We start from the raw sequence: 57,671 nt of genomic DNA on the forward strand, positions 1-57,671 counted from the left end.
GCCGGCTGCATCTCAAATGATGTCGGCACCTCAACAATATTATACGGCTCCAGCTGTTCAACCAGCACTGGCTAATGCGGTTGCTCCAGCACAAGAACCTATTGTCACTGTAACAGATTCCGCTGCCGCTATTTCTGGTCATATTGTTCGTTCGCCAATGGTTGGTACGTTCTATCGTGCACCAAGCCCGGAAGCGAAATCATTTATTGAAATTGGTCAGACCGTTAGCGTTGGCGATCCTCTGTGTATCGTTGAAGCGATGAAAATGATGAATCAGATTGAAGCAGACAAAGCTGGTGTGGTTAAGGCTATTCTGTTAGAAAACGGTGATGCGGTTGAATTTGACGAGCCATTGGTCGTCATCGAATAACGAGGCGTTCACATGCTTGAGAAAATTGTCATTGCTAATCGTGGAGAAATTGCCCTACGTATTCTTCGTGCCTGTAAAGAACTGGGCATTAAGACCGTAGCTGTACACTCCACTGCAGATAGTGATTTAAAACACGTATTGCTGGCGGATGAAACAATTTGTATCGGCCCAGCAGCTTCTGCAAAAAGCTACCTAAATATCCCCGCCATTATTTCTGCCGCTGAGATTTCTGGCGCGCAAGCTATCCATCCAGGTTATGGATTTTTAGCTGAAAATGCGGATTTTGCTGAACAAGTCGAACGTTCAGGTTTTGTTTTTATTGGCCCAAGAGCTGAAACAATTCGCCTAATGGGTGACAAAGTTTCGGCTATTGAAGCGATGAAAAAAGCCGGTGTTCCTTGTGTTCCAGGTTCTGACGGCCCATTGGATGATGATGATGAACGCAATAAACTGATTGCAGAACGCATTGGTTATCCGGTGATTATCAAAGCCTCCGGCGGCGGCGGCGGTCGTGGAATGCGGGTTGTCCGTCATGCCAAAGATTTGACTAAATCGATCAACCTGACCCGTGCGGAAGCTAAAGCAGCCTTCAGTAATGACATGGTTTACATGGAGAAATACCTAGAAAATCCACGTCATGTTGAAATTCAGGTAATTGCGGATGGTAAAGGCAATGCCGTTTACCTTGCTGAGCGTGACTGCTCAATGCAGCGCCGCCATCAAAAAGTCGTCGAAGAAGCACCAGCTCCAGGCATTACGCCAGAGATTCGTCACGATATCGGCGAACGCTGTGCCAAAGCCTGCCAAAAAATTGAATATCGCGGCGCAGGAACTTTCGAGTTCTTATATGAAAATGGTGAATTCTACTTTATTGAAATGAATACTCGTATTCAAGTAGAACACCCAGTCACTGAGATGATAACCGGTGTCGATTTAATTAAAGAACAGCTGCGTATTGCTGCTGGCTTGCCGTTGTCTATCAAACAAGAAGATATTCATGTTAAAGGCCACGCATTAGAATGCCGTATCAATGCGGAAGATCCGAATACATTTATTCCTAGCCCGGGTAAAATTACACGTTTCCATTCTCCGGGGGGATTTGGTGTTCGTTGGGAATCTCATATTTACGCAGGTTATACCGTACCACCTTACTATGATTCAATGATTGGTAAGCTGATTACTTACGGTGAAACACGTGAGATTGCGATTGCCCGAATGAAGAATGCACTCGATGAATTGATTATTGATGGCATCAAAACTAACATCGAATTGCACCAAGCAATTATGAATGATGAACATTTCCAGAAAGGTGGAACAAATATCCATTATCTGGAGAAAAAACTGGGGCTACAAGACTAATTTAGCGTCTTATCTGTATTAATAATTTGATTGCTGGAAATAAAATGACAGCTTAAATTATACTAGATTAGCACCCATTCAAATTGATAAAGGGCACCCAGGTGCCCTTTTATTTTTTGTTTTTTTCAGACTAATTACAGAGATTTGCCTATACCCTCAGTTTTTAGGTATACAATCCCTGACTTATTGTTGATAGCAATCTCAGGAACATCGGATGGATAAACGTTTTCTGCAATCAAACCGAGAAGCTCGATGGGCAATGATGCTGACCCTAGCCTATCTGATAGGTTGGCTGATCACCGCCTATCTACCTGACTCAAGCCAAGGGATAACGGGACTTCCCTTATGGTTTGAATGGTCATGCTTATTTTTACCGCTTATTTTTATTGTGCTGTGTATCATGATGGTCAAAATTATTTTTAAAGATATGCCCTTGGAGGATAGCGATGCAGACTGAAGTTCTTCTGCCACTTATCGGCTATCTGGTACTGGTTTTTCTGCTCTCTTTCTACGCTTATCGACGTCGTAGAGAAGGCGAGTTCCTCAATGAATACTTTCTAGGTAACCGTTCTATGGGGGGATTTGTTCTCGCCATGACCATCACAGCAACCTATGTCAGTGCCAGTTCATTTATTGGCGGCCCCGGCGCAGCCTATAAATATGGTTTAGGCTGGGTATTGCTGGCGATGATCCAACTGCCTGCTATCTGGTTATCTTTGGGCGTATTGGGCAAAAAATTTGCTATTCTGGCGCGACGTTATAATGCTGTCACCTTAAACGACATGCTATACGCCCGTTATCAAAGCCGAGTATTAGTATGGTTTGCCAGCTTAAGCTTGCTTATCGCTTTTATCGGCGCAATGACCGTACAGTTTATTGGCGGGGCTCGGTTGCTTGAAACCGCGGCGGGGATACCTTATACCTATGGGCTGCTTATTTTTGGTATCTCAATTGCCTTATATACCGCATTTGGTGGATTTAGAGCCAGCGTACTAAATGACGCATTACAAGGCTTAGTGATGCTGCTGGGAACCGCTATCCTGTTAGTTGCGATTATCTATAAAGCCGGTGGCTTATCTGAAGCAGTCAACACGTTGCATACGATCGATCCTAAATTAACCTCACCACAAGGCGCCGAAGATATTCTCAGTGGCCCGTTCATGGCCTCATTTTGGCTATTGGTTTGCTTTGGAACGATTGGCTTACCACATACGGCTGTACGGTGTATTTCGTATAAAGACAGCAAAGCGGTGCACCGAGGGATTATTCTTGGCACCATCGTCATGGCTATTTTGATGTTTGGTATGCACTTTGCTGGGGCATTGGGCCGAGCCATATTGCCAGAACTCACTATTCCAGACCAAGTTATCCCCACGCTAATGGTACAAGTACTACCGCCGTTCGCTGCCGGAATATTCTTAGCCGCGCCGATGGCAGCAATTATGTCGACAATTAATGCCCAACTACTGCAATCTTCCGCGACTATCGTCAAAGATCTCTACTTGAATATGGTGCCATCAGAACTTAAAAATGAGAAAAAGCTATCTCGAATTTCGAGCTTTTCAACCTTGGTTTTAGGCGGCTTACTGTTACTTGCCGCTTGGGATCCACCGCAGATGATCATCTGGCTTAACCTATTAGCATTTGGTGGATTAGAAGCTGTTTTCCTGTGGCCATTAGTCCTCGGCCTCTATTGGGAAAAAGCCAATGGAACAGGTGCTTTATGCGGAATGATCATCGGAGGTGTTATTTATGCACTTCTTGCGTCATTTGATATAAAAATTATGGACTTTCATCCTATTGTTCCATCTATATTACTCAGTTTATTAGCTTTTTTAATTGGTAATATGTTTGGTAAAAACGCCCTACCCTTAGCGGTGACAACGACTCAGCCCGCGACTGGGGATCAATAAAGAGAATATTTATGCCTTGGATACAACTACGTCTTAATTCTAGCGGCCAACAAGCCGAATCTTTGGGTGATGAACTCATTGAGACGGGGGCGGTTTCGGTGACTTTTCAAGACAGCCATGATACCCCCGTATTTGAGCCTCTACCAGGTGAAACCCGTTTATGGGGTGATACTGATGTTATTGGCTTATATGACGCAGAAACGGACATGAAAGCCGTTATAGCCCAGTTAGAACATAGTCCACAGCTTGGCGCTAATTTTATTCATAAAATTGAGCAGATCGAAGATAAAGATTGGGAAAGAGAATGGATGGACAACTTCCATCCGATGCGCTTTGGTCAACGCCTGTGGATTTGCCCGAGCTGGCGTGAAGTCCCAGATCCTACAGCAGTCAATGTCATGCTAGACCCAGGCCTCGCTTTCGGAACAGGTACGCATCCAACCACTTCACTGTGCTTAGAGTGGCTAGATGGCTTAGATTTAGTCGGTAAAACAGTGATCGACTTCGGTTGTGGATCCGGTATTTTAGCCATTGCCGCATTAAAATTAGGCGCTGCACAAGCGATAGGGATCGACATTGATCCTCAAGCTATCTTAGCTAGCCGTGATAATGCAGAACGCAATAATGTATCCGATAAACTCACTCTGTATCTGGCAAAAGATGCACCGCAAGATCTCAGTGCCGACGTTGTCGTTGCTAATATTTTGGCCGGCCCATTAAAAGAATTGGCGCCAATTATTGGAGCATTGCCTAAAGCCGGTGCTCATTTAGGCTTATCAGGCGTGCTCGCAACACAGGCCGCTGATGTAGTATCAGCCTATACTGAGCGCTTTGATATTGACCCTGTAGCCGAGAAAGAAGAATGGTGCCGTATTACCGGTGTCAAGCATTTTTAACTCGATACAGATAAAAATCAATTAATAATTTCTTTGAAATTCGCCAAGGAATGGATTATCTTATAGCTCAATTTTTATGCAGAAGATGACGATAATCTGTTCCATTTCGAGATTTACACTGAATATTGGTAAATTTTACCAATTGGGGCAAAAAGACTGTAACCACATGTAAATAAACATTAATTTTTATGTTTTGAAAAAATCAAGATAAAAAAGTTAGTTAAATTTTAGGGTTTGGTCAAAGTTTGTCCTTTCATATCTCGAAAAAAATGCGTAATATACGCGCCCTTGCAGTCACAGTATGGCTCCCTTTTCGTTATGCGTATCGGACAATATCAGTTGGAAAACTGTCTTATTGCCGCCCCTATGGCAGGCATCACAGATAGGCCGTTTCGGTCTCTGTGTTACAGCATGGGTGCAGGAATGACAGTCTCAGAAATGCTTTCTTCTAATCCTCAGGTTTGGAAGACCGACAAATCACGACTCAGAATGGTCCATAGCGATGAACCGGGGATACGTTCTGTACAGATTGCTGGCAATGACCCTGATGATATGGCCGCTGCCGCTCGAATTAATGTTGAGAGTGGTGCTCAGGTCATTGATATCAATATGGGTTGTCCAGCCAAAAAAGTGAATCGAAAGCTAGCAGGCTCGGCTCTTTTACGTTATCCGGATTTAGTAAAATCTATTTTATCCGCGGTAGTAAAAGCAGTTGATGTTCCTGTAACACTGAAGATTCGCACAGGGTGGTCACCCGAAGAACGAAACTGCATCGAAATTGCCAAATTGGCTGAAGATTGTGGTATTCAGGCTCTTACTATCCATGGCAGGACTCGTACCTGCTTATTTAATGGAGAAGCTGAATATGACAGCATTCGGACAGTTAAGCAGACTGTTGCCATACCGATTATCGCTAATGGTGACATTACTGACCCGCTAAAAGCCAGAGCGGTTTTAGACTACACCGGAGCTGATGCTTTGATGATTGGTCGGGCTGCTCAGGGAAGACCCTGGATCTTTCGGGAAATCCAGCACTATCTGGACACAGGTGAATTGCTGCCACCAATGCCTATTGCAGAGGTTCAGCGAATTATGCTATCGCACGTACAGGAATTGCACGACTTTTACGGTCAAGGCAAAGGAGCCCGTATTGCGCGCAAACATGTCTCTTGGTATCTCCGGGAGCATGCACCTGATGACCAGTTCCGGCGCACATTCAACGCCATAGAGGAAGCCAGCGTACAGCTGGAGGCGTTGGAGGCATTTTTTGAAAATTTTTGCGTAAATAAAAGATAAGAGCTGACAGAACTATGTTCGAACAACGCGTAAATTCTGACGTACTAACCGTAGCTACTGTAAATTCACAAGACCAGGTAACTCAAAAACCTCTACGTGACTCAGTTAAGCAGGCACTGAAGAACTATTTTGCTCAATTAAATGGTCAAGATGTTAATGATCTGTATGAGCTGGTATTGGCTGAAGTAGAACAGCCATTGTTGGACATGGTTATGCAATATACCCGTGGTAACCAGACCCGCGCTGCCCTGATGATGGGCATCAACCGCGGCACACTGCGTAAAAAACTAAAAAAATACGGCATGAACTAATCCTAGTCTAGTCATATGTTGTTTTTAAAAGGCACAATCGCTATTTAGCATTGTGCCTTTTTTCTTATACTATAAGCAAAAACCAGACTATCGGCGAGAAGCAGCCTATTTGCTCTCTAAACCCTTCATCACGCTCTTTTTAGTGCTCAGCCAATATCATCATTTAATTTACCATTTATAGCCAACACCGAGGGTGTAGTTGGTATTATTAGAATCACCTTTATCAGAGTTGATTTTTTCTCTAACAATATTGGTATTCAGATTGATTGAATCCGTAATGTTGTACATTAGCCCTGCTTTCACATTCAGATCTAAACTTACGTCATCATTAAAGCTGCGGCCAATACTGCCTTTGGTATAGAAATTAACCAGCTTAGCTAATATATATTGATTATAATCCCAACCAACCGCACCTTGTATATAATCGGTATCGCTGCCACTACGATATTTTAATTTTTGGTAGCTCATCAATGAGGTTAATGATAAAGAAACTAACTCATCATTCCAAACTTGCCAACCAGGTCCCGTACCGATACTGGCTTTAGATTTAATATCCTCAACCCAATCATGTTGATATTTAACATCTCCCCGCCAGAAAAATCCCGGATTAAAAAATCGGTCTAATTCATAATTAGTATTGTAGTAATAGGTACTGACATTACCGTCATCTTTATTTCGTTGCAGCGCAGCACCTAATCCATGACGCCAAAAATCATCGGTGATTTTTAAGTTACCATTTAAAGAATACTGCTCATTCTTAGAAGATCCCTTATTATATGCCGCCCCTGCATTCACACTGCCACTTACTGATTTATCAGGGATGCCGGTGGCTAAATTATTTTTATTGATTACTAAATCTTTATTTAACGCCATCTGTTTTTTCTGATCGCCTTTAACTAGCGTAATATTTCCATCCTGAGATTTTTCAACCGAATTAACACTTTCCCAAGGGGCAAAATATTCTTTTTTTACTGAAGACGAATGTTCGATCGAAAATGATTTAACTTTGGATAAATCTATTTTTAATTGTCCCGCATAATCAGTAGTCACCAGCACATTATTGCTGTCAACTAAATTGACCGTACCAGAGATAATATTACCATTCTTCAAATAGATATCATCAGCAAGTGCGTGAAATGAAAGTGGGATTAATAAAAAAAGATAGGATTGTTTGAGTCTCATTGAATGCCCTTGCTGTATTCTAGATTAATTACTCTTATTCTGAACTTAGTATCTCACTCTGTATTTCTTCTTTACTTAGCCGATTATATTTACTCATTAATAACCGTATCTATTGTTAAATAACAGAATTTATCTAAAAGTATAAAGGGTGCATTTTGTACTTCAAGTAATCTTACAAATAAAATCAGGTTAAAAATAATCTTATTATTTTATTCATAAAAATTACTGTAGATAATTTTGTTTTTTATTGAGTAAAATAATTACTTAATCACCGCACAAATATTTTTCAGTATTAAGATTAAAGCTATTGATAATAATCTATCTTTGTTGCTAAGTTAATGCACTTTCTTCTCGAAAGGAAATTCGTTTAAAAGGATGAGTTAATGAAAAAAATACTTTCTATATTTTTACTGGTGGGCTTGGTGCTGCTTGGTTTTTCGGGGTATTTAGCATGGAACAGTTATCAACTTAATCGTACTGGGAATATCGCTAGCGGTGAAATAATTGATTATCAAAGTCATTATTCACGTGAAGATAATGCTACTTATTATTATCCGATTATTAAATTCAGCCCTAAACAAGGTGAAGACGTCACTATAGTATCAGCGATAGGCAGCAGTTCTCCCGATTACCAACAAGGCCATTCAATTGATCTGCTATATTCGACCGATCAGCCACACAAAGCCATCATTTATGATTTCAAATCTATCTGGCTTGAAAGTATTATCATTGGAGTAATGGGAAGTGTATTTTTTCTTGTTGGCTTAATCCCTCTGTTATTAATACGCAGAAAAATGAAGCTTCATCAGCGACTTAAGCATTCTGGGACGCCTATTGAATTGCCGATTGATCATATTGAAATAAATAATACCATCTCAGTCAATGGAGTTTCACCATATCGAATTATCGCACGCTGGCACGATAAAAAAAGTAACCTGTTACATACGTTTTATAGCGTAAATATTTATTACGATCCCGAACCTTATATTGATAGAGATACAGTCACTGTATTTACAGATAAAAATAATATGAAAAAATATTATATGGATATCGATTTTCTACCCAAAAAAAGTAAATAACGCATAAAAAACAAACTAAAAAATTGCCCCTACAAATGGAATAAATAACTTATTTATTCCATAAAATGATATTTATTAGCGATACTTCAATCAAAAGACAATACTATATTGTGGTTAAAAGTTTAATATAACTAAATGATTATTATCAATAAACCAGAAGATAAAGACAATAAAACATGAAACTAACAATTGTTAAACTCGCTGATTTTACTGAACAACAACAAATAGACCTACAAAAAATTTGGAAAAATCAGAACCCAATACAATGGAAGCTTGAGCAACAGCAAAATATTTTATTCTATGCCGCTCGCTTTAATGATCGTTTGCTAGGAGCCGCGAAGGTAAACCGAGAAAATGAGAAAGGTTATATCACTGATTTTTGTATCCGGGAGGTAACTCGCCGTCGAGGCGTAGGAAGCTATCTGCTGCAGCAGATATGCAGCTCAAATCCAGAGGTAACTCGCTGGTCATTCTCCATCGAAAATACACCAGAAGATCAACGCAATATCATGAGTGATTTTCTTACCGCAAGTAACTTTACGCCCACAGAGAAAGCGCTTTGTTATATTAGAAATAGCGCAGAAAATCGAGATAAAATTCAATTAAATGCTATACATCACGTCGCCATAATCGCTTCTGATTATGAAAAAAGCAAATCATTCTATTGTGATATTTTAGGCTTAACTCTGTTATCTGAGCACTATCGGCAACACAATGACTCTTGGAAAGCCGATCTTGCTATCAATGGCAATTATCAAATTGAATTATTCAGTTTCCCGAATCCCCCTAGCAGACCCAGTTATCCAGAGGCGAGTGGTTTAAGGCACCTAGCTTTTAGTGTCGATAATCTCGATGATTCAATCTACTATCTCGCTCAGCAAAATATTATTTGTGAAACACCGCGTATTGACCCTTATACGCAGAAACGTTTTACTTTTTTTGCTGATCCCGACGGATTACCAATTGAATTGTATTCGAAAAAATAACCCGATTAAGAAGATAGAAATTAGTAAAAAGTATGGCATGAGAATACTGAGTTTATCTCTTCACAAGTAAGATAAACTCAGTAAAATTACAAAATATTATTCGTCATCCGCTTCCATGGCTGTACGCAATTTTTTCATCGCATTTTTCTCTAACTGGCGTACACGCTCAGCAGAAACACCATATTTATCGGCTAATTCTTGTAATGTGGTTTTGTTATCATCATCCAGCCAACGAGCTCGAATAATATCTTGGCTACGCTCATCTAATGATGCGAGAGCATCTGATAATTTATCAGTCGCATGATTATCCCAGTTGTCTTCTTCGATAGTATCAGCAAAATCAGACGATTTATCCTGCAAAAATAATACGGGAGCAACCGCATGCCCACTGTCACTATCATCATCGTCAGACATATCAAACGCCATGTCCTGGGCTGCCATACGTGATTCCATCTCACGCACATCTTTACTGGTTACGCCGAGTTCTTTGGCCACCATCTCTACTTCGTCCTGATTGAACCATCCCAAACGCTTTTTATTTTTTCTTAAATTAAAGAAAAGCTTACGTTGAGCTTTAGTAGTAGCAACTTTAACAATACGCCAGTTACGCAGTACATATTCATGGATTTCAGCTTTGATCCAATGCACTGCAAATGAAACTAAACGAACGCCAACTTCAGGATTAAAACGGCGTACTGCTTTCATCAAGCCAATATTGCCTTCCTGGATCAAATCCGCTTGCGGGAGTCCATAACCGGCATAGCTACGCGCGATATGAATAACAAAACGTAAATGAGATAAGATCAGCTGTCTTGCCGCATCCAAATCACCATGGTAATGCAGCCGTTCAGCCAGTTCCTTTTCTTCCTCAGCCGTTAGCATCGGATAAGCATTAGCTGCTCGCACATAAGCCTCAATGCTTCCCTGCGGAACTAATGCTAATGATTGCATATCTTTAGTCATTCAGATCCTCTTACGAGTTTTATAATAAAGAGATTAACTAGACTGCCGCTAACCGTGTTAACGGATCCCTAATAAGTGGAATGAGTTTATCACTCTCGTGTAGTTTATGAAATTTTCTAACGTACTATTTTTTTATACGCTATTTTATGATGCTCATTTTCTATCGCATCGATTTTCAAGCGTCCTTTTTTTAAAAAATAGCTTGCAAAATATTAGCGGTATCACATTAATTATTTCTAAGGAGTTATCGTTAATATTTTGGCGTCCGCGCATTTTATCACGCTACAGTAATTATGCACTATCGCATGATATTGACTAAGAGGGTGATATAAACCAAATATGATATAAACTACTGTGCGGAATCAGCTAAAAATCGAGTGTCATGTTAATTTTAAGACAAACTGTTAAACGAAAAGTTCAAAATAAAGACAAACTCTCTAGTATCTTAATTTTCTACCTGACTCATTCGATACTAGAGAGCCTATATTATTCTGGAGTAAAGTGACGTAAATGCTGAACAGTAGCCAGCCAAGCCGCTATCCAACCAATCATGGCTGAAATCAACAAAATGAGTAACGACTCATCCCACGATAACCCTTCGATACGAAACTGAGTGCCGAAAATACTAGCCACTTCAATTACCACGCTGGATAACTTCCACACTAAGAGTGTAGAAAGTAGCAAAGAGACCAACGCGCCGACTAAGCCCAGTAGCATGCCACCATTTAAAAATGGGCGCATAATAAAACCGTCCGTCGCACCAATTAATTTCATCACATTAATGGTATCGCGACGAGCAAATATATTCAGGCGAACACTATTACCTATTACCAAAAATAATGCCACTACCATCAAAATACCAATAACTGCCGCTATCTGCCCGACTAATCCAGTCAATGCGGCTAATCGAGCAAACCAACTATCATCCATTTTAACTTCTTCAATCCCAGCAACTTGGCTAACTCTGTCTCTCAGGGTTAGCAACACATCTGAACTCTGAAAATCAATTTTAGGAGTGATAATAGCAACCGCAGGTAATGGATTTTCTTCCAGCATATCTAATGCCGTGCTAAAACCAGACCAACTACGGAACTCGCTCATTGCCTGATCGCGGGATAAATAATTAACCTTATCAACACCTTCTAATGCATTTAATTGCTGAACGACATTCTCGCCACCTTGTTCATCTAAAGATTTATCGAGATAAACCGTCAACTGTGGTGTCGGATACCATTGATCTGCGGCTTGAGAAACGTTTTTCCAAACAATAAAACATAGACTCGGTAACGTCAGTGAAATCGCGATAACCATTACAGTTAAAAAACTGGCTAGCGGTTGGCGCATCATATCTGCCAAGGTATTTAACCAAGCATAACGCCACTGTTCGCGCCAACCACCTTTCAGTGCTTTACTTTTCGACTGAATTTTACGCTCGGGTCTTGCCTTGCGAACATTTTTAGCCATTTTGCCCCCCAACCATTCTTCCACCACCTAATGTCAGAATACGGTAATTACGGCGCTCGATCAGTTGTACGTCATGAGTTGCCATCAATACGGTGACACCAACACGATTAAACTCTTCAAATAAACGCATAATACCTTCGGATAACTCACCATCTAAGTTACCGGTCGGTTCATCGGCTAATAATACGGTAGGTTTATTAACGACTGCGCGGGCAATACCTACGCGCTGTTGTTCACCGCCCGATAATTGTATCGGTAAATTTTTCGCTTTATCCAGTAAGCCAACTTTATCTAACGCCGCAGAAACACGACGACGAATATCTTCGGTACTGGCGCCTGAAATAATTAATGGCATCGCGACGTTGTCATACACCGAACGATCAAATAATAAATGATGATCTTGAAAGATCATGCCTATTTGTCGACGTAAAAAAGGCACTTCACTATTTTTTAGTCGACTAATATCATGGCCATCAAACCAAATATGGCCATCGCTCGGGCGTTCTATACCACAAATTAATTTTAGCAGTGTACTTTTACCGGCTCCCGAGTGCCCCGTCAAAAAGGACATTTCACCAGGGCGCAAATGAAAATCTACACCCTGCAACGCCTGACGGCCGCCTCGATAAGCTTTACTGACATGTTCAAAGCGAATCATTTATTATTAATCCTCTCGGGCAAATAACGCCTCGATAAAGTCTTCTGACTTAAATGGACGTAAATCTTCTATGCCTTCACCGACGCCAATATAACGGATCGGAATACTCATTTGGTCGGCAATAGCGAAGATCACCCCACCTTTAGCGGTGCCATCTAATTTGGTCAATGTAATCCCAGTCAAACCTACAGCTTCATCGAACAGTTTTGCTTGATTAACTGCATTTTGGCCGGTACTGGCATCCAACGTTAGCATAATTTCGTGCGGAGCTTCGACGTCTAACTTTCTCATTACACGCACAATTTTTTTCAATTCTTCCATCAAATGGGCTTTATTTTGTAAGCGGCCTGCGGTATCCGCAATCAAGATATCGATACCTTTTGCTTGGGCTGACTGAATTGCATCAAAAATAACCGAAGCTGGATCGGCGCCAGTATGCTGTGCCACCACGGGTATATTATTCCGTTCACCCCAAACTTGCAGCTGTTCAACCGCTGCTGCGCGGAAAGTATCACCTGCCGCTAACATCACCGATTTACCTTCAGACTGATATTGACGCGCCAATTTCCCAATAGTGGTGGTTTTACCCACACCATTGACGCCAACCATCAGGATAACATAGGGTTTTTTCCCTTCAATAACCAGTGGCTTATCAACTGTCGATAAAATATCAGACATTTCCTCACGCAGCTTACTGTAGAGTGCTTCGGCATCTTTTAATTCTTTGCGGCTCGCATGTGCCACCAAGCTATTAATAATTTTTCGCGTGGTATCTACACCAACATCGGCGATTAGCAACTGTTCTTCAAGTTCTTCAAATAGATCATCATCTATTTTTTTACCTTTGAATAAACTAAAGAAGCCCGACCCTAAATTTTGTCGAGTTTTTAATAATCCTTTCTTTAATCGAGCAAAAAAGCCTTCTTTTTTCGGTTTTTCTTGCTCTGTATTATTGGTTTTACTTTCAGCTTCTGCTTGAGCTAACGCTAAACGCTGTTGCTCTTCTTCTGCCGCCGCTTTTTGCTCGGCAGCTTGCTGTTCTGCTAATTGCTGCTCTGCTAATTTCTGGGCAGCAGCTTGCTCATCAGCCCGTTTTTGAGCGGCTTCTGCTTCGGCAGCTAATCGTTGACGTTCTGCTTCTTCTGCCGCGGCCTTTTCTGCTGCCGCTTTTTGCTCGGCGGCTTGCTGCTCTGCCAATTTCTGGGCAGCGGCTTGCTCATCAGCCCGTTTTTGGGCGGCTTCTGCTTCGGCGGCTAATCGTTGACGTTCGGCTTCTTCTGCCGCGGCCTTTTCTGCCGCCGCTTTTTGTTCGGCAGCTTGCTGTTCTGCTAATTGCTGTTCTGCCAATTTCTGGGCAGCAGCTTGCTCATCAGCCCGTTTTTGAGCGGCTTCTGCTTCGGCGGCTAATCGTTGACGTTCTGCTTGTTCTGCTGCGGCCTTTTCTGCCGCCGCTTTTTGCTCGGCAGCTTGCTGTTCTGCCAATTTCTGGGCAGCAGCTTGCTCATCAGCCCGTTTTTGAGCGGCTTCTGCTTCGGCGGCTAATCGTTGACGTTCTGCTTGTTCTGCTGCGATCTTTTCTGCCGCCGCTTTTTGCTCGGCGGCTTGCTGTTCTGCCAATTTCTGGGCAGCAGCTTGCTCATCAGCCCGTTTTTGAGCGGCTTCTGCTTCGGCAGCTAACCGTTGGCGTTCTGCTTGTTCTGCTGCGACCTTTTCTGCCGCCGCTTTTTGCTCGGCAGCTTGCTGTTCTGCTAATTGCTGTTCTGCCAATTTCTGGGCAGCAGCTTGCTCATCAGCCCGTTTTTGAGCGGCTTCTGCTTCGGCGGCTAACCGTTGACGTTCTGCTTGTTCTGCTGCGGCCTTTTCTGCCGCTGCTTTTTGTTCGGCCGCTTGCTGCTCTGCCAATTTCTGGGCAGTGGCTTGCTCATCAGCCCGTTTTTGGGCGGCTTCTGCTTCGGCAGCTAACCGTTGGCGTTCTGCTTGTTCTGCTGCGACCTTTTCTGCCGCCGCTTTTTGTTCGGCGGCTTGCTGTTCTGCTAATTGCTGTTCTGCCAATTTATGGGCAGCAGCTTGCTCATCAGCCCGTTTTTGAGCGGCTTCTGCTTCGGCGGCTAATCGTTGACGTTCTGCTTGTTCTGCTGCGGCCTTTTCTGCCGCCGCTTTTTGTTCGGCGGCTTGCTGTTCTGCTAATTGCTGTTCTGCCAATTTATGGGCAGCAGCTTGCTCATCAGCCCGTTTTTGAGCGGCTTCAGCTTCGGCAGCTAACCGTTGGCGTTCTGCTTGTTCTTCTGCGGCCTGTTGTTCCTCAGCGCCTTGCTGTTCTGGTTGTAATTCTTCTTCTGGCTGTTGCTTCTCGTCTTTACGACCGAACCCTAACCAGGAAAAAAAACCTTTTTTCTTTTCTTTAGCCATCTGGCACTACGCTCCTCACAATAAAAACACGGCGCTTACACTCATCAACTTGCTCATCAACATTGAGCTTGTCAAATTACATCCCGACTAACGTCATCATCTGCCGAATTCATAGCCATACAACTTACTGAAGTGTATGATAATCGACATATCCTCGCTGACTGGTTTGCTGTAACTTGCATTATTTTGAGTATAAAATATTAAATCGCAATAAAATTAGATGCAGTCTATCATTTCATCGCGATGCAACACATATCTGAGATGCAATTACGGTAAATTTAATCTCAGATTTTTGGTTAAAAACAAGAAAATTGGCCGAAACACCGTCTTTCAGTCGCATTATCTTTCCTAGCAACTTCTTTTTATCAATAAGTATTATTATGGCAAAAAAACCTAAACCGGTATCAATGGGACAAATCCGCATCATTGGCGGGCAATGGCGAGGGCGTAAATTGCCTGTTCGTGATAGTGAGGGCTTACGTCCAACCACAGATAGGGTGAGAGAAACCTTATTCAACTGGCTGATGCCGGTGATCCGCGATGCAAATTGTCTAGACTGTTTTGCTGGCAGTGGCGCATTAGGGATCGAGGCTCTATCTCGTTACGCAGCATCAGCAACGTTAATTGAGCTTGATAAACATAATGCTCGCCAATTGAGCGAAAATTTAGCGCAATTAAAAATACACAATGCTCAAGTGATTAACGCCAATACTTTAACTTATTTAGCCAATAGCGGAACTCCTTTTGATGTTGTGTTTCTTGATCCCCCCTTTCATAAAGGCTTATTAGCAAATACCATCCAGTTATTAGAAAGTAATCAATGGTTAGCAGATGAATGCTGGATTTATGTGGAATCTGAAGTAGGCACAGCGCTGACGGATATTCCTATCAACTGGCAATTGCACCGTGAAAAAATTGCTGGGCAAGTGGCTTATCGTCTATTTATTCGTCAATCTAACTAACGGAGATCCGTATGTTAATTAATATCGGCCGTATATTAATGCTGTGTGTGTGGGGATTTATGATCTTTAATTTAGTCCACCCGTTTCCTAAACCCCTTAAATACTTTATGGATATCGCCATGATATTTATGATTTTTATGCACGCCTTGCAAACTTTATTTATGAAATCCACCTTATCCAAACAACAAAAACTGTCTGGTTGGCTCCAATTGCGGATTTTTTTGTTTGGCGTATTTGAATTACTGGTTATTCAAAAGAAACAGCAGCAACAGCTGGCAGCTAAGTCCAAAAAAATAGAATAACCCATGTTATAAAGTAAGTGTTTACTAATCTAATTAATTTTCAGGCTCAAAGCGAATAAAGCGAGTTCCTTGCAAATAAAGTCGGCCCCGGCTGCCTTTATTAATTGCACGGTACGCTTGTTCGTCTTTGAGAATAATTTTCAATGGCTTATCTTCTGACGTTATCCCTGCATTCAAAGGTTTAAAATAAACTTCATAGCGGAAAGTTTCTGGCGAAACAACATCACGCTCGCGTGAGCGCATGTTTGGATAGGGATAATCTTTTTTATCTTCTACCGTAACTAAATAGCTAATTTGTGTAGAATTATCATTGATTTCATTCTGCCGACGCTGATCAAAAAATCGTTTGGTCGCCAATAGGCCAATTACCACCAGCACGATAATTAATAAATACGGTTTGTTCATAATAGAATTGTTCTCAATCGTTTTATTCTATAACTCAGATAATTATAGCTATCGCAATATTTCATTGGTTGATATAACAACATTAACTAATAAATAAGAATGTCTGAGCCTAGTCCAATGGATTTAGGGTATAATTTATCTTAATTTATTAAAAATGAAATATTTGTAGCCTAAGTAATTCGTATTGTAGAAATATAATCCAAATCTACAATTAAGGCATGACAGATATACTTTATCACCTTGAAACCCACAGATAATAAGGACGTGTTTATGATCAGTTGGCCATTCCTTGCTGTACTTTTCTCTGGTTGGTTATATGTCGATGCCGCGTACCGAGGCCCAGATTGGCAACGCTGGTTATTTAGGCCCGTAACTTTGCTTCTACTACTTGCTTGGGGATGGAATGCAGAATTTATCACTATTTCGGGTTACTTAGTCTTGGCTGGGCTGCTGGCTTCGTTACTTGGCGATATGCTACGCATTCTACCAGGTGAGCGCTTACTTGCATCTATTGCTTTAATATTTATCAGTTATCTTCTGTATGCCATTAGTTTTGGGCTACAAATGAATTTTAGTCTTTATCTTCCTTGGCTTCCTGTTCCCATTGTGCTGACACTCGTCACGTTGCTGATTATTTGGACTAAACTCGAAACATTACAAGCGCCGGTTTTTGCACTATTAATTATGTCGATGATCATGGTCTGGGTAGCTGGAGATCAATACTTTGGGCTAGCTCGCGAAGTTAATTTCTCGATTATGGTAGGCGCTTGTTTACTGTTTTTGTCTAATTGTATTTGGCTAATTGCTCGCTTTAGATATCCGTTCAAAGCCTCCAAAGCTATCGTTGCAACCCTCTATTTCCTCGGACAATTTTTAATTATTCGTTCCCTATACCTATAATCCTACACCTACAAATTGCACCTTAGCCAGTTGATGATGATGTTAGCAAATAAGATTTTTTATCAACTGGCCCCGTTTTTATTTGACTCTAGAGTTAACTCCAACGTGTAGACTTGGCTTAATTCTTCAGCAGTCTGTATAAAAAAGGGGGTGTCTATGCACTCACACAATGAAAAAAATCAAGTTACGCATACACATGCCAGTACTTGCTGCTCTAGCAGCACTTGCTCTGATACACCTAAAAAAGTAAGTGATGGCTCACATACACATTCAGAAAATCATCAATCTCAGTGCGAAGATAGCGATGAAGAGCAACATCAGCACGCAAATCATAATCATCAACACGGCACATGCTGTAGTACTGAGCCACAAATAGCAGAGACAATGGCACCGACACAACGTGGCGAACAGCGATATAGTTGGATTATTCGAGGAATGGATTGTCCAAGCTGCGCGCGGAAAATCGAAACTGCTGTGGCGCAAATACCACAGATAAAACAAGCTAAAGTGTTGTTTGCCACCGAGAAATTAGTGGTTGATGCCGATACCGATATTCGTGGTGACGTCGCCAATATAGTCCAACAAGCCGGTTATGAGCTATTTCCAGCCGATGAGGGTGCCAGTCACGCGCAAGCACCGCGACACAGTTTAATCCGCGAAGCCAAGCCTGTCATTATACTGGCGATTTTGATGGCGCTCAGCTGGGGCATTGAGTTAGTTAATCCTACAATGGGTCGCTATGCTTTTATTGCTACTACGCTATTTGGCGTGTTCCCCATAGCGCGTAAATCTTTACGTTTAATTCGTACCGGCTCACCTTTTAGCATAGAAACATTAATGTCGGTGGCCGCGATTGGCGCGCTATTTATCCAAGCTACAGAAGAAGCCGCGATGGTTATTCTGCTGTTTATGCTGGGAGAAATGTTGGAGTCTTACTCGGCGGGTCGCGCACGACGCGGAGTAAGTGCTCTGATGGCACTCGTCCCCGAAGATGCAGTATTAATCAAAGACGGTCAAAAAACCTCTATCGCTGTAGCACAATTACGTCCTGGCGACATTATTGAAATTGCGCCTGGCGGAAGATTGCCTACCGATGCTGAGTTAATGAGTGACTTTGCCAGTTTTGATGAAAGCGCGTTAACCGGAGAATCAGTACCTGTTGAGCGCAATGTGGGAGAAAAAGTAGCGGCTGGCTGTTTATCCGTCGACCGTGCCGTGCGAATGAAAGTGGTTTCTGAGCCAGGTAAAAATGCGATTGATCGTATCCTGCTATTAATAGAAGAGGCCGAAGAACGTCGCGCCCCGATTGAGCGCTTTATTGACCAGTTCAGCCGCATTTATACGCCTATTATTATGCTGTTCTCTGCGCTAGTTATTGTTGTTCCGCCCCTGTTTTTCGGCGCGCTATGGGATACTTGGATTTATCGTGGATTAACTTTGCTATTAATTGGTTGTCCATGTGCCTTGGTTATCTCAACACCGGCAGCGATTACTTCAGCATTGGCCACGGCAACACGTCGAGGCGCATTAATTAAAGGCGGCGCGGCGCTGGAACAATTAGGTACGGTAACTACCGTCGCGCTAGATAAAACCGGTACCCTAACGCAAGGCAAGCCACAAGTGACCGATGCGCTGGCCATTGACGGCGTAAGCACTCAGCAATTGATCGCATATACTGCCGCGGTTGAAGTCGGTTCTCATCATCCTTTAGCTAAAGCGGTTATTGATTATGCCGCTGTATTAAATCAGCCAGTCATCGAAGCTGAAAAACGTAAAGCATTAGCCGGCAAAGGTGTTGAAGGCTATCTCAATAATCAGCATATTTTAGTTAGCGCGCCTAGCCGTCTCGATATGCCATTGGATAATCACTGGCAGCAACAAATAGAGACCCTAGAAGCGGAAGGTAAAACCGTGGTAGTCACGTTGGTAGGCGGGCAAATGGTTGGCGTGATAGCGCTGCAAGATACCTTGCGTACTGATGCTATCGATGCAATTAACATGCTGAAAAGTATGAATGTTAATGCAGTGATGTTAACCGGTGATAACCCGCGAGCTGCGGCCGCAATTGCAGGCCAAGTAGGTATGGATTTTCGCGCTGGGTTATTGCCAGAAGATAAAGTCCAAGCTGTAATTGAGTTAAATATACAGCATCGTACTATGATGGTGGGTGATGGCATCAATGATGCACCAGCGATGAAAGCCGCCAGTATCGGCGTAGCCATGGGTAGCGGAACAGACGTCGCTTTAGAAACCGCGGATGCAGCGCTAACCCATAATCGACTCACTGGGTTGGCAGAAATTATTGCGCTCTCACGTGCGACACGCAAAATTATTCGTGAAAATATCACCATCGCCTTGGGACTAAAAGCCGTATTTTTAGTTACCAGTTTACTGGGGATCACTGGGCTGTGGGTTGCGGTATTAGCCGATTCCGGCGCTACCGCGTTAGTCACTGCCAATGCGATTAGGTTATTGCGAGTTAAGCTGCCTCAGCGTCAGCAAAAATAAATCTAACGCTAAGTGTGGGAGCTATACCTTAAAAACACCTACAGTAATAACGGAAAATCACCCGAAGAAGCATCGTTAGGTGCTTCTTTTTTATTGCTAGTTTATGGCTGATTTTGTTGCAGATGATTAAAGGTAGTCGTTACAATCCATTGGCTTTTTTACGCAGCAGATAACGATAAGGCGCAGTTTCAGTTTCAGCCGCCAATAACTCATGCTCCATAAAACGGCAAAAGCCGGGAATATCACGGGTAGTTGCCGGATCATCAGCAATAATCAATAGGGTGTCACCATCTTGCATGTTGCGCACAGTTTTACGCACTAACATCACCGGCTCTGGGCAGCGTAACCCTAAGGTATCTAAGCTTTTAGTTGCGTGTTCAAAAATAGTAGACATAAATATAAAGACTCTAAATTCAATCGATTTATCGATTATATAATAAATTGGCACTAAACGAGATGAACTGTTTTGCTTTTGTTGCGCAACACGAGTATCATCCCGCCCTCTGAGGCTCAGCGTGGATTATTGCTGTCGCTATTAGTGGATTATATTCTGTACAATATAAGATATAATTTATAGTGTTAGTGATACTGACGTTGATGTCATGGGTTCCCTCACCCCATAAAACTAAAAAGGTACAATATGTTTGATTTAACACCGCAGCAGCGAGCCACTGCTCTAATTTGGCTATCTTTATTTCATATTTTAATCATTACTTCTAGCAACTATTTGGTTCAGCTGCCAATGAGTATTTTTGGCTTCCATACCACTTGGGGCGCATTTACCTTTCCGTTTATTTTCTTAGCGACTGATTTGACGGTGCGTATTTATGGCGCGCCTTTAGCGCGGAGGATAATAACCTCGGTCATGCTGCCTGCTCTGCTAATTTCTTACGTTATTTCAGCACTGTTCTTCCAAGGAGAATGGCAAGGGATAAATGCACTTGGTGAATTTAATCTGTTTGTCGCGCGTATTGCGACCGCAAGCTTTATGGCTTACGTTTTAGGCCAGATTCTAGATGTCAGTGTATTTAATCGCCTGCGCCAAAATAGTCGTTGGTGGGTCGCCCCAGCGGCAGCGATGTTCTTCGGTAATTTAGTCGACACCATCGCCTTCTTCTTTATTGCCTTTTATCGTAGTACTGATGCCTTTATGGCCGCCAATTGGATTGAAATTTCATTGGTCGATTATACGTTTAAGTTGTTCATCTGCATGCTATTTTTCTTGCCTGCTTACGGTGTACTACTGAACGTGCTAATGAAATATTTTTTCGCCAATCATCGCCCAAAAAATTACGCTGAACTCCGCTAATTTTTCGCCCTTGCAATCCCATGCAAGGGCTTTTTTTATCGCTAACATTCCCGCTAAAAACATCTCGATCAATATCTCATTTTCTGGCTTGCTTTCATTATAAAATTTACCGGCATGTTAGTGTAGTGTCATAACAACGCCCTTATTTTATATGGTTCTATCGCCTTTATTGATGGTCTAATTAATCGTTTTTTTTTAGGTTAATTTATCAATCAATCTCACTTAATCACTGTTTTTAAATCAGCTGTTTCACTGGGCGCGTTAAATGAAAGGTTCTATCACCTATTGTCCGTCTGATTTAAGCCTCATCTGGAGCCGCAAATATGAAGAAACTGATTAATCGTGTTGAAGATATTATTACCGAAGTTAACCATGGTTTACTCCTTGCTCATCCCGAGTTACGCCTCAATATTGACCCAACGTATATCGTACGCAGCGAGGCACCTATTAGCGGTAAAGTCGCATTATTATCCGGCGGTGGTAGCGGTCATGAGCCGATGCACAGTGGTTATATCGGCCAGGGTATGCTAGATGGCGCTTGCCCCGGCGAAATGTTTACCTCTCCAACGCCCGATCAAATGCTGGAATGTGCCATGACCATCGACAGTGGCGAAGGCGTATTGATGATCATAAAAAACTATACCGGAGATGTGCTGAATTTTGAAACCGCCACCGAGTTGTTGCATGACGCCGGCATCAAAGTTGCTACTGTACTGGTTGATGACGATGTTGCGGTAAAAGACAGCTTATATACCGCTGGTCGTCGCGGAGTGGCAAATACCGTATTGATAGAAAAAATTCTTGGCGCCGCAGCAGAGCAAGGAAAATCACTCGATCAACTTGCGCACTTAGGCCACCAGCTGAATAATCAAGGCCATAGCTTAGGTATTGCCCTGCAAGCCTGTACCGTGCCTGCAGCTGGGAAACCGTCATTTTCCCTCGCGGATAATGAAATGGAGTTCGGGGTGGGCATTCATGGTGAACCGGGGATCGAGCGTCGTCCATTTACGCATCTCAACGACACCGTCGATCAAATGTTTAGTACTTTGATCGAAAACAGCGCGTATCAGCGTGTTATCCGTCATTGGGATCACTCTAACGGCGAATGGGTAGAGAAGCAGCAATCTAAATCACCATTGAAAGCGGGGGATCGAGTGATTGCTTTAGTTAATAATCTGGGGGCAACACCGCTGTCTGAACTGTATGCAGTGTATGGCCGCCTAGTTCAATGTTGTGACGCGTTTGGTCTAACGATCGAAAGAAATTTGGTGGGTTCCTATTGTACCTCGTTAGATATGCAAGGGTTTTCAATCACTTTACTGACTGTCGATGATCTCATTCTGTCTCTTTGGGACAGCCCAGTAAATACTCCGGCGCTAAGATGGAAACCTTAATTGATCCTAAACTCTTCGTTAGCTCTCAAATTCTAACGGGTCCAGAAACTAACATGCCCATAAAAATAGGTATCTTCTATGAATTTAAGCTCTCAACAGACAGTTCAATGGTTGACCAAATGCGCTGAGATATTTGCCCGTGAGCAAGATAATTTGACCGAGTTAGACCGCGCCATTGGTGACGGTGACCATGGGCTAAATATGCATCGAGGTTTTCAAAAAGTAGCTGAAAAGCTGCCGTCGGTTGCCGATAAAAATATTGCTATCATTCTAAAAACTACCGGAATGACCTTGCTCTCAAGTGTAGGTGGAGCAAGTGGACCGCTGTTTGGGACTTTTTTTATCAAAGCCGCCCAAGCTGCCGCAGATAAACCGTATCTCACACTGGCTGATTTGGCAGAAATAATCACTGCAGGTACTGAAGGGGTAGCGATGCGAGGTAAAGCAGAACCCGGCGATAAAACCATGTGCGATGTTTGGTGGCCTGTTAGCGAGTCATTGAGTATCTCCGCCACACAAAATTTGCCACTAGATCAAGCCCTTAAAGAAGCAATCATTGCCGCACGGCTCGCGCTTGAAGCCACGGTTCCGATGCAAGCCCGCAAAGGCCGAGCCAGCTATTTGGGCGAACGCAGTATTGGCCATCAAGATCCGGGCGCCACCTCGGTGTTACTAATGATGGATACGCTACAGCAAATTGTCTCTGCATCATCGGCTTCGTCGGTTAATTGAATTAAGTAGCGGTGTTAATTATTAGCAGCCTAAATATAGGCTATCGTCAGAATAAAAAGGGAAATAAGGATAACTTTATTTCCCTTTAACTTTATTTCCCTTAATTTATCAGATGCGGCGTAAAAATCGGCCCTAAGAACAATCTAACTTTATAGGGCTGTTCACTCCTATAGTGCTTTAGCTAATAACGTAATAGGGTGTTCACATTTTTTACTGGTCGACATCTCAATTTGCCATTTACACGTTTCGCAATCGGTGATCACCACATCAGCGCCGCTCTCTTCAATTTGACGGAATAAACCTGCGCCAATGCCTTGAGAAACCTCATAGTTTTCTTTTTTAAAGCCATAAGTTCCTGCAATCCCACAGCATTGAGAATCCAGAACGATCAATTCAACACCGGGAATGCGTTTAATCAACTCTAAGGTGTAGGATGTCCAGCCCATTTTTTCCATATGACATGGCGTGTGGTAAGCCACTTTCATCGGCGTATGTTTGAGTTTAAGCTCACGCCCTTGCTCCAATAATCGATAAATATAACGCGTTGCCAGTTCTATCTCATCACGGATAGCTGAAGTATCAACATCTAAAACGTGAGTATATTCATCACGCAGCGTAAAGGTACAGGTTGATGACGTTGCTACCACAGGTACATGATTTTCAAGAATACTTTTTTGTAATGATTCAAGATTAACGTTGGCTTGGCGTTTAGCTTGTTTCATAAAACCATTGGCAATCAATGCCACGCCACAGCATTTTTCTCTTTTCAGCAGTTGAACACCAATATTCATTCCATTGAAAACTTTAATTAAATCTTTGCCTAATTGAGGATGATTATAGTTAACAAAACAACCATGAAAATACGCCACTTGCTCGGTGAATTTTTTCTGCTCTGCTGCTTGTTTCGCATACCAACGACGGAAGGTACCGAATGAATATTTAGGCAATTCACGACGATGATCAATTTTTAATGCTTTATCTAGGATCTGACGAACCGGTTTCATCCCTGTGATGGTATTCACCACAGGAGCAAATGGTGTCGATAGTGATCCCATCAGATCGGTATGACTTAAAATAGCATCGCGTAATTTTGGTTTTTGCGTACTGTAGGTATTGCGTGCGCGAGCAATAATATCGCCGATTTTTACGTCGGATGGGCACGCTACTTCACAACGTTTGCAGTTAGTGCAATATTTTAGCGCTTCATCATAGAGCATCGGATCTTTAAGACGTAGACGCTCGCCATCTGGGCCGGCTTGTTTCGGGCCTGGATAGAGTGGATTCACTTTTGCTACTGGGCAATAAGTGGTACAAACCGTACACTTAATGCAGCTTTCAAAGCTAGGATCGTGAATACTCATTGTGCTACCTCTGTGTGTTCTGTGGCTGCGTTAGCATTATTTATTGCCGAAATTATTTGCTCCGCAGCATATAAACCACTAATTAATGAAACACCGGCGCCGCATCCTTCTGTCAGTGGATCAAAACCGCCTAATACCGCGCCCGCCACATAAAGATTGTCTATCACATCGCCATATTTTTTAGCGCGTAATTGTGTATCAGTTTCAACGCCAAAACGCATATATGGCTGAGAGGCAAAAAATTGCTCGTCAGTCCACTGAGAACGCGGCGGGATATTACCGAGATCTAACTCCATCAAAGGCTCATAAACACGATCAAATGTTGCCACTAATCCATTATTAAAAAAACTGCCAGTAGCTAATACAAATTGGCTCGCTTTTAATGGGATATCGCCATGATTACGGGTATGTAGTTGACTGATTTTTTGCCCGTCAAAGTTAACTTTGGTGACTTTATCACCTGGCATGATAATCCCACCCTGACGGCGATATTGTTTGAGTAAATGATCATGTAAACGAATACCCAACAATGATGGTGGTAAGGTAGGTAGCAGATAAATCGTTTTACCTAATTGGCTTTCTAAATCGCTAATCACCTGATCGCTCTCTAAACCGAGGCAAGCAGGTAAGAAAATTTTATCAACCTGTTGAACTAATGGAGAAAGTTCACTGACTATCTCAGCCATATTTTCAGATCTATCTAACCAACGAGCAATATTGATAGCGCGAAATTCACTGGCATTTTCACGTAAGCGGTCTAATAACGGTAAGTGAACATAGTGAGAAACAACCTCAGCACCCTGTTCTTTCAATACATCGGCGACCATTTGTGGCTGAAAATCTAAGAAACCTTCAATGCCGATCACCGCGATTTTACCCGTCGGTAGGGGCTGTTCGAACTTAACCACGGGCACCCGTGTTGGGCTCAACCATGTTAGGCGTTTATGTCCTAGCGGTGTAATTCGATAGTGATTCTGTTGCGCTGAACCAAAAAGTTCAACCCCTGCGGCCTGCAATTGTTGCTCTGCCAGTAATGCCAGCTCACTCACCTTTTCTTTACCGATACGACTATAAGGATGTTGGGGTGATTGAATCGCTAACTCTGCCAGCGCATCTAATGGATGTTCAACGCCGCGGCCATCAGGCAATTGAGTTAATAAATCTAACGAGCCAGAAGAAAAATGCAGCGCATTTTGTCCGGCACTCACAATCGCACAAGAAAGTCCTGCGTTAGTGAGACGGATACCGCAGCTTAAACCGGCTAGACCTCCGCCTATAATGACTGCATCAAATTTCATTATCGGACTCCTTATTGGCGGATTGTTGCTGCAAAGTTTGTTGATTCATCCCACATAAACCATGATACACCCAGCTGGTAAATTCACTTTCACGCAGAGCATTTCCCCACGCTATCGGGCGAACGCCCTTCCAACGTTCATTTAAAAAATGCCCCAATTGCTGTTCGGTTTCATATGGAGTCGTGACATTAAAGCGATTAAGTAAGCCTGCAGCACGGCAAGCACATAATTCACCTTGGCACGTTCCCATGCCGACCCGTGTCCGACGACGTAAATCGAGTAAGTTATTAACCGCTAAAGAATCAACCGCATAACGCACTTCTCCGGCAGTTACTGCCTCACACTCGCACACCAAACTTTTATCCAGTCGGTCAGTGGTTAAAATCGAGGAAGCACGATCGCCATGGCGATAAACCGCCGATCCGCGGATTGGAGCAGGTATCGAAATCGCATTACGCAGTGATTGTTCGGCGCTGTGCTGTGATCCCGGTAACGGAGCTTCTGCAGTCGTACATTTGGCGCTGTGTCCGAGTTTTTCGCACACTTTATCAGTCGCCCATTCAGCCATCAGGCGATAAGTCATTAATTTACCGCCGGTAATTGTTATAAAGCCTTCCAGTCCATCACGTTTAGCATGGTCTAACAGCACAATCCCCCGGCTTACATTACGCCCAGAAGGATCATCGTCACTGGCCACTAAAGGCCGAACCCCTGCATAAGCACGTAAAATTCGCGTGGTGGCGAGTGCCGGAGATAACATCGAACCTTCGCGGATCAAAATATCCACTTCTTCTGGAGTCACATGCATATTATCGATTTGATCGTAATCGATATGTGTCGAAGTAGTACCAATCAATGAAATCGTGTCGCCAGGCACTAAAATATCGGCATCCGCCGGCTTACGACAACGGTTGATCACCATATTATTTAGCCGATGACCTAAAATTAATAATGCCCCTTTGGCCGGGAACATTTTGATTTTTAAATCCGCATATTCAGCGATCCGCTGTCCCCAAATACCACCGGCATTTACTACAATCTCAGCATGTATATTATAAGTACGCGAATTTTTATGGTCATAAACGGTGACGCCTTTCACTCTGTCACCATCACGCAATAATCCCACGACTTCATGGTAAGTCAGCACCTTGGCGCCATGCTCTCTAGCATCCAACATATTAGCCGCAGTTAAACGAAAAGGATCGACAGTACCATCTGGCACTTTTACCGCGCCTATTAATAACGGATTAACCGAAGGCTCCAAACGAATAGCTTCACTTGGATCAATGGCGTCCGCATCAATCCCCGCTGCACGGCAAGCGATAATAAACTGTTGCTGATATTCCAATGAGTCTTCGGGCAGGGTAATAAATAAGCCGTCAGTACGTTCAACACAATGATGGGCGATGCGTTTTAGTATTTTGTTTTCTTCAATACATTCGCGGGCAGACTCGCTATCTGTCACAGCATAACGTGCGCCACTATGTAATAGACCATGATTACGACCCGTCGCGCCGGTCGCAATATCATGCCGTTCAAGTAGCACACAACGGAGTCCTCGGCGAGCACAGTCTCGCGCAATACCTGCACCGGTAGCACCGCCACCGATAATAATGACGTCCGTTTCTATAACAGATGGATCATTCATGCCGAATTTCCTCACATTAGTAAGAGAATCTAATTAATAAGATAATCTAATTTTTTATAATTATTAGCTTAGTACTAACTATAGACAAAAAATGGGCGCAATGTTTGATAAGGAACAAAAACGAACAGGAATTCGATCATCTCTTGTGTGAAAAACACCAATGTGTGATGAATGTCACACGTTTGTTAACAAAACAATTTCAATATATTCATAAAAGCTATTACCTTATCCAGCTTATATAGAAAACCTATATTTGTGCAGTGCATTACAGATAAATTGTTTAATTGTGGCTACTATTTAGCACGGCAAGAGAAAACAATACGCACATAAACTCTCAAATTATTTTCGTTTTCGTTGCTTTTATAATGATAAATAAAAAATATCTATATGCCATCGGAGGCTTATATGTTAAGTATGTTTAAACCGGCAGCTCATAAACCGAGGCTGTCTGCTGATAAGATAGACCCCGTCTATCGTAAATTACGTTGGCAGATTTTCTTGGGAATTTTCTTCGGGTATGCAGCTTATTACTTGGTCAGAAAAAACTTTGCATTAGCCATGCCGTACCTTGTAGAGCAAGGTTTCTCTAAAGGTGATCTCGGTTTTGCTCTTTCAGGGATTTCTATCGCTTATGGATTTTCCAAATTCATAATGGGCTCAGTTTCTGACCGTTCTAACCCACGCTACTTTCTACCTGCGGGTTTAATATTAGCCGCATTTGTCATGTTGATCATGGGCTTCGTTCCTTGGGCGACATCGAGCATTATGGTAATGTTCGTTCTGCTATTCTTCTGTGGTTGGTTCCAAGGTATGGGTTGGCCGCCTTGTGGACGAACTATGGTTCACTGGTGGTCCCAGAAAGAACGTGGCGGGATTGTTTCCATTTGGAACTGTGCACATAACGTTGGTGGTGGTATTCCGCCTCTGTTATTCATGCTCGGCATGGCATGGTTTAATGACTGGAAAGCGGCGCTGTATATGCCAGCTTTCGGTGCCATCTTAGTCGCTATCATTGCTTTCGCTCTAATGAGAGATACCCCTCAATCTTGTGGGCTACCTCCGATTGAAGAGTATAAAAATGACTACCCACCTGACTATAAAGAAAGTGATGAAGAAGAACTAACAGCAAAAGAAATCTTCATGAAATACGTCTTCCCTAACAAACTGTTATGGATGATTGCGATTGCTAACGTATTCGTTTACTTGCTGCGTTACGGTGTTCTTGACTGGTCTCCGACCTATCTGCGTGAAGTAAAACATTTCACCATGGATAAATCTTCATGGGCGTATTTCATGTACGAATATGCAGGTATTCCTGGCACCTTATTGTGTGGTTGGATGTCGGATAAAGTGTTCCGTGGTAACCGTGGTGCAACCGGCGTATTCTTCATGATTTTAGTCACCATCGCCACTGTTGTATTCTGGATGAACCCTCCAGGTAACCCAAGTATCGATATGGCTTGTATGTTAATTATCGGTTTCTTAATTTACGGCCCAGTAATGCTTATCGGCCTGCATGCTCTTGAACTCGCACCGAAAAAAGCAGCCGGTACCGCAGCTGGATTTACCGGACTGTTCGGTTATCTCGGTGGCTCAGTAGCCGCCAGTGCGATTGTCGGTTACACCGTTGACTACTTCGGTTGGGATGGTGGTTTCGCCGTCATGATAGGCGGTAGTGCCCTGGCTGTAGTGTTACTATTTATCGTTATGTTGAGCGAAATTAAACACAAACGCGAATTAGCTAATCAACAATAATGACGATTGTCATTCATCAGTCATAATTAATGATTAATCTTCTGGGCTACGTATTTAAATACTGTAGCCCTTTTTTTATCTACCCTTTTATATCTTGAGTGACTCAAACCAATAATACAGTGACTTGAAGTATAACGGGTATAAATATTGGCAAAGGAATATACTGATGACATTCACTTTAAAAACCTTAATGGCAAGTATGATGTTAGTTATGTCTGTATCAGCAATTGCACAAACAAATCCTAAAGTAGTTATCGCGCATCGGGGAGCAAGTGGTTATTTGCCGGAACATACGTTACCTGCAAAAGCTATGGCTTATGCTCAAGGTGCTGATTTTTTAGAACAAGATTTAGTGATGACCAAAGATAATCAGCTGGTTGTTTTGCATGATCATTATCTCGATCGCGTAACAGATGTCGCTGACCGTTTTCCCGATCGCGCTCGTGCAGATGGTCGTTATTATGCGATTGATTTCACGTTAGATGAAATTAAATCACTTAAATTTACCGAAGGTTTTGATATTGTTGACGGTAAAAAAGTCCAAAGCTATCCAAACCGCTTCCCGATGGGTACGTCTGATTTTCGCGTGCATACCTTCCAAGAAGAAATTGAGTTTATCCAAGGTCTGAATAAATCGACAGGCAAAAACATCGGTATTTATCCTGAAATTAAATCGCCGTGGTTCCACCAGCAAGAAGACAAAGATATTTCAACCCGTACACTTGAAGTATTAAAAGACTACGGATATACCACCAAAGATGCCAATGTGTATTTGCAATGTTTCGATGCCAATGAATTAAAACGGATTAAAAATACTCTACTACCCAAATTAGGCATGGATCTGAAATTAATTCAATTGATTGCTTATACTGACTGGAATGAAACTCAAGAACAGAAACCGGACGGTAGTTGGGTAAATTACAGCTATGATTGGATGTTTGAGCCAGATTCTATGAAAGAAGTAGCTAAATATGCCGATGGTATTGGCCCAGATTATCATATGCTATTTAATGAAAATTCAACCCCTAATAATATCCAGTTAACCGGTATGGTACAGGATGCGCACGCGAATAAAATGGCAGTTCATCCTTATACTATTCGTGTAGATAAATTGCCTAAATACGCTAAAGATGGCAATCAACTGTATGAAATCATTTATAATACTGCCAATGTTGATGGTGCATTTACTGATTTCCCAGATTTAGGCGTCGAGTTCTTAAAACAGCAAAAATAAATCTCACATTGCCAAGAACATCAACCGCTAAATATTAGATAAAAAAACAGCTTCCACAATTAAATAACATTGCTGGAAGCTGTAATTTATCGGATAGCAGTGATTATGCGATAGTCACAGGGAAAGCCATCACATCTTGAATTTTTTGCGCATTAAGTGCCAACATAATTATGCGGTCAACCCCTAAAGCCACGCCAGAACATTCAGGTAATCCATGCTCTAATGCCGATAATAAGTGCTCGTCAATCGGCTGAATAGATAATCCTAATGCCTGTCGGCGACGATTATCCTGCTCAAATCGCTGACGCTGTTCTGTAGCATCAGTCAATTCACGGAAGCCATTCGCCAGCTCAATCCCTTTGAAGTAAACTTCAAAGCGTTCAGCCACTCGGTGATCTTCAGCACTAATTTCAGCTAATGATGCTTGTGAGGCAGGAAAATGATAAACCACCGCCGGTTTTTCTTTCCCGATATGTGGCTCAACTCCCTCCGTGAACAATAACTGTAATAAGATGTCGCGATCTTCTTCGTTATCAGCCACATTACTTAGATCTAAACGTGCAGCAACACTGCGTAATTCGCTTTTTTCCGCCGACAATGGATCAATATTTAAATACCGCAAAAATGCTTGCTGATATGAAAGCAACTCCGCACTTTCACAATCCAGAACTTGTTGTAATAAATCATCAACTTCATTAATCAAGCGGTACATATCATAATGTGGTCGATACCATTCTAGCATTGTAAACTCTGGATTATGATAACGTCCAGATTCTTCATTTCTGAAACTGCGACTCATTTGATAAATCGGCCCACTCCCCGCAGCAAGTAAGCGCTTCATGTGATATTCAGGGCTGGTCATCAGATAGAGTTTGATACCGTCGGCAGCTCCGGGCCCTACAAATTGCGTTTCAAAAGGCACCAGATGAATATCCGTCACCGTTGCCTGACTCATCGCTGGTGTATCGACTTCCAGTACACACCGCTCTGAAAAGAAACGTCTAATTTCAGCAATAATCTTCGCCCGCTGCAACAGATTAGCGATGGGTGCGCTAGGCTGCCAGTTCGCTATTTCATTCATTCGAATGACTCCAAAATAAAACAAAGCGTGCAGTTTACTCATCTCACCGCAAACACACAACGTATTCGCAGCTGAAAGCACGATTAATCGCCTTCGAGAATAACTAACTAGAATATAAACCTTCCACATGAGAGTGGGAATGATTATATTTTCTTATACGGTGTGAAATTTATGTTATCAAGTTTTGATTCGGTAATATTATTCAATTTACTACTTAGTTAACTTCGCTCAGAATCGATAAATTAAAAATAATAATAGTCATTATTTATATATATAAAATACAAATTAACCAGATTAGCTAATATCGATAAATAGCACGGTTTTTTCCCTAACTAAAACATAAGCCTGAGTTTTTATTGGTCATTTGCGATATTATGGTGAAAAATTAGTATAATTTATTGATATTTCTTTTATATTTTAGATCAAACTAAAAATGAAAACCGTTAAAAACAATTTATGAAAACCTGCATTAGATCACACTTTCTCAGCAAAATCGGCAAAAACCCCTCTCTATATCAAATTTATCTGTCAGACATTTCGCTATAATTCATACAATGATTCATGGAAGTTAGCTATCATATTATTAATACTTATAAAAATGACACTTATATATGAATGGATTTAAGCATTCAGAGTTTTGATAGCTAACCACAGAAAGTAATTAACAGAATTTATTAATTTACACTTGAACAATGGAGAAGCGCAGTGCAAACCTTTAATGCCGATCTAGCTATTATCGGGGCCGGGGGCGCTGGTTTACGGGCAGCGATTGCTGCCGCGGAAGCAAATCCCAATATGAAGATTGCTCTGATCTCAAAAGTTTACCCTATGCGTAGCCATACCGTGGCCGCAGAGGGGGGATCAGCCGCAGTAACTCAGGCTCATGACTCCTATGACTATCATTTCAATGACACCGTTTCTGGTGGTGACTGGCTGTGTGAACAAGATGTTGTCGAATATTTTGTCGAGCACTGCCCTCAAGAAATGACGCAGTTAGAACAATGGGGATGCCCATGGAGCCGTAAACCAGATGGTTCAGTTAACGTTCGCCGTTTTGGTGGAATGAAAATTGAACGTACATGGTTTGCTGCTGATAAAACTGGCTTCCACATGCTGCATACACTGTATCAAACCTCACTAAAATATCCTCAAATTCAACGTTTTGATGAGCATTTCGTGCTCGATATCATCGTTGATGAAGGTCAAGTTCGTGGTTTAGTTGCGTTAAACATGATGGAAGGCACCAAAGTTCAAATCCGGGCGAATGCTGTGATTATGGCAACCGGTGGTGCTGGCCGTGTTTATCGTTATAACACTAACGGCGGTATTGTGACTGGTGATGGTATGGGTATGGCCTTCCGCCATGGCGTACCACTGCGTGATATGGAATTTGTTCAATACCATCCAACCGGTTTACCGGGTTCTGGTATCTTGATGACTGAAGGTTGTCGTGGTGAAGGCGGTATTCTGGTTAATAAAGATGGCTATCGTTATCTGCAAGATTACGGTATGGGCCCAGAAACCCCATTGGGCAAACCAGAAAATAAATATATGGAATTAGGCCCGCGCGATAAAGTTTCTCAAGCTTTCTGGCATGAGTGGCGTGCAGGCCGGACAATCAGTACCCCGCGTGGCGATGTAGTTTATCTGGATTTACGCCATCTCGGTGCCGAAAAACTGCATGAGCGTCTACCGTTCATTTGTGAACTGGCTAAAGCCTATGTCGGTGTCGATCCTGTGACTGACCCAATTCCAGTTCGCCCAACAGCGCACTACACCATGGGCGGTATCGAAACCGATAATCACTGTGAAACGCGAATTAAAGGTTTATTTGCGGTGGGCGAATGTTCATCTGTTGGCTTACATGGTGCTAACCGTTTAGGTTCTAACTCGTTAGCTGAGCTAGTCGTATTTGGTCGTTTAGCCGGTGAGCAAGCTGCAAAACATGTCGCAGAAGCTACGCCAGCCAATGCTAATGCTATCGAAGCGCGAACCCGTGAAATCGAAGAAAAATTAGAACAGCTGAAGAACCAAAAAGGAACAGAAAGCTGGTCGAAAATCCGCGATGAACTGGGTATGACAATGGAAGAAGGCTGTGGTATTTATCGTACGCCTGAACTGATGCAAAAAACCATTGATAAAATTGCTGAGTTAAAAGAACGCTTTAAACACGTTGAAATCAGCGATCATAGTAGCGTATTTAATACGGACCTGCTGTATACCATTGAATTAGGTTTCGGTTTAGATGTCGCTGAATGTATGGCGCACTCTGCGTTCAACCGTAAAGAATCTCGGGGTGCTCATCAACGTCTTGATGAAGGTTGTACTGAGCGCGATGATATTAACTTCCTCAAACATACTCTGGCGTTCCATAACCCAGAAGGTGCACCTCGAATTGAGTATGGTGATGTGAAAATTACTAAATCTGTACCGGCTAAACGTGTTTATGGTGGTGAAGCAGCAGCTCAAGATAAAGCGAATAAGGAGCAGGCTAATGGATGAAATGAAACACTTAAAAATGGAGATCATGCGCTATAATCCTGAAACGGATAGTGAGCCCCATTTTGTGACTTATGACGTCCCTTACGATCCGCAGACATCTCTGCTTGATGCTTTAGGCTACGTTAAAGATAACTTAGCGCCCGATCTTTCATATCGTTGGTCTTGCCGTATGGCGATTTGCGGTTCTTGCGGCATGATGGTTGACCGCGTACCTAAATTGGCATGTAAAACATTCCTGCGTGATTACCCCAATGGAATGCGCGTTGAAGCCCTCGGCAATTTCCCCGTTGAACGTGACTTAGTGGTCGATATGACACATTTCATCGAAAGCTTGGAAGCGATTAAGCCTTACATCATCGGTAACGACCGTAAAGTGTCAGAAGGCCCAAATAAGCAGACTCCGGCTCAAATGGCGAAATACCATCAATTCTCTGGTTGTATCAACTGTGGCTTATGCTACGCAGCATGTCCACAATTTGGTCTCAACAAAGAATTTATTGGCCCGGCAGCAATTACCTTAGCTGAGCGTTACAATCTAGATAACCGTGACCACGGTAAAAAAGAACGTATGCCATTATTAAATGGCGATAACGGTGTCTGGTCTTGTACTTTCGTTGGCTACTGTTCTGAAGTCTGTCCGAAACATGTCGACCCTGCAGCCGCTATTCAGCAAGGTAAAGCCGCCAGTGCGGAAGACTTTGTGATTGCCATGCTGAAGCCACGATAAGGAGGGGAAAAGTAATGACGACTAAACGTAAGCCCTATGTCAGAGAAATGAAATCCGATTGGTGGCAGAAACTGGGCTTTTACCGCTTCTATATCATGCGTGAAAGTACCTCTGTGCTGCAAGTTTGGTTCAGTATCTTAGTGTTATTCGGTATTTTTGCTCTTAAAGATGGCCCACAAAGCTGGGATAGCTTCGTCGGTTTTCTGCATAACCCTATCGTACTGATTATTAATATTGTTGCTCTGGCAGCCACTTTGCTACATACCTCGACTTGGTTCAAACTAGCCCCTAAAGCCGTGTGTATTGTGGTTAAAGATAAAAAGATGTCAGAAGAGCCGATTGTCAAAGGATTTTGGGCGCTGACGATACTGGTTAACATCATCATTTTAGCTATTGCATTATTATAATCCGAGGAGGATCTGATGAATCTAACGCCTAAACGTTCCGATGAGCCGATTTTCTGGGGATTATTTGGTGCTGGTGGAATGTGGAGTGCCATTATTGCACCTGCAATCATTGTTATTCTGGCATTTTTAATTCCATTAGGAGTGGCGCCAGAAGCCCTAAGCTATGAGCGTATTCTTGGCTTTAGCCAAAGCTTTATTGGCCGTGTTTTCCTCTTACTGATGGTTGTACTGCCAATCTGGTGTGGTATGCACCGTATTCACCATACACTGCATGATTTTAAAGTGCATGTTCCTGCCTCTAAGTGGGTATTTTACGGGGCTTCTGCCATTCTGAGTGTGATAGCGGTGATTGGTGTCTTCACTCTGTAATCGCATTGTATTGCATTAAATTGTAATTATAGAATTATGATATAAAACCGGGGCGCAGTGAATTCTGCCCTCCGGTTTTTTATTTGTAGCCAATCATTATTCTGCCGCGCCCCATACCTATTAATCCATAGCCTTAATTCATACTCTTGTCCTATGCCCATGCCTATATTCATGCCTCACCACTAGGCTATGCGCTACAACGATCAGGCTAAAATTCTCACACTAAATTACTGCATTTCCATATGCTTTATTCGGTGCTTTTATGTTCTATTGAGTTGGTGATTTAGCAGTAAATGGATAGGTTATGAATAGAGTTACTCTCCTTTTTTAAACTAACTGCGGTTTTATATCGCACACGCCTTGATTTAGCAGTAGAGTCGAAACTCAAAAAAGCTTTTTCATGTAACAGAGAAATCTATTATGAGCCTTCGAGATACATTACTTGCACTCTGTGTGGTCATTATTTGGGGCGTTAACTTTGTGGTAATCAAAGTCGGTGTGCATTCTCTGCCCCCATTATTACTTGGCGCATTGCGTTTTTTGTTAGTCGCATTCCCCGCTATCTTTATTTTCAAACGGCCTAATATTGCATTTAAAGGGCTATTAATTTACGGCTTAACCATCAGCTTCGCCCAATTTGCCTTTCTATTTTGTGCCATAAATGTGGGAATGCCCGCGGGTATTGCTTCCGTAGTACTGCAATCACAAGCCTTTTTCACTCTACTTTTAGGCACATTAATTTTACACGAGCCTTTGCAAAAAAATCATTTTATTGGCATGTTAATTGCCATTATTGGTTTAGTGATATTAGCCAAAGGTGCGACCTCCGGCAGCCCACACGATATCCCGTTACTCGGAATGATATTTACCCTTGTTGCTGGGCTTTCTTGGGCCTGTGGAAACATTGTTAACCGTGCCATTATGCAAAAAAGCGATAAAGAACCGTGCAGTATGATGTCACTAATTAGTTGGGGTGCGCTGATCCCGATTATTCCCTTTATGCTAAGTTCATGGCTTTTTGAAGGTCCAGAAGCCATAAAACAAGGGTTGATTTCCTTAGATGGACAAACTTTTGGCGCTATTATTTATCTTGCCTATTTGGCAACATTTGTTGGTTATGGTTTATGGGGGACCTTACTTGGCCGCTATGAAACTTGGAAAGTCGCCCCCTTCGCCTTGTTAGTACCATTATTTGGACTAAGCAGCAGCGCGATATTGCTTAACGAGACGATTAATTTAATCCAGTTCACGGGGCTAGGCTGTATTATGCTGGGGCTCATTGTCACATTATTTGCCCCGCGACTGCGCCAAGCATGGCGAGAATGGAAGCAAAACAAAAAATAGTCATTTATCTGATTAATCTACAGATCTGCGGCTATAATTAATCCGTAATACGCGCTAGAATCAAATCCACTTTTGATAGATGGCTCACGGCATATACCCACCACTAAAAAGGTGTCAGATATGGATATAATCACTGCCTATCATTAATGAATTACCGCCTTCGATAATTTTATCGCTGAGCTTATTTGCAGGAGTTTTTTATGTTTGGTTCTCTAGGAAATGCGGCTAGATATCTTGGTCAAGCAGCAAAAATGATGATTGGTATGCCAGATTATGATAACTATGTCGCACATATGAAGGTCACTCATCCGGAACAAACACCGATGACCTACGAAGAATTTTTCAAAGAACGACAAGAAGCTCGCTATGGCAATAGCGGCGGGCCGAAATGTTGCTAGTTAACCGCTAGTCTCTTCGCGCCATAACAGCTGAAATAATGATAAAAAGAAATAATCGATAAAAATAACCCATGATAATAATAAGAAAGCCGCTAACATTTATATAATGACAGCGGCTTTTTCAATACAGCGAAATCAGCAATAATTATTTTACGCGAGAAACATATTCGCCTGAACGCGTATCCACTTTAATGACTTCACCGATCTGTACGAACAGAGGAACTTTAACTACTGCTCCTGTGCTTAAGGTCGCGGGTTTACCGCCAGTTCCGGCAGTATCACCTTTCAGACCTGGATCAGTCTCAACAATCTCCAGCTCTACAAAGTTAGGTGGAGTCACAGCAATAGGACGGCCATCCCATAAAGTCAGTACACATTCAGCTTGATCGATCAGCCATTTCTCGCTATCACCAACTGCTTTAGCATCTGCCGCTAACTGTTCGAAAGTTTCGTTATTCATGAAATGCCAAAACTCACCGTCGTTGTACAGGTAAGTCAAGTTCATATCCATAACATCAGCACCTTCAACAGAATCTGTTGATTTGAAGGTTTTTTCTAACAGTTTGTTAGAAATCAATTTACGGAGACGAACACGAGCAAACGCCTGACCTTTACCAGGTTTAACGAATTCACTTTCAAGAATTGCACAAGGCTCACCATCTAACATGATTTTAAGACCTGAGCGGAATTCATTGGTACTATAAGTAGCCATGGAGATCCTCTAAATTTTACACTAATAATGGCATAGCCAAAAATGGTCGATATTATAACCCCAAATACCCCTGCCAGAGAAGTCTGGCTACAACAACTTTCCGAAGCGGTCACTAATCCTGACGAATTACTGCAATTGCTGGGACTTGAAAACCATCAAGCACTCTTAGATGGCCATGGCGCACGCAAGTTATTTCCATTGCGTGTTCCCCGACCATTTATTTCTCGAATGAAATATGCTGATCCCAAAGACCCATTACTCTTGCAAGTACTCACAGCGAAAGAGGAATTTGAACTCTATCCCGGTTTTTCCGTTGATCCCTTGGAAGAACAAGATAACCAAATTCCCGGTTTACTGCATAAATATTACAATCGCGCACTGATGCTGGTGAAAGGTGGTTGTGCGGTGAACTGTCGCTACTGCTTCCGCCGGCATTTCCCTTATGATGACAACAAAGGGAATAAAAATAATTGGTTGATCGCGCTGGATTATATAAAAAACCACACTGAACTCAATGAAATCATTTTTTCTGGTGGTGATCCGCTAATGGCGAAAGATCATGAGCTGGATTGGTTGATCACTCAGCTTGAAGCGATCCCACATATTCAACGCTTACGTATTCACTCTCGCTTGCCTGTAGTTATCCCGAAACGAATCACTCAAGCACTCTGCCAACGCTTAGCACAATCGTCGTTACAAACAATTTTAGTCACCCATATCAACCACGCCAACGAAATCGATGATGATTTTTGTCATGCTATGAGCCAATTAAAACAGGCAAAAGTGACATTACTCAATCAAAGCGTTTTATTGCGCGGTGTTAATGATAATGCGGAATGTTTAGCCGAATTAAGTAATCGACTCTTTGATGCCGGAATTTTACCCTACTATCTGCATGTGCTGGATAAAGTACAGGGCGCACATCACTTTTTGGTTAGTGACAGCGAAGCACAATTAATAATGCATCAGCTACTGGGAAAAGTATCCGGCTATTTAGTGCCGAAACTAGCCAGAGAAATTGGTGGTGAAGCGAGTAAGACACTACTTAATCTGAATTTGAAGCAGCAATAATTAAAAAAAACGCCCGAGAATATAAACATATTATCGGGCGTCAATTATCTGCTTATGGACATTTATAAACCTGTCCAATCATTTTACTGTCCACCGGGACAAAGCTAGACAGTAGAGTTTCACTTGGGCTAGTCGCACCAAAAATAACATTACCACCCATTTGAGCCGCGTTATTACGCAGACTATTGGCGGCTCCGCGCATCGAGCTAGAATCATTATTAACGCCGCTTAGCCAGTTGCTTTGTGTACCAGTGACCTGACCTAATAATTGACAATCACTGCCAGGTTGATTATCCACAAAACGAACCTGTGAGCCTGCCGTCGTCAGGTTATTTGTGGTGGTACAGCCTGCCAACAGTAACAAAGCAGCACTACCAAGCAATACTTTAATTCGCATGTTCTTCCTCGTTTATCATTGAGTGTTTTGCAACTAGTTTCATGTCTTACCTGACCGAGTGAAACGTCCATCTCAATACCCGTATTATTTTGATCAGCCTCGGCCTGCGAAATTTGCTTGCGCTATACAATAGGTCACCGTAGGTGACTATAAAACAATAGTTCTATCAATAACGCCTTATAGCACAATGATACGCTTTTGTTGAGCTTACACTTTTGCGCTCAAATATGCTAAGTGATTATAACTGCTTCAATAAAACCAAATAATCAGCGGAAATAATATTATAGCTAAAATATACTGGGTATAGATCAAAAAATACCATCTGCTGGCTGAGTTTATCATAATTTTTATACAACGCTCGAACCTGATTATCGCACATATCTCAAATCAGATAATCCCACAAAAAATACTTCTCGTCGTACATAAAAAAATCCCCTTGATATCTAAGAAGGTTAATTCCTAAACATCAAGGGGATAGCAGATCTAGACGGATACGCTAATTATATTTTAATCGGCGTATCAATGTCGCCTATTGGCTTACATCATACCGCCCATTCCACCCATGCCGCCCATACCGCCGGCACCTAAATCAGCTTTATCTTCTTTAGGCATGTCAGTGATCATCGCTTCAGTGGTGATCATCAGGCCTGCGATTGAACCAGCAAATTGCAGAGCTGAACGAGTGACTTTGGTTGGGTCCAAAATACCCATGTCAATCATATCGCCATATTCACCCGTTGCTGCGTTATAACCGTAGTTACCGTTACCCGCTTTAACGCTGTTAACAACCACGGATGGTTCTTCACCTGCGTTATCAACTATCTGACGCATTGGTGATTCCATCGCACGCAGTGCAACGCGAATACCCACGTTTTGATCTTCGTTATCGCCTTTCAGCTCAGTCAGTTTCGCGGCAACGCGTACCAGAGCAGTACCACCACCAGCAACAACGCCTTCTTCAACAGCTGCACGAGTTGCATGCAGAGCATCGTCAACACGGGCACGTTTTTCTTTCATTGCAACTTCAGTAGCTGCGCCGACTTTAATAACTGCCACACCGCCAGCTAATTTAGCCACACGTTCTTGCAGTTTTTCACGGTCATAATCTGAAGTAGACTCTTCAATTTGTTGACGAATTTGGCTTACACGCGCTGCAATTGCATCTTGTTCACCGACACCATCAATGATAGTAGTCGTGTCTTTATTGATAACAACACGTTTTGCCTGACCCAAATCTTCCAGAGTAGCTTTTTCTAACTCCATACCGATCTCTTCAGAGATAACAGTACCGTTAGTCAGAATAGCGATATCTTGCAGCATGGCTTTACGACGGTCGCCGAAACCAGGTGCTTTAACTGCGGCAACTTTCACGATACCGCGCATGGTGTTAACCACCAGCGTAGCCAGCGCCTCGCCTTCGACATCTTCAGCGATAATCAGCAATGGTTTGCTTGCTTTCGCAACGCCTTCCAATACAGGCAGCAGCTCGCGAATGTTAGAAACTTTTTTATCTACCAGCAGAATGAATGGATTTTCCAATTCAATCACACCAGTTTCTGGTTTATTGATGAAGTATGGAGATAGGTAACCACGATCAAACTGCATACCTTCAACTACATCTAACTCATCTTCTAAGCCAGTACCTTCTTCAACGGTAATAACACCTTCTTTACCGACTTTTTCCATGGCTTCTGCTATCAGCTTACCGACAGTTTCGTCAGAGTTTGCAGAGATAGTCCCTACCTGTGCAATCGCTTTAGTGTCAGAGCAAGGAACGGATAATGTTTTCAGTTCTTCAACCGCAGCAATAACCGCTTTATCAATACCACGTTTCAGATCCATCGGGTTCATACCCGCAGCGACCGCTTTCAGACCTTCAGTAATAATAGATTGAGCCAGAACAGTTGCAGTAGTAGTACCGTCACCCGCAGCATCGTTCGCTTTAGATGCCACTTCTTTTACCATCTGAGCACCCATGTTCTCGAACTTATCTTCCAGTTCGATCTCACGCGCTACAGAAACACCATCTTTAGTAATTACTGGAGAACCAAAAGATTTATCCAGAACTACGTTACGACCTTTAGGGCCTAAAGTAACTTTTACTGCGTCCGCTAGAACGTTTACGCCACGTAACATTTTTACGCGAGCGTCATTACCAAATTTTACGTCTTTAGCTGCCATTGTTTCTTTCCTTTAAATTCTTTTTCGTTCGTTAGAAGTCAGAATATCTCAGCAAGAAATTATTCTTCAACAATTGCCAGGATGTCGCTTTCGGACATAATCAATACTTCTTCATTATCGATTTTTTCAACTTTTACACCGTAGCCATCATTAAAAATAACGATGTTGCCGACTTTTACGTCCAGCGCTTTAATCTCACCATTTTCAAGAATACGACCGTGGCCAACAGCCAGAACTTCACCTCGAGTTGATTTACCCGCTGCGGTGCCGGTCAGAACAATGCCGCCAGCTGATTTAGATTCAACTTCTTTACGCTTGACGATCACGCGGTCATGCAATGGACGAATTTTCATTAATAGCTCTCCTAAAATAAGGTCCATATCAGGTAAAAGGAACGATACCAGTATGACAAATGAACCAGTACCATGTTTCAACAAATGGGGTCATAGTGAATTGAGTTCAAGGGGGAGACGAAAAAATTTTTATTTTCTATCTCCCATTTGCAGCACTAACTAGCGTTTTGGATGATCTTCTTTTTCATCATTCGACGATTTTTGATGATCTTCAACCGTATAAGTACGGTCATCCTGTTTATGCTGAAACTCGCCTTCAAACGTATTGCCTTGGTGATTATCCGGTTTTACAAAATTACCGAAACCACTCTGTTGCCCCGGCTGTCCTGGCCGATAAAACTTAATATGCGGCATCAGACGCATAACCATTAATTTTTGTACCGGGGGAAGTAACAATAAAAGGCCTAAAAAATCGGTAAAAAAGCCAGGAATGATGAGTAAAATTCCGGCCAGAACCAAGGCTACGCTTTTAATCATTTCTTCAGCGGGGCTTTCTCCCGCAGCAATTTTCTGTTGGATTAAACCAATATTTTTAGTGCCCTGATTTTTAACTAATGAAATACCTAAGCAAGAGGTTAACACAACAAGGATAAGTGTCATCAGTACACCAATTTCTGATGCAACGTGGACAAATATCACTGATTCAATGTACACAAGCAAACATATCAGTATAAGGGGTATCCAGCGCACATGTTCTCCTTAATATATCAATAATAGGGGTAAAATTTAGCCTCTTGGAAAACCTTTGTGAACTGCCTCTAAGAGACGACTGACTGTATTCGCTTTTAAATAATAGATAGACATAATAATGGGGGCACTATAATGATTTTCAACCGATGAAATTTTCTAATAATCCCGATTCATCCGTGAGAATGATCACATATTTTGCAATCTGTTTCATAAATAAAACTATATAGTGATCTAGATTCAAGGTAATTATCTGCCAGCAGCATATGATCATGTCAAAGAGTCAGTGCTAAGCATTAATTTCTTTATATTTAGCTTCATGATAGTCAAATTTCATAGCAGATATTTTTTAAGCGCATAATCTGGCAGTAACAACTGTAATTCAATTTAAGAAGGTTCTCATGTCAAACAAAACTCGTATCGAAGAAGACTTATTAGGTAAAAGAGAAGTTCCAGCTGATGCCTACTATGGTGTTCATACTCTGCGTGCGATTGAAAACTTTTATATCAGCGACCGTACCATAAATGATGTTCCAGAATTTATTCGCGGAATGGTTATGGTAAAAAAAGCGGCAGCTCTGGCTAATAAAGAACTTCATACTATACCTCGTCAGATAGCTGATACTATCGTTAAAGCTTGTGATGTTATTCTCGAAACAGGCAAACACATGGATCAGTTCCCTGTTGACGTATTCCAAGGTGGTGCGGGCACATCACTGAACATGAATACCAACGAAGTTCTGGCAAATATTGGTCTTGAATTAATGGGTCACCAAAAAGGTGAGTATGAGCATCTAAACCCAAATGACCATTTGAATAAGAGTCAATCTACCAACGATGCGTATCCTACCGGTTTCCGTATTGCGGTCTATAATTCTATTCTAAAACTGATCGAATCTGTTGATTACCTGAAAGCTGGATTTGAAAAGAAATCTGAAGAATATCAAGACATTCTTAAAATGGGTCGTACCCAATTACAAGATGCAGTTCCTATGACTGTCGGTCAAGAATTCCGTGCTTTCGCTACGTTATTAAAAGAAGAAAGCAAAAATCTACAACGCAGCATTGAATTACTGCTAGAAGTTAACTTAGGCGCGACCGCTATTGGTACCGGCCTGAATGCCGCTCCTGGTTACCAAAAACTGGCCGTTGAAAAACTGGCTGAAGTGACGGGATTACCTTGTTTACCGGCTGAAGATTTGATTGAAGCAACCTCTGACTGTGGTGCTTACATCACTGTTCACGCAGCATTAAAACGCCTCGCGGTGAAACTGTCTAAAATATGTAATGACTTACGTTTACTCTCTTCTGGTCCACGTGCCGGTATTAAAGAAATCAATCTGCCTGAATTACAGGCGGGTTCTTCCATTATGCCAGCCAAAGTTAATCCGGTGATCCCAGAAGTTGTTAACCAAGCATGTTTTAAAGTGATCGGTAACGATACCTGTGTCACAATGGCAGCTGAAGCGGGTCAGCTTCAACTTAACGTGATGGAACCTGCTATTGGTCAAGCAATGTTTGAATCAATCAACCTGCTAAGTAATGCCTGCCGTAACTTGGTTGAAAAATGTGTCAATGGTATTACCGTGAACAAAGAAATCTGCGAAGGTTACGTGTTCAATTCTATCGGTATCGTGACTTATTTGAACCCATTCATCGGCCATCATAACGGCGATATCGTCGGTAAAATTTGTGCTGAAACAGGTAAAAGCGTACGCGAAGTTGTTCTAGAACGCGGTTTATTAACCGAAGAACAATTAGATGATATTTTCTCGGTTGAAAACCTCAAACACCCAGCTTATAAAGCTAAACGTTTTGATGACTAATTAATGCTAATAAGAATTACTGAGTATTAATAATTAAAGCACGTTTTTCCCAGTGAATAGCGTGCTTTTTTAATTCTGTACTCAAACAAATAATTAACAGAATAGTTGCAAAATTTTAATTATCTCAAGGAGTAAATATACTATGTTAGCCGTAGAATTTATTATTGTTCTGCTGGCCATTTTTATCGGGGCTCGGTTAGGAGGGATCGGCATTGGTTTTGCCGGTGGTCTAGGTGTTTTAGTGTTAGCGGCTATCGGCGTTAAACCTGGCACCATTCCTTTTGACGTTATCTCGATTATTATGGCTGTTATTGCTGCTATTTCTGCTATGCAGATAGCAGGTGGATTAGATTATCTAGTTGATCAAACTGAAAAACTATTACGTCGTAATCCAAAGTACATCACTATTCTTGCCCCATTGGTCACATATTTACTCACGCTGTTCGCCGGTACCGGTAATATTTCTCTTGCTACGCTGCCTGTTATCGCTGAAGTTGCCAAAGAACAAGGTGTTAAGCCTTGCCGTCCATTATCTACCGCGGTAGTTGCCGCGCAGATTGGTATCACCGCTTCGCCAATTTCTGCGGCGGTGGTGTATATGGCATCGGTAATGGAAAATCCATTGATGGTCGGCGCTGAAAATACCGTCAGCTATATTACTCTGCTGTCTATTTTACTGCCTTCTACCTTTATCGCGATTATGCTGATGTCGTTCATTGTTTCTTGGACATTCAACTCTAAACTTTCTGATGACCCTGTGTATCTTAAACGCTTAGAAGAAGGTCTGGTTGAGTTACGTGGAACCCAAGTTAAAGAAATTCAGGCCGGAGCTAAATCGTCAGTATTGCTGTTTTTACTCGGTGTTATTGCAGTAGTTGCTTATGCAATTATTAATAGCCCAAGCGTCGGTTTAGTCACGACACCATTAATGAACACGACTAATGCTATCCTAATTATCATGCTGAGTGTGGCAACACTTATCACTATTTTATGTAAAGTAAAAACTGATGCCATCCTAAACTCAAGCACCTTTAAAGCAGGTATGAGTGCTTGTATCTGTATTCTTGGTGTAGCATGGCTGGGTGATACTTTTGTTCAGCACAACCTAGAATGGATTAAAGAAACGGCCGGCGACCTTATCCACGAACATTCATGGATGTTAGCGGTTATTTTCTTCTTCTGCTCTGCGTTACTGTACTCTCAAGCAGCAACTGCAAAGGCCCTGATGCCAATGGCATTAGCGCTGCATGTTAGTCCACTAACCGCCATCGCGTCTTTCTCTGCGGTTTCTGGTCTATTTATTCTGCCAACATATCCAACTTTAGTTGCCGCAGTACAAATGGATGATACCGGAACAACCCGGATCGGGCGTTTTGTCTTTAACCATCCGTTCTTTATTCCTGGTACCATCGGTGTAGTTTTAGCCGTTGCCTTCGGATTCTTATTCGGTGGAATGATCCTCTAGGTTTAACCCTGCGGATCGGCTATAAAACTGCTATCAATGCCGTTCAATCACTATGAACGGCATTTTTTTTAATTTCTTGAGATCTAACACCAACTATTTTTGCCTATGTTTATATCCAATCAGAATAATCACCGCAACACTCATAGGAATTCTTCCTCTTTGATTAAATAGGTATTTTACCTCATGCTGATGACTTCGCTTTCTGTTCGACATCAGTTATAGTTTAGCCGCGCTCAGTTAGCGCTAAACTGTAATAAATTGATGAATAATCCGCAGAGTTATTAATCATATTTGGCTGTTTTTCTAAACTATTTTTTTTGAACTATTTTGAACTGTTTCCAGGGGATCCTTTGTCTAGCTTAAAACGACTACCATTGACATTCATGCTACTGCTAAGCCTATTGTTCATCACGGCTCCAGCATCGGCCTTTCCTGGACAATCTACTAGCCCTCAATTTCTCCCTGCAGAGCAAGCCTTTGCATTTGATTTTCAACAAAAAGACCATCAACTTGTACTTTCGTGGAAAATTCAACCCGGCTATTATTTGTACCAAAAACAATTTAAAATAACTGCAGAACACGCTGATATTGCGCCTATTTCATGGCCTGACGGTACCGCCCATTATGATGAATATTTTGGCGCTACCTCGGTATATTTCGACTCGTTAAATGTGCCTGTCACACTGTTGTCAGCACCGCATAACTCGCTGATCCAGGTCACTTATCAAGGCTGCGCAGAAGCTGGCTATTGTTATCCTCCAGAAACTAAAGTAGTGCCTCTTGAGGCAGTTAGCGCCAAACTACATGAGGAAATCATCACGCCGAATATATCGCCAGCTCTTGACCCCTTAGCGATTACTCTGCCTGCCAGTGACGATGACGATATTGATCAACCCTTTTCACCGCTATGGGCGCTATTGTTCGGTATTGGTGTGGCTTTTACTCCCTGTGTACTGCCGATGTATCCGCTGATCTCCAGCTTAATCTTAGGACAAAATCGCCCTAAACAGCTCAAACGTATTTTCTGGTTAGCCTTTTGTTATATCCAAGGCATGGCGATCACTTATACGCTATTAGGCATCATAGTGGCTGCAGCGGGAATGCAATTTCAAGCCGCATTACAGCATCCAATCGTGCTAATCTCGCTGTCCGGGCTATTTATCTTACTGGCTCTGTCGATGTTCGGTTTGTTTAACTTACAGTTGCCCTCCTCGTTACAAACACGATTAACCCACTGGAGTAATCAACAAACCCACGGCTCAGGTAGCGGTGTATTCATCATGGGCGCACTTGCCGGATTAATTTGTTCGCCATGTACCACAGCTCCGCTAAGCGCTATCCTGTTATATATTGCTCAGAGCAACAATATCGTGACCGGTGGACTGACATTATATTTATACGCATTAGGCATGGGATTACCTTTAATTGCCGTTGCATTATTTGGTCATAAATTACTGCCACGCAGTGGCCCGTGGATGCAATATGTTAAAGAAGCTTTTGGTTTTTTAATCCTAATATTACCGGTATTTTTATTAGAACGAATTTTCGGTGATCTGTGGGGGGAGCGACTCAGTAGCCTGCTAGCAATGGCCTTTTTTGCTTGGGCATTGGCTTTATCATTACGTCGGCAATCTGGTTGGGCTCGTTGTGGACAAGTTATGTTTGCCATTCTTATGGTGCTGGCTGCTGCGCCGTTACAGCGGATGATTTGGGATGATAGTCAGCAACAAAACCAAGATTATCTACAAAATCTGCATTTTAAGCAGGTCAATACATGGCAAGAAATTCGCACCACCGTCAAGAGCAACAAAGATCAGCTAATCATGTTAGATTTATACGCCGAATGGTGTATTGCCTGTAAAGAGTTCGAAAAATACACCTTTTCTGATCCGTCATTACACTCGGCTCTTAGCGATATGTTGTTATTACAAGCTAACGTGACAGATAATGATTTAGAGCAGCAAGCATTACTGCAAAAACTGAATGTATACGGCTTACCGACGATCCTGTTTTATTATCGAGGAACCGAAGTACCAAATTCACGGGTCTATGGTTTTATGGATGCGAAAAAATTTAATCAGCATCTGGAATTAATTCATCAAAAAATAAGGGCAGAAGAATGACAGTGCAGCGAGAAACTATCCTTAGCCATGCTTTGAACCAGTTAGAGCAACTTGGCTTATCTGCATCGACAGAGAGCCTTTTGCGTGAAATAGCACCAGAGATGGAAACTATCCGTAAATTTTGGCCAGATGATGAAGCCCTAATTTATGATTGCTTGCGCTATCATAGCCAACAAATTGAAATTTGGCAGCGACAGGTACTATTAGATGACAGCCTAAACCCACAACAAAAATTATTAGCGCGTTACCAGCAGCTGTACAAACGTGTCACTGAAAACCGTTTTCCGGGCTGTTTATTTATCTCCGCCTGCAATCACTACCCTTCTGCTCAGCACCCTATTCATCAATTGAGCAGCTTACAAAAACACAACTCGTTCCAATTCACTAAATCATTATTAGATGAATTAGATATTGAAGACAGCCAACTCGTGGCTAAACAGCTAGAGCTTGTCTTGGAAGGATGCTTAAGCAAACTTTTAGTTCAACGCAACATTGAGGATGTGGAAACCGCCTTACAATTAGCCGAAGATATTCTGACTATCGCCCTATGCCGCAATCAAGGCGCATTAAGCTAGAAAACAAATAACGTGCAATTATTAAACAGAATCTGAATAAAAACAAACCAATTAGATAGAAAAGTAAGGTTTTTTGCAAAAACACGTTGACGGCACCCTCTGAATACGGTTTAATGCGCCCCGTTGCCCGGATAGCTCAGTCGGTAGAGCAGGGGATTGAAAATCCCCGTGTCCTTGGTTCGATTCCGAGTCCGGGCACCACAAATTTTGAAGCCTCGCAGAAATGCGAGGCTTTTTGCGTTAAAACTGCAAAAAAAACGATACCAGCTAGAATTTACCCTCTTTGGATCCAATTAGCTTTAACCTATTTTATTGGATTCTTTAACCTGTTAGATGAACAGACTCTCCCTCTAAGCCAATAAAACCAATTCGACGCCTAAAGTCACCCATATATTAATATTTAGCGATCATCAGTAAACATGATTTATAAATACCCCATTGATACATCGGCTCTAAACAGTTCATCTCATGATAGCTACCCTCTGTTCAATCCCGCTTAATTCATCTACGCCAATAATGCAATCGGGCTGGATTGTCGGTTACATGAAGATCCCGTCATATAACAGTACAGAGGGCATAGGTATCAAATAAGACACAATTATTTACTTATAATCGATCCCACTAACTTTCGGAATCTATATCGGGATTTAAGCCCAATGTGTCTCTTCCTAATTCATCTAAATTTTTTATCATTCTTTAATGTCTTGAATATATTGCCCTTCTGTTGTCAGACCATCATCAATAGCATTGGTGTACACACCATCGTTAATAGATAATATGCTGTTATTCATGTCGGTGAGTGAATGACACCGTAAGTCCCATACCTTTTGTACTTGTTCTTGAGTAAAAATTCGCTGACCAAATGCAATAACAGGCATAGACAACGTAACAACATCGTCAGCACTAATGTAAGCCTTCACGATGAATGGTTTAAATTCATCTGGCAGATTTTCATTAAACCGGAAAACCTCCCCACACACATACACAATTTTGCCGTTATCACGCGTATATCCAGCAAAATAACTGGACATATTTCGATAACTAGTCGCTTCGGGGTATTCCATAATATCTTTTACACTTTGCTCCACAAGATGGTGAAGAGGGTAACGGGGATGCTGATTCATCACTCCCCCCAATAAAAAAGCGCTTCCCAAGGCTAATATGATAATTACTCCATATCCCCAAAGTTTCATCTTAAACCTCATAAGCAATTGAAGTTGTTTCTAAAATCTTAACCATTGTTGTAATATTGACTCAGCTCTTTATCGTCCATCGTAGCAAAGGAGACTTCAGCTTCGGATTCGCGAGACATGTAAGTACGGATGTCCCAAAGAATGACTTCAATCGATCAGCATCAGATGATAACTCTCAAAATAACTAAAAATTATGTTGAATAGCGATAAAGTCGATTAGAAATGAAGTTAATCCTAATAATTAATGTCATGCACATTTACTATAGTGAGTAGACCTGTCATCACTCTTATTGCGCATTAACTTTAAGCAATAATTTTGCCTCTAAATAATATCAGATAGTAAACACCAGCGAAAAAATAATATGAATTATTATTTATAAATCAATGGTATACTCGTAAATTGCGTATTATTTTACTGCTAAGTCAATCTCAAGGTAGTCACGTAACCAAAAGTAATTACGTAAAAACAAATATAGAAAAATTGAACTCATCTCATCCATTAGAAAACGCGTGTGAAGGGAAAATATATCGGGCGCACATTTAGCGAAGATAGTAACTATTTCTGGCATGATTTAACTAATTTGACTGACTGAATAGAGCCGATACGATTATCGTTCCTGCTCTCAAATTATTCCTAAATACATAAAAATAACTATACAGATAACCGCTCTTCGAGAGAATGCTTACACATTTTATGCATTATTTTTGTTACATTACCTGCACGTTAATAAAATGAAGGGATAAATAACATGTGCACCAGCTTATCAATCAAAGACAGTGAGCATAACGTTTACCAAGGACGAACATTAGAATTAACCGAAAACTTACCTTCTTGGATAACCTATTATCCAATAAATACTTTTTTTCAGAAAACCGCGCCTGACGGTCAAAAGGGGCTAAGCTATAGCTCTAAATTTGATATTCTCGCTGTCACCACTGAGGTTTATTTTGATGGCAATAATCATAATATATTTCAAGGCCTCAATAGCGCAGGGTTAACGTTTAGCACGAATATGATCACCGAGGCGACACTAACGCCACTTGAGCCAAATACCTATGCCAAATCACTACCAGTTACGGCTATCGGAGAATGGGCGCTGTCCTGTTTCGCCAATGTAGATGACGTGAAACAAGCGATAGAAAATGGTTTTTTTTGGGCGCCAATCTTAGTTAATTTTAGAAATTTAGCGTCGCCTTTCCATTATATTTTTTATGATAAGCAAGGTGGCTGCATTGCCGTTGAAGCAGTTAATGGAAAATTACAGGTATTTGATAATCCTACCCATGTTATGACTAATGGGCCTGATTTTGAATGGCATTTAAAAAACTTAAATAATTATAGCCACTTATCTAATATTGATAAATCAACCAGTCTGTTGGGAAATATTCAGGTAACTCAGCCAGATAGTGGGATTGCGACGGTAAATCTTCCTTCTTCAGATACCTCAGTAGGACGTTTTGTGCGGGCGGTTTTTTATAGTACTTATGCGCCACAAGTGGATAGCTCAGTCGAGGCCATAAACACGCTTGCTCATATAATGAATAATTTCGATCGAACTAAAAATATTACTGTAGATAATATCGGCGAAGGTGAAGGAAAAGGCGATGTCTTGCTGTCTGAATATACCGTGTGGACTAGTTTATCCGATTTATCGAAAGGCATCATTTATATGAGAGGATATGGTGAAATGAACTATAGCCAATATTCGATCGATCAATTTAAATCCGCGGGTAAGCCTGTTTTCCAGCCACTGGATATTTATTAATATGGTGACTAATAATAGAAGATAGCTAAGTTGTATCTTCTACCATTAAAATTTTATATATAAATGCGCGGCTATTTAATCTTAGCCGCCTCATAACTCGGTAACGCCTTTTCCATCTCTCCTAATGCAAAAGCTAAATCAACTGCAGCAATGATGGAACTGGTATAAGCATCAATATAAGTCAATTCAGCCGTAAACAAGGCTATTTCCGCCGCATTAATTTCCGTCACAGTACCTAAACCATTTTTGTAAAAATCCATACTGGCGGTATAACTTAATTGGGTTGTTTCAACTAAATTTTTCGCGGCTTTATGGGCTTCAAGGGCTGATTTTAATCCATTTTCAGTTAAACTCATTTCTCGAATTGCTAATTCTTGGCTTTTGCGTAAATTCTCTTGAGCAATCAGAATATCAGATTGCGCATTCCTCATTCGAGCTTGCCGGATCCCCCCTTCATAAAGAGGAATACTCACGCCAAGTAAAATGTTTGAAGACGAGGTACTTTGGTTAATACCAGGTAATCCCTGTACATCTAAGCTACTATTTCCTCCAGCAACAGCACCGGCTAAATAGACCTTAGGGTAATAATCTGACTCAACCGATTGGGTGGTTTTCATCGCCGCTTGCATCAGCTCGTAATTAGCTAATACATCAGGACGTTGAGCTAGAGCCTTTCTTATTCTATCGTGAGTTAAAGGCGCAATATCATCAGGAAGCACACTTTTATCACTATATTGAACATTGATTAATTGAAGTGGCGACAAACCAACTGATGATAATAATAGCTGATATTGATCTTTCTCTTTCCCGCTGGCGACTACACTTTGCAGCTCTAATTGAGCCACCTGTTGCTTAGCTAAAGCAACATCAAGCACTGTCGCTAGCCCTCTCGCCCTCTTCTGCTCTACCGCATACAGAACATTTTTACTGCGTACTAATGCTTCATACGCTATTTGTTTTTTTTTCTGTGCTGCACCGTAAGTATAATATGCGATCGTAACGTCATGGATCACTTTCTGATGCAGTAGATTAAAATTCAGATCCGAGGCGAAAGAAGCATGCTTTGCTGCATTAGCCAGAGACGCCCGTTTACCAAAATCAAATAATAACCATTGAAATGTCACCGCAGGGATAAAAACATGATTAGAGACATCGATTTTATCCACTAAATCATTATGTGGCAGCTTTAATGTGCCTCGTTGGTAACCACTTAATGCCGTTGCCGTAATCACAGGCAAATAAGTACTCTCAACCATACCAACATCCGTCGCGGCCTTTTTGGCTAGCTCCCAAGCAATGCGTGTTTCCGGATTATTTTTTTGTGCCACATCAATCAGATCAGCCAAATTATACTGCGCTTTGAGAGGTTCACTGTGTTCGGTATATAAATTTTCGGCCGTAGAAGAAATATATTTTTCGCTTGAATATGGCAGAGTTTGCTGGACGTTTTGCATCAAGGGACGGCTTGTATCAACACAACCGACAAGCAATAGGCTCAATAAAGAGATGAGTAAATAGTTTTTTCTTTCATGAAGTATTACATGCGGTATTAATGGTGCCATCATCATGATTTCTCACTAATTAGTTCTTGTATGACGGGCTCTTTTTCTTGAGCTGATAATGTCGTCGGTACCGAGTCTAATACATCACGTTTAAAATCACTGATGGATATAGAATCGGCATTAATATCTAAAGTATCTTTATGGTTAAAAGAGCTAAAATTAACCGAGTAATTTTGATAACTGTCTACCGAGATTTGATCTAAAAGCTGCTTAAAGAAACGTATTAATGCACCATTTTTATCTTTAAACTGTGTTTCAAATATTAATAAATTAATATCATCTTTTGATTTAATAATGCCTTCATTTATTGCTGCAACTAAACTGAGCGCCTGTACATTATTATCGTAAGATTTTAATTTAAGTGCAGTATAGCTAGCTAAAAGACTTTTTATTTGCTTATTAACCGCGGTCATTATGGAAACTGGCCAGACTTTAGTGAACATAATATACATCACGATATTACCTAATAAGATCCCGAGGATCCTATCAGAGGCGACATCCAGATCAAAACTAGGTTTAAAGCCATGCAAAACAGTTAATAAGAATGCTAATCCCACTTGAACCCCGGCATACGATATACGCTCATTACCTGCAGCTACCCAAGCAGCAGGTAAAATACAAAAGAAAATTAATACCATTAAACTAAACACATCAGATAAGTGCGGAATAATATAAATTAGCGAAATAATGCCAATAAAAGCACCAATTAAACAACCTATAATCCGCAGTGTCAGTTTATGAACTGTTTCCCCCACCGAGGTTAATGCCACCACATAACAAGTGATCATCGCCGTATGAATACCTTGCCATGCAAAATAATCATAAAAAACATAACATATCAGTGCCGCACAAGTAGTTTTTATAGCGAAATATTTATGATTCGGATTAGTAAATGCATCTTCAACAAAAAATGGCATTTTAATTTTAGGATCGCTAATCACTTTAGGCTTAAATAAGATGGAGTGAAAATCAGTTAGCAACGACTGATATTTAGGCGAATTTATTGATTCATTTTTAAGTACATCGAGCCTATTTTGTTGATCTTCAGATAAGCATTGATTTTCAGATAAGCATTGCGCAATAAATTGGCATTTTTCTGAGAGTGCCACACGAATAGCTGTTGGCGTATTATCAGGGAGACTCAAAGACATAATTAATATTTCATAAGAATTATCAATCATGCTATCTAACCACTGAATATCCTTTTTTCCTTTGAGAAAAAAAAGTTTAATCAACATTAAATAACGTTTGCATTCAGCTTGGGTACTTAAGGCCTGCGTAACTTTGATCGCCGAAGGCTCGCGCGCTAAAAAAAATTGCTGAGCACTAATAAAACGCTCAGACAGTTTATTAATTAATAACTTTCGTGGGCTAATACCAAAAAAGTAATTAAAAATAATGACCAATAGCATCGGTGATACCGCCATCAATAACGCATATAAAAGTCCGCGAGTCGCAGCATCGCTAAAAGGAATATCATCAATTAGTGTCATTAGAAACGCGATAACTAGTGCAATTAAATTTCCAATATCACCGAGGCTACTGGCAGAAGATAAATACATAAATAAGCCAGAAAATAGCGCCATAAAGAAAAAGCGTAACATTACATCTTGAAGGGTGAGATTAAATAAGATAAAGATTACACATACTGCAATACTGCATAAGACCATAACACCGATGCACAATAGAATATTTTCAACGGCATCAGCTTTAACCAAGTAAATAATTAAATAACAGCTAATCGCTGATTCAGGAATTTCATAAAGCATGGCAATACCTGCCATTAACGCACACAACAAAGCAATACGCCATGTGGTGGCAAAACGAAATTTGAATGGCAATAAATCTTGCTTTATTTGTTGAAAAACCAGTGAAGTTTTAGCAATCATCATCTTTAGCTACAATATTAACCGTGGCAGTAGCACCGACTCGCATTAAATCTTTCGGCGGATTATTTAAAATTATTCTGACCGGAAAGCGTTGCTCAACCCGTACCCAATTTAATGATTTAGGAACATAAGGTAAGTCTCTGGGAATATTAAGTAAGTCGGTAGACATCACCCCCCAGCCTGTACCCTGCACTTTTCCTTTAATCGGTTGCTGATTATTGATCATTGAGTAAACCACCGCACAACGTCCCATTCTAATATTATTTAATTCAGTTTCTTTAAAATAGGCTGATGCAAACCAAGTATCGGTATCAATTAAGGTAAAAATAGACTGACCTGAAAGTACAAATTCACCAGCAGACATACTTAAACCGACAATATAACCATTACTTGGGGCTTTGATTTGGGTGTTACTTAATTCCCATTCTGCCATTGCCAGTGACATTTTTAATGATTCAACCAGTGCTTGTTCTGATTGGGTATTATTAATTAACGCTTCGGAAGCTACATTTTGTTTTTGAGCTTGCCTTAAGCTCACTTCAGCATCGCGTTTTAATGTTCTCGCATCATCAACTTGTTGAGCTGTAACAAAACCTTTGGCCAATAATGGCTCTAAGCGTTTTAACGACTGTGTCGCCAAAGCTAAATTAACTTGCGCGCGTTTTATTTGCTCTTCAGCGACTTCAGAATTTGAGGTTTCGGCGATAATAACTCTCTTTTTATTATTTAACGTAGCTTCAGCAACGGCTAATTCTGCTTTTGCTTGATTCACTCTTAATTGATACATCGTTGGATCAATGGTAAATAATAAATCCCCTTTTTTGACTTCTATATTTTCTTTTACATAGAATTGGCTAATTCGCCCAGGCACAACCGAGGATATATTAATTTTATTGGCCTCAATCACGGCTTCTTCACTTAATGGATTCAGACTAGAGGATTGTAGGCTTTTCCACAGCAATAGCACTAAGATCACAAAGAGACCAAGAGTAATAATAATAGCTAACTTTTTTTTATTTTCTGTATTCATAATTTAATGAGAAAAATAAACTAAGGAGAGGGTGATGGCGATTGATAACAAAACCCCAAAGTAAAATAACAGAGGGAGAGGTAACTTATCATCGATATCTAAATAAATCAGAAAAACACGTAATAATACCGCGCCAACTAATCCAATTAAAACACACAGCATCCAATAAGGAAAATAAGCCCCTAACATGGGAAATAAAGGGGAATGCCCTTGCGTACATCCAGTCAAGAATATACATAGCAAGCTAATACTAATAATATGACGATACTGTCTAATTACGTCCAAGGGAATGTACCTATCATTTTATGAACAATTAATGTATTAATTAATAGCTACTATAAAGCTTTTTACATAATTATCGAATGATAAATCGAAAGATTATTAATAAACATAAAATCTAAAAGATCTGTGCACTCGTCAGTTTACGATGGGATTAAATACATCTGGAACTATGTTAAAAAAAAAGTATCAATAAACCTATCCACCAATAAGTTAAGCATTTAATCACCCTAACATTCTAATCACCTTCAGTAGGACATAAAAAATCCCTATTTTAGTGATATACGGTTAGCCTTAAATATAAATATATTTTGTGAAAATATGACTCTGATTACTCTAGCGGTAAACTAGCAGTGCTTACCGCTATATCATCTATAGCCATCAAGATCCACAGCCGAAAAAATGATAGCCTGTGGTATTTTTTAATCCCAGCTAACGCCTAGACAGTCATATATACTGACAGTATTTGTCTTTGGTATCGAATTATTTTAATTAGAGCAGGCTTTCATTTATAGATAGAATGTAAAATCAAATTTTTCAGCTTCCTGTAAACCAAATAAATCCTCCCATAGTTATCACTGATAAAATAGTACTCCAAAATAGAGTTGAAGCCATTTCTTGTTCGCCAGTTTTATATTCTACAGCAAAAATAACAGCTATTGATGCTGTTGGAATAGCTAAAGTGACAGAAACCAGACCTCTCTCAACATGAGGTAGTGATAACATCGCCATAATGCAAAGTATTATGGCGGGTAAGAAGATATTCTCTTAATAATCTTATTACGTATAGGACATAACTATATTTAATTATATCCTATATTTTTAGTTATCGTTTACAGTAAAGACGGTGTAGAAGGAATAATAGGAACCTCAAGCACGGTCGGTACTGAACGAGAAAATGCAATTTCACATTCTTGGCGAATTTCATCCAATGTATTCACCTTAACGCCTATGCAGCCATAACCTTTGGCTAACGACACAATATCTAATCCCGGCAAATCCAGTCCAGGAACACCTGGGGTATTTTCTAATTCAGCAAA

The 57,671-nt window shown here is 41.4% G+C and carries 52 protein-coding genes, 1 tRNA gene and 2 pseudogenes (1 of these 55 running past the window's edge); 32 read left to right on the forward strand and 23 right to left on the reverse strand.

Annotated features, from left to right (window positions below):
- The 7 genes from accB to fis form a co-directional block, all read left to right on the forward strand.
- Positions 1–370, forward strand: a 370-nt coding sequence (gene accB, locus M992_RS00985) for an acetyl-CoA carboxylase biotin carboxyl carrier protein (RefSeq protein WP_053906999.1), incomplete at its 5' end; no start/stop codon positions are given.
- A gap of 12 nt (positions 371–382) precedes the next feature.
- On the forward strand, positions 383–1,729 hold the full coding sequence (accC, locus tag M992_RS00990) for an acetyl-CoA carboxylase biotin carboxylase subunit (RefSeq protein WP_053907000.1): 1,347 nt from the start codon (positions 383–385) through the stop codon (positions 1,727–1,729).
- A 214-nt stretch (positions 1,730–1,943) separates the two neighbouring features.
- Positions 1,944–2,186: a YhdT family protein gene (locus M992_RS00995; protein WP_047255249.1), complete on the forward strand. Its 243-nt coding sequence runs from the start codon at positions 1,944–1,946 to the stop codon at positions 2,184–2,186.
- Positions 2,176–3,642 carry a sodium/pantothenate symporter gene (gene panF / locus M992_RS01000; RefSeq protein WP_053907001.1) on the forward strand — a complete coding sequence of 489 codons (1,467 nt, stop codon included), beginning with the start codon at positions 2,176–2,178 and terminating at the stop codon, positions 3,640–3,642. The genes M992_RS00995 and panF overlap by 11 nt, the downstream gene beginning before the upstream one ends.
- 11 nt (positions 3,643–3,653) lie before the next feature.
- Positions 3,654–4,538 carry a 50S ribosomal protein L11 methyltransferase gene (gene prmA, locus M992_RS01005; RefSeq protein ID WP_053907002.1) on the forward strand — a complete coding sequence of 295 codons (885 nt, stop codon included), beginning with the start codon at positions 3,654–3,656 and terminating at the stop codon, positions 4,536–4,538.
- Positions 4,539–4,856: 318 nt separating this feature from the next.
- Entirely contained in the window at positions 4,857–5,834 is a 978-nt protein-coding gene (dusB, locus tag M992_RS01010; RefSeq protein ID WP_053907003.1) for a tRNA dihydrouridine synthase DusB, read from the forward strand.
- A 14-nt stretch (positions 5,835–5,848) separates the two neighbouring features.
- Positions 5,849–6,145: a DNA-binding transcriptional regulator Fis gene (fis, locus tag M992_RS01015; protein WP_010847912.1), complete on the forward strand. Its 297-nt coding sequence runs from the start codon at positions 5,849–5,851 to the stop codon at positions 6,143–6,145.
- Positions 6,146–6,313: 168 nt separating this feature from the next.
- Here fis and M992_RS01020 read toward each other — a convergent pair whose 3' ends face one another.
- Positions 6,314–7,327: a DUF481 domain-containing protein gene (locus M992_RS01020; protein ID WP_047255253.1), complete on the reverse strand. Its 1,014-nt coding sequence runs from the start codon at positions 7,325–7,327 to the stop codon at positions 6,314–6,316.
- 383 nt (positions 7,328–7,710) lie between these two features.
- On the opposite strand from M992_RS01020, the gene M992_RS01025 reads away from it, so the two are divergent.
- From M992_RS01025 to M992_RS15380, 3 genes and pseudogenes are all read left to right on the forward strand, one after another.
- Positions 7,711–8,406 carry a DUF3592 domain-containing protein gene (locus M992_RS01025; protein WP_047255254.1) on the forward strand — a complete coding sequence of 232 codons (696 nt, stop codon included), beginning with the start codon at positions 7,711–7,713 and terminating at the stop codon, positions 8,404–8,406.
- Positions 8,407–8,582: 176 nt separating this feature from the next.
- Positions 8,583–8,948: pseudogene (gene panM, locus M992_RS15375) on the forward strand (aspartate 1-decarboxylase autocleavage activator PanM); the annotation flags it as partial.
- A 54-nt stretch (positions 8,949–9,002) separates the two neighbouring features.
- Complete coding sequence (locus M992_RS15380; RefSeq protein WP_053907161.1) at positions 9,003–9,392, forward strand: VOC family protein; 390 nt, start codon at positions 9,003–9,005, stop codon at positions 9,390–9,392.
- A gap of 96 nt (positions 9,393–9,488) precedes the next feature.
- Here M992_RS15380 and rpoH read toward each other — a convergent pair whose 3' ends face one another.
- The 4 genes from rpoH to ftsY all read right to left on the reverse strand — a co-directional run bounded on the left by rpoH (position 9,489) and on the right by ftsY (position 14,244).
- Positions 9,489–10,355, reverse strand: a complete 867-nt coding sequence (gene rpoH / locus M992_RS01035; protein WP_047255255.1) for an RNA polymerase sigma factor RpoH — start codon at positions 10,353–10,355, stop codon at positions 9,489–9,491.
- A 486-nt stretch (positions 10,356–10,841) separates the two neighbouring features.
- Positions 10,842–11,819, reverse strand: coding sequence for a permease-like cell division protein FtsX (gene ftsX / locus M992_RS01040; RefSeq protein ID WP_047255256.1), 978 nt, complete (start codon positions 11,817–11,819; stop codon positions 10,842–10,844).
- On the reverse strand, positions 11,812–12,477 hold the full coding sequence (gene ftsE / locus M992_RS01045; protein WP_047255257.1) for a cell division ATP-binding protein FtsE: 666 nt from the start codon (positions 12,475–12,477) through the stop codon (positions 11,812–11,814). The genes ftsX and ftsE overlap by 8 nt, the downstream gene beginning before the upstream one ends.
- A 6-nt stretch (positions 12,478–12,483) precedes the next feature.
- Positions 12,484–14,244, reverse strand: a complete 1,761-nt coding sequence (gene ftsY / locus M992_RS14605; protein ID WP_428838581.1) for a signal recognition particle-docking protein FtsY — start codon at positions 14,242–14,244, stop codon at positions 12,484–12,486.
- Between the two features lie 1,022 nt (positions 14,245–15,266).
- On the opposite strand from ftsY, the gene rsmD reads away from it, so the two are divergent.
- Together rsmD and M992_RS01060 are read left to right on the forward strand one after the other, a co-directional pair.
- Entirely contained in the window at positions 15,267–15,848 is a 582-nt protein-coding gene (gene rsmD / locus M992_RS01055; RefSeq protein ID WP_053907004.1) for a 16S rRNA (guanine(966)-N(2))-methyltransferase, read from the forward strand.
- An 11-nt stretch (positions 15,849–15,859) separates the two neighbouring features.
- Entirely contained in the window at positions 15,860–16,150 is a 291-nt protein-coding gene (locus M992_RS01060; protein WP_047256256.1) for a DUF1145 family protein, read from the forward strand.
- Positions 16,151–16,183: 33 nt separating this feature from the next.
- On the opposite strand, the gene M992_RS01065 is transcribed toward M992_RS01060, so the two are convergent.
- Positions 16,184–16,555 carry a DUF2500 domain-containing protein gene (locus M992_RS01065; RefSeq protein ID WP_047256257.1) on the reverse strand — a complete coding sequence of 124 codons (372 nt, stop codon included), beginning with the start codon at positions 16,553–16,555 and terminating at the stop codon, positions 16,184–16,186.
- Between the two features lie 270 nt (positions 16,556–16,825).
- Between M992_RS01065 and M992_RS01070 the strand changes: the two genes are divergently transcribed.
- The gene (locus M992_RS01070; protein WP_053907005.1) at positions 16,826–17,455 is read left to right on the forward strand and encodes a lysoplasmalogenase; all 630 of its coding nucleotides are present in this window, start codon (positions 16,826–16,828) and stop codon (positions 17,453–17,455) included.
- Positions 17,456–17,611: 156 nt separating this feature from the next.
- Positions 17,612–19,963: a zinc/cadmium/mercury/lead-transporting ATPase gene (locus M992_RS01075; RefSeq protein ID WP_053907006.1), complete on the forward strand. Its 2,352-nt coding sequence runs from the start codon at positions 17,612–17,614 to the stop codon at positions 19,961–19,963.
- 139 nt (positions 19,964–20,102) lie between these two features.
- Here M992_RS01075 and tusA read toward each other — a convergent pair whose 3' ends face one another.
- Positions 20,103–20,357 carry a sulfurtransferase TusA gene (gene tusA, locus M992_RS01080; RefSeq protein ID WP_047256260.1) on the reverse strand — a complete coding sequence of 85 codons (255 nt, stop codon included), beginning with the start codon at positions 20,355–20,357 and terminating at the stop codon, positions 20,103–20,105.
- Positions 20,358–20,603: 246 nt separating this feature from the next.
- On the opposite strand from tusA, the gene M992_RS01085 reads away from it, so the two are divergent.
- From M992_RS01085 to dhaL, 3 genes are all read left to right on the forward strand, one after another.
- Positions 20,604–21,272: a 7-cyano-7-deazaguanine/7-aminomethyl-7-deazaguanine transporter gene (locus M992_RS01085; RefSeq protein WP_047256261.1), complete on the forward strand. Its 669-nt coding sequence runs from the start codon at positions 20,604–20,606 to the stop codon at positions 21,270–21,272.
- Between the two features lie 323 nt (positions 21,273–21,595).
- Positions 21,596–22,666 carry a dihydroxyacetone kinase subunit DhaK gene (gene dhaK / locus M992_RS01090; RefSeq protein ID WP_053907007.1) on the forward strand — a complete coding sequence of 357 codons (1,071 nt, stop codon included), beginning with the start codon at positions 21,596–21,598 and terminating at the stop codon, positions 22,664–22,666.
- A gap of 78 nt (positions 22,667–22,744) precedes the next feature.
- Entirely contained in the window at positions 22,745–23,398 is a 654-nt protein-coding gene (dhaL, locus tag M992_RS01095; protein WP_053907008.1) for a dihydroxyacetone kinase subunit DhaL, read from the forward strand.
- A 167-nt stretch (positions 23,399–23,565) separates the two neighbouring features.
- On the opposite strand, the gene glpC is transcribed toward dhaL, so the two are convergent.
- From glpC to glpA, 3 genes are read right to left on the reverse strand one after another with little or no spacing between them, the layout of a single operon-like run.
- On the reverse strand, positions 23,566–24,759 hold the full coding sequence (gene glpC, locus M992_RS01100) for an anaerobic glycerol-3-phosphate dehydrogenase subunit GlpC (RefSeq protein WP_047256264.1): 1,194 nt from the start codon (positions 24,757–24,759) through the stop codon (positions 23,566–23,568).
- A complete protein-coding gene (gene glpB / locus M992_RS01105) occupies positions 24,756–26,057 on the reverse strand; it encodes a glycerol-3-phosphate dehydrogenase subunit GlpB (RefSeq protein WP_053907009.1) in 1,302 nt (433 codons plus the stop codon). Before glpB ends, glpC begins: the two co-directional genes overlap by 4 nt.
- Positions 26,047–27,705: an anaerobic glycerol-3-phosphate dehydrogenase subunit A gene (gene glpA, locus M992_RS01110; protein WP_053907010.1), complete on the reverse strand. Its 1,659-nt coding sequence runs from the start codon at positions 27,703–27,705 to the stop codon at positions 26,047–26,049. The genes glpB and glpA overlap by 11 nt, the downstream gene beginning before the upstream one ends.
- Positions 27,706–28,110: 405 nt before the next feature.
- On the opposite strand from glpA, the gene glpT reads away from it, so the two are divergent.
- Both glpT and glpQ read left to right on the forward strand, forming a co-directional pair.
- Complete coding sequence (glpT, locus tag M992_RS01115) at positions 28,111–29,460, forward strand: glycerol-3-phosphate transporter (protein WP_053907011.1); 1,350 nt, start codon at positions 28,111–28,113, stop codon at positions 29,458–29,460.
- Between the two features lie 166 nt (positions 29,461–29,626).
- A complete protein-coding gene (glpQ, locus tag M992_RS01120; protein WP_053907012.1) occupies positions 29,627–30,694 on the forward strand; it encodes a glycerophosphodiester phosphodiesterase in 1,068 nt (355 codons plus the stop codon).
- A 103-nt stretch (positions 30,695–30,797) separates the two neighbouring features.
- On the opposite strand, the gene epmA is transcribed toward glpQ, so the two are convergent.
- Positions 30,798–31,775, reverse strand: a complete 978-nt coding sequence (epmA, locus tag M992_RS01125; protein WP_053907013.1) for an elongation factor P--(R)-beta-lysine ligase — start codon at positions 31,773–31,775, stop codon at positions 30,798–30,800.
- 705 nt (positions 31,776–32,480) lie between these two features.
- Between epmA and frdA the strand changes: the two genes are divergently transcribed.
- From frdA to M992_RS01155, 6 genes are all read left to right on the forward strand, one after another.
- On the forward strand, positions 32,481–34,277 hold the full coding sequence (gene frdA, locus M992_RS01130) for a fumarate reductase (quinol) flavoprotein subunit (protein WP_053907014.1): 1,797 nt from the start codon (positions 32,481–32,483) through the stop codon (positions 34,275–34,277).
- Positions 34,270–35,004 (forward strand): succinate dehydrogenase/fumarate reductase iron-sulfur subunit, encoded by a 735-nt coding sequence (locus M992_RS01135; protein ID WP_047256271.1) that lies wholly within the window; start codon positions 34,270–34,272, stop codon positions 35,002–35,004. The genes frdA and M992_RS01135 overlap by 8 nt, the downstream gene beginning before the upstream one ends.
- Positions 35,005–35,018: 14 nt before the next feature.
- Positions 35,019–35,411 carry a fumarate reductase subunit FrdC gene (gene frdC / locus M992_RS01140; RefSeq protein WP_053907015.1) on the forward strand — a complete coding sequence of 131 codons (393 nt, stop codon included), beginning with the start codon at positions 35,019–35,021 and terminating at the stop codon, positions 35,409–35,411.
- A gap of 15 nt (positions 35,412–35,426) precedes the next feature.
- Positions 35,427–35,780, forward strand: a complete 354-nt coding sequence (gene frdD / locus M992_RS01145; protein WP_053907016.1) for a fumarate reductase subunit FrdD — start codon at positions 35,427–35,429, stop codon at positions 35,778–35,780.
- A gap of 420 nt (positions 35,781–36,200) precedes the next feature.
- On the forward strand, positions 36,201–37,124 hold the full coding sequence (locus M992_RS01150) for an EamA family transporter (RefSeq protein ID WP_053907017.1): 924 nt from the start codon (positions 36,201–36,203) through the stop codon (positions 37,122–37,124).
- A gap of 200 nt (positions 37,125–37,324) precedes the next feature.
- Entirely contained in the window at positions 37,325–37,522 is a 198-nt protein-coding gene (locus M992_RS01155; protein ID WP_047256275.1) for a YbdD/YjiX family protein, read from the forward strand.
- 145 nt (positions 37,523–37,667) lie between these two features.
- Here the strand turns inward: M992_RS01155 and efp are convergent, their stop codons facing one another.
- A complete protein-coding gene (gene efp, locus M992_RS01160) occupies positions 37,668–38,234 on the reverse strand; it encodes an elongation factor P (protein WP_047256276.1) in 567 nt (188 codons plus the stop codon).
- Between the two features lie 42 nt (positions 38,235–38,276).
- Between efp and epmB the strand changes: the two genes are divergently transcribed.
- Complete coding sequence (epmB, locus tag M992_RS01165) at positions 38,277–39,305, forward strand: EF-P beta-lysylation protein EpmB (protein ID WP_053907018.1); 1,029 nt, start codon at positions 38,277–38,279, stop codon at positions 39,303–39,305.
- 52 nt (positions 39,306–39,357) lie between these two features.
- On the opposite strand, the gene M992_RS01170 is transcribed toward epmB, so the two are convergent.
- From M992_RS01170 to M992_RS01185, 4 genes are all read right to left on the reverse strand, one after another.
- Entirely contained in the window at positions 39,358–39,702 is a 345-nt protein-coding gene (locus M992_RS01170) for a DUF4156 domain-containing protein (protein ID WP_053907019.1), read from the reverse strand.
- A 537-nt stretch (positions 39,703–40,239) separates the two neighbouring features.
- Positions 40,240–41,883: a chaperonin GroEL gene (gene groL, locus M992_RS01175; protein WP_053907020.1), complete on the reverse strand. Its 1,644-nt coding sequence runs from the start codon at positions 41,881–41,883 to the stop codon at positions 40,240–40,242.
- Between the two features lie 59 nt (positions 41,884–41,942).
- A complete protein-coding gene (locus M992_RS01180) occupies positions 41,943–42,236 on the reverse strand; it encodes a co-chaperone GroES (RefSeq protein ID WP_053907021.1) in 294 nt (97 codons plus the stop codon).
- A 159-nt stretch (positions 42,237–42,395) separates the two neighbouring features.
- Complete coding sequence (locus M992_RS01185) at positions 42,396–42,926, reverse strand: FxsA family protein (protein WP_053907022.1); 531 nt, start codon at positions 42,924–42,926, stop codon at positions 42,396–42,398.
- Between the two features lie 398 nt (positions 42,927–43,324).
- Between M992_RS01185 and aspA the strand changes: the two genes are divergently transcribed.
- From aspA to M992_RS01210, 5 genes are all read left to right on the forward strand, one after another.
- A complete protein-coding gene (aspA, locus tag M992_RS01190; RefSeq protein WP_053907023.1) occupies positions 43,325–44,749 on the forward strand; it encodes an aspartate ammonia-lyase in 1,425 nt (474 codons plus the stop codon).
- 142 nt (positions 44,750–44,891) lie between these two features.
- Positions 44,892–46,214 (forward strand): anaerobic C4-dicarboxylate transporter, encoded by a 1,323-nt coding sequence (locus tag M992_RS01195; protein ID WP_053907024.1) that lies wholly within the window; start codon positions 44,892–44,894, stop codon positions 46,212–46,214.
- 383 nt (positions 46,215–46,597) lie between these two features.
- Positions 46,598–48,337 (forward strand): protein-disulfide reductase DsbD, encoded by a 1,740-nt coding sequence (locus M992_RS01200; RefSeq protein WP_053907163.1) that lies wholly within the window; start codon positions 46,598–46,600, stop codon positions 48,335–48,337.
- 2 nt (positions 48,338–48,339) lie between these two features.
- A complete protein-coding gene (gene dicD, locus M992_RS01205; protein ID WP_422614656.1) occupies positions 48,340–48,912 on the forward strand; it encodes a division control transcriptional repressor DicD in 573 nt (190 codons plus the stop codon).
- A 125-nt stretch (positions 48,913–49,037) separates the two neighbouring features.
- Positions 49,038–49,113: transfer RNA gene (locus M992_RS01210), tRNA-Phe, on the forward strand.
- Positions 49,114–49,601: 488 nt separating this feature from the next.
- Here M992_RS01210 and M992_RS01215 read toward each other — a convergent pair.
- Positions 49,602–50,105 carry a hypothetical protein gene (locus M992_RS01215; RefSeq protein WP_053907026.1) on the reverse strand — a complete coding sequence of 168 codons (504 nt, stop codon included), beginning with the start codon at positions 50,103–50,105 and terminating at the stop codon, positions 49,602–49,604.
- A 749-nt stretch (positions 50,106–50,854) separates the two neighbouring features.
- Here M992_RS01215 and M992_RS01220 point away from each other — a divergent pair.
- Entirely contained in the window at positions 50,855–51,871 is a 1,017-nt protein-coding gene (locus tag M992_RS01220) for a linear amide C-N hydrolase (protein WP_053907027.1), read from the forward strand.
- A 71-nt stretch (positions 51,872–51,942) separates the two neighbouring features.
- On the opposite strand, the gene M992_RS01225 is transcribed toward M992_RS01220, so the two are convergent.
- From M992_RS01225 to mdlC, 6 genes and pseudogenes are all read right to left on the reverse strand, one after another.
- Complete coding sequence (locus M992_RS01225) at positions 51,943–53,439, reverse strand: TolC family protein (RefSeq protein ID WP_053907028.1); 1,497 nt, start codon at positions 53,437–53,439, stop codon at positions 51,943–51,945.
- Positions 53,436–55,325 carry an FUSC family protein gene (locus tag M992_RS01230; protein ID WP_053907029.1) on the reverse strand — a complete coding sequence of 630 codons (1,890 nt, stop codon included), beginning with the start codon at positions 55,323–55,325 and terminating at the stop codon, positions 53,436–53,438. Before M992_RS01230 ends, M992_RS01225 begins: the two co-directional genes overlap by 4 nt.
- Positions 55,312–56,352, reverse strand: coding sequence for a multidrug transporter subunit MdtN (gene mdtN, locus M992_RS01235; protein WP_053907030.1), 1,041 nt, complete (start codon positions 56,350–56,352; stop codon positions 55,312–55,314). The genes M992_RS01230 and mdtN overlap by 14 nt, the downstream gene beginning before the upstream one ends.
- Before the next feature lie 3 nt (positions 56,353–56,355).
- A complete protein-coding gene (locus M992_RS15035; protein ID WP_053907031.1) occupies positions 56,356–56,637 on the reverse strand; it encodes a YtcA family lipoprotein in 282 nt (93 codons plus the stop codon).
- A 531-nt stretch (positions 56,638–57,168) separates the two neighbouring features.
- Positions 57,169–57,399: pseudogene (locus M992_RS01245) on the reverse strand (AEC family transporter); the annotation flags it as partial.
- A 65-nt stretch (positions 57,400–57,464) separates the two neighbouring features.
- On the reverse strand, positions 57,465–57,671 hold the 3' portion of the coding sequence (mdlC, locus tag M992_RS01250) for a benzoylformate decarboxylase (protein ID WP_053907033.1). Its footprint extends 1,416 nt past the window's final position; only the last 207 of its 1,623 coding nucleotides appear in the window; its start codon lies beyond the right edge, outside the window — the gene reads right to left on this strand; it ends in the stop codon at positions 57,465–57,467.

This window comes from Moellerella wisconsensis ATCC 35017, from assembly GCF_001294465.1.
GTDB lineage: Bacteria > Pseudomonadota > Gammaproteobacteria > Enterobacterales > Enterobacteriaceae > Moellerella > Moellerella wisconsensis.

Coding starts and splice junctions, on each gene's coding strand:
- accC (WP_053907000.1), top strand. CDS start 383: ATGCTTGAGAAAATTGTCATTGCTAATCGTGGAGAAATTGCCCTACGT.
- M992_RS00995 (WP_047255249.1), top strand. CDS start 1,944: ATGGATAAACGTTTTCTGCAATCAAACCGAGAAGCTCGATGGGCAATG.
- panF (WP_053907001.1), top strand. CDS start 2,176: ATGCAGACTGAAGTTCTTCTGCCACTTATCGGCTATCTGGTACTGGTT.
- prmA (WP_053907002.1), top strand. CDS start 3,654: ATGCCTTGGATACAACTACGTCTTAATTCTAGCGGCCAACAAGCCGAA.
- dusB (WP_053907003.1), top strand. CDS start 4,857: ATGCGTATCGGACAATATCAGTTGGAAAACTGTCTTATTGCCGCCCCT.
- fis (WP_010847912.1), top strand. CDS start 5,849: ATGTTCGAACAACGCGTAAATTCTGACGTACTAACCGTAGCTACTGTA.
- M992_RS01020 (WP_047255253.1), bottom strand. CDS start 7,327: ATGAGACTCAAACAATCCTATCTTTTTTTATTAATCCCACTTTCATTT.
- M992_RS01025 (WP_047255254.1), top strand. CDS start 7,711: ATGAAAAAAATACTTTCTATATTTTTACTGGTGGGCTTGGTGCTGCTT.
- rpoH (WP_047255255.1), bottom strand. CDS start 10,355: ATGACTAAAGATATGCAATCATTAGCATTAGTTCCGCAGGGAAGCATT.
- ftsX (WP_047255256.1), bottom strand. CDS start 11,819: ATGGCTAAAAATGTTCGCAAGGCAAGACCCGAGCGTAAAATTCAGTCG.
- ftsE (WP_047255257.1), bottom strand. CDS start 12,477: ATGATTCGCTTTGAACATGTCAGTAAAGCTTATCGAGGCGGCCGTCAG.
- rsmD (WP_053907004.1), top strand. CDS start 15,267: ATGGCAAAAAAACCTAAACCGGTATCAATGGGACAAATCCGCATCATT.
- M992_RS01060 (WP_047256256.1), top strand. CDS start 15,860: ATGTTAATTAATATCGGCCGTATATTAATGCTGTGTGTGTGGGGATTT.
- M992_RS01065 (WP_047256257.1), bottom strand. CDS start 16,555: ATGAACAAACCGTATTTATTAATTATCGTGCTGGTGGTAATTGGCCTA.
- M992_RS01070 (WP_053907005.1), top strand. CDS start 16,826: ATGATCAGTTGGCCATTCCTTGCTGTACTTTTCTCTGGTTGGTTATAT.
- M992_RS01075 (WP_053907006.1), top strand. CDS start 17,612: ATGCACTCACACAATGAAAAAAATCAAGTTACGCATACACATGCCAGT.
- tusA (WP_047256260.1), bottom strand. CDS start 20,357: ATGTCTACTATTTTTGAACACGCAACTAAAAGCTTAGATACCTTAGGG.
- M992_RS01085 (WP_047256261.1), top strand. CDS start 20,604: ATGTTTGATTTAACACCGCAGCAGCGAGCCACTGCTCTAATTTGGCTA.
- dhaK (WP_053907007.1), top strand. CDS start 21,596: ATGAAGAAACTGATTAATCGTGTTGAAGATATTATTACCGAAGTTAAC.
- dhaL (WP_053907008.1), top strand. CDS start 22,745: ATGAATTTAAGCTCTCAACAGACAGTTCAATGGTTGACCAAATGCGCT.
- glpC (WP_047256264.1), bottom strand. CDS start 24,759: ATGAGTATTCACGATCCTAGCTTTGAAAGCTGCATTAAGTGTACGGTT.
- glpB (WP_053907009.1), bottom strand. CDS start 26,057: ATGAAATTTGATGCAGTCATTATAGGCGGAGGTCTAGCCGGTTTAAGC.
- glpA (WP_053907010.1), bottom strand. CDS start 27,705: ATGAATGATCCATCTGTTATAGAAACGGACGTCATTATTATCGGTGGC.
- glpT (WP_053907011.1), top strand. CDS start 28,111: ATGTTAAGTATGTTTAAACCGGCAGCTCATAAACCGAGGCTGTCTGCT.
- glpQ (WP_053907012.1), top strand. CDS start 29,627: ATGACATTCACTTTAAAAACCTTAATGGCAAGTATGATGTTAGTTATG.
- epmA (WP_053907013.1), bottom strand. CDS start 31,775: ATGAATGAAATAGCGAACTGGCAGCCTAGCGCACCCATCGCTAATCTG.
- M992_RS01135 (WP_047256271.1), top strand. CDS start 34,270: ATGGATGAAATGAAACACTTAAAAATGGAGATCATGCGCTATAATCCT.
- frdC (WP_053907015.1), top strand. CDS start 35,019: ATGACGACTAAACGTAAGCCCTATGTCAGAGAAATGAAATCCGATTGG.
- frdD (WP_053907016.1), top strand. CDS start 35,427: ATGAATCTAACGCCTAAACGTTCCGATGAGCCGATTTTCTGGGGATTA.
- M992_RS01150 (WP_053907017.1), top strand. CDS start 36,201: ATGAGCCTTCGAGATACATTACTTGCACTCTGTGTGGTCATTATTTGG.
- M992_RS01155 (WP_047256275.1), top strand. CDS start 37,325: ATGTTTGGTTCTCTAGGAAATGCGGCTAGATATCTTGGTCAAGCAGCA.
- efp (WP_047256276.1), bottom strand. CDS start 38,234: ATGGCTACTTATAGTACCAATGAATTCCGCTCAGGTCTTAAAATCATG.
- epmB (WP_053907018.1), top strand. CDS start 38,277: ATGGTCGATATTATAACCCCAAATACCCCTGCCAGAGAAGTCTGGCTA.
- M992_RS01170 (WP_053907019.1), bottom strand. CDS start 39,702: ATGCGAATTAAAGTATTGCTTGGTAGTGCTGCTTTGTTACTGTTGGCA.
- groL (WP_053907020.1), bottom strand. CDS start 41,883: ATGGCAGCTAAAGACGTAAAATTTGGTAATGACGCTCGCGTAAAAATG.
- M992_RS01180 (WP_053907021.1), bottom strand. CDS start 42,236: ATGAAAATTCGTCCATTGCATGACCGCGTGATCGTCAAGCGTAAAGAA.
- aspA (WP_053907023.1), top strand. CDS start 43,325: ATGTCAAACAAAACTCGTATCGAAGAAGACTTATTAGGTAAAAGAGAA.
- M992_RS01195 (WP_053907024.1), top strand. CDS start 44,892: ATGTTAGCCGTAGAATTTATTATTGTTCTGCTGGCCATTTTTATCGGG.
- M992_RS01200 (WP_053907163.1), top strand. CDS start 46,598: ATGCTACTGCTAAGCCTATTGTTCATCACGGCTCCAGCATCGGCCTTT.
- M992_RS01215 (WP_053907026.1), bottom strand. CDS start 50,105: ATGAAACTTTGGGGATATGGAGTAATTATCATATTAGCCTTGGGAAGC.
- M992_RS01220 (WP_053907027.1), top strand. CDS start 50,855: ATGTGCACCAGCTTATCAATCAAAGACAGTGAGCATAACGTTTACCAA.
- M992_RS01225 (WP_053907028.1), bottom strand. CDS start 53,439: ATGATGATGGCACCATTAATACCGCATGTAATACTTCATGAAAGAAAA.
- M992_RS01230 (WP_053907029.1), bottom strand. CDS start 55,325: ATGATGATTGCTAAAACTTCACTGGTTTTTCAACAAATAAAGCAAGAT.
- mdtN (WP_053907030.1), bottom strand. CDS start 56,352: ATGAATACAGAAAATAAAAAAAAGTTAGCTATTATTATTACTCTTGGT.